58 protein-coding genes and 1 riboswitch (2 of these 59 running past the window's edge) are annotated in these 55945 nt (G+C 67.2%); of the genes, 30 read left to right on the top strand and 28 right to left on the bottom strand.

Features of this window, described 5'->3' with window-relative positions:
* A protein-coding gene (locus AB0M22_RS28230; protein ID WP_364734018.1) for an FAD-dependent monooxygenase crosses the window boundary here: on the top strand, positions 1-825 show its 3' portion. Its footprint begins 624 nt before the window's first position; 825 of the gene's 1449 nt are visible here — the last part of the coding sequence; its start codon lies beyond the left edge, outside the window; the stop codon is at positions 823-825.
* Positions 826-834: 9 nt separating this feature from the next.
* Here the strand turns inward: AB0M22_RS28230 and AB0M22_RS28225 are convergent, their stop codons facing one another.
* Positions 835-1998 (bottom strand): aminotransferase class I/II-fold pyridoxal phosphate-dependent enzyme, encoded by a 1164-nt coding sequence (locus AB0M22_RS28225; protein ID WP_364733013.1) that lies wholly within the window; start codon positions 1996-1998, stop codon positions 835-837.
* A gap of 70 nt (positions 1999-2068) precedes the next feature.
* Between AB0M22_RS28225 and AB0M22_RS28220 the strand changes: the two genes are divergently transcribed.
* The 4 genes from AB0M22_RS28220 to AB0M22_RS28205 all read left to right on the top strand — a co-directional run bounded on the left by AB0M22_RS28220 (position 2069) and on the right by AB0M22_RS28205 (position 5653).
* A complete protein-coding gene (locus tag AB0M22_RS28220) occupies positions 2069-2563 on the top strand; it encodes an Lrp/AsnC family transcriptional regulator (protein WP_364733010.1) in 495 nt (164 codons plus the stop codon).
* A gap of 111 nt (positions 2564-2674) precedes the next feature.
* Complete coding sequence (locus tag AB0M22_RS28215) at positions 2675-3424, top strand: serine/threonine protein phosphatase (protein WP_364733008.1); 750 nt, start codon at positions 2675-2677, stop codon at positions 3422-3424.
* Positions 3425-3686: 262 nt separating this feature from the next.
* Positions 3687-4472 carry a hypothetical protein gene (locus AB0M22_RS28210; protein WP_364733006.1) on the top strand — a complete coding sequence of 262 codons (786 nt, stop codon included), beginning with the start codon at positions 3687-3689 and terminating at the stop codon, positions 4470-4472.
* Entirely contained in the window at positions 4469-5653 is a 1185-nt protein-coding gene (locus tag AB0M22_RS28205) for a hypothetical protein (RefSeq protein ID WP_364733003.1), read from the top strand. Before AB0M22_RS28210 ends, AB0M22_RS28205 begins: the two co-directional genes overlap by 4 nt.
* On the opposite strand, the gene AB0M22_RS28200 is transcribed toward AB0M22_RS28205, so the two are convergent.
* From AB0M22_RS28200 to AB0M22_RS28180, 5 genes are all read right to left on the bottom strand, one after another.
* Positions 5650-6663: an LLM class flavin-dependent oxidoreductase gene (locus AB0M22_RS28200; RefSeq protein WP_364733001.1), complete on the bottom strand. Its 1014-nt coding sequence runs from the start codon at positions 6661-6663 to the stop codon at positions 5650-5652. The genes AB0M22_RS28205 and AB0M22_RS28200 overlap by 4 nt on opposite strands.
* A gap of 20 nt (positions 6664-6683) precedes the next feature.
* The gene (locus AB0M22_RS28195; protein ID WP_364732999.1) at positions 6684-6980 is read right to left on the bottom strand and encodes a metalloregulator ArsR/SmtB family transcription factor; all 297 of its coding nucleotides are present in this window, start codon (positions 6978-6980) and stop codon (positions 6684-6686) included.
* A gap of 77 nt (positions 6981-7057) precedes the next feature.
* Positions 7058-7627: a DUF664 domain-containing protein gene (locus AB0M22_RS28190; RefSeq protein ID WP_364732996.1), complete on the bottom strand. Its 570-nt coding sequence runs from the start codon at positions 7625-7627 to the stop codon at positions 7058-7060.
* A gap of 322 nt (positions 7628-7949) precedes the next feature.
* Entirely contained in the window at positions 7950-9152 is a 1203-nt protein-coding gene (locus AB0M22_RS28185; RefSeq protein ID WP_364732994.1) for a GGDEF domain-containing protein, read from the bottom strand.
* Positions 9153-9348: 196 nt separating this feature from the next.
* The gene (locus tag AB0M22_RS28180) at positions 9349-9879 is read right to left on the bottom strand and encodes a CGNR zinc finger domain-containing protein (RefSeq protein ID WP_364732991.1); all 531 of its coding nucleotides are present in this window, start codon (positions 9877-9879) and stop codon (positions 9349-9351) included.
* Between the two features lie 38 nt (positions 9880-9917).
* Here AB0M22_RS28180 and AB0M22_RS28175 point away from each other — a divergent pair, with 38 nt between their 5' ends.
* Complete coding sequence (locus tag AB0M22_RS28175) at positions 9918-10916, top strand: DMT family transporter (protein WP_364732989.1); 999 nt, start codon at positions 9918-9920, stop codon at positions 10914-10916.
* 253 nt (positions 10917-11169) lie between these two features.
* Here the strand turns inward: AB0M22_RS28175 and AB0M22_RS28170 are convergent, their stop codons facing one another.
* The 3 genes from AB0M22_RS28170 to AB0M22_RS28160 all read right to left on the bottom strand — a co-directional run bounded on the left by AB0M22_RS28170 (position 11170) and on the right by AB0M22_RS28160 (position 13333).
* Positions 11170-12141, bottom strand: a complete 972-nt coding sequence (locus tag AB0M22_RS28170; RefSeq protein WP_364732986.1) for an endonuclease/exonuclease/phosphatase family protein — start codon at positions 12139-12141, stop codon at positions 11170-11172.
* Positions 12142-12272: 131 nt separating this feature from the next.
* Positions 12273-12677 (bottom strand): metalloregulator ArsR/SmtB family transcription factor, encoded by a 405-nt coding sequence (locus AB0M22_RS28165; RefSeq protein WP_364732984.1) that lies wholly within the window; start codon positions 12675-12677, stop codon positions 12273-12275.
* Positions 12677-13333, bottom strand: coding sequence for an SRPBCC family protein (locus tag AB0M22_RS28160; protein WP_364732981.1), 657 nt, complete (start codon positions 13331-13333; stop codon positions 12677-12679). The genes AB0M22_RS28165 and AB0M22_RS28160 overlap by 1 nt, the downstream gene beginning before the upstream one ends.
* Positions 13334-13530: 197 nt before the next feature.
* Between AB0M22_RS28160 and AB0M22_RS28155 the strand changes: the two genes are divergently transcribed.
* A complete protein-coding gene (locus tag AB0M22_RS28155; RefSeq protein ID WP_364732979.1) occupies positions 13531-14775 on the top strand; it encodes a helix-turn-helix domain-containing protein in 1245 nt (414 codons plus the stop codon).
* Between the two features lie 5 nt (positions 14776-14780).
* Here the strand turns inward: AB0M22_RS28155 and AB0M22_RS28150 are convergent, their stop codons facing one another.
* A complete protein-coding gene (locus AB0M22_RS28150; RefSeq protein WP_364732976.1) occupies positions 14781-14918 on the bottom strand; it encodes a hypothetical protein in 138 nt (45 codons plus the stop codon).
* A 154-nt stretch (positions 14919-15072) separates the two neighbouring features.
* Here AB0M22_RS28150 and AB0M22_RS28145 point away from each other — a divergent pair, with 154 nt between their 5' ends.
* Complete coding sequence (locus AB0M22_RS28145; RefSeq protein ID WP_364732973.1) at positions 15073-15495, top strand: nitroreductase family deazaflavin-dependent oxidoreductase; 423 nt, start codon at positions 15073-15075, stop codon at positions 15493-15495.
* Positions 15496-15531: 36 nt separating this feature from the next.
* On the opposite strand, the gene AB0M22_RS28140 is transcribed toward AB0M22_RS28145, so the two are convergent.
* Positions 15532-16869: a dicarboxylate/amino acid:cation symporter gene (locus tag AB0M22_RS28140; protein ID WP_364732971.1), complete on the bottom strand. Its 1338-nt coding sequence runs from the start codon at positions 16867-16869 to the stop codon at positions 15532-15534.
* A 381-nt stretch (positions 16870-17250) separates the two neighbouring features.
* Here AB0M22_RS28140 and AB0M22_RS28135 point away from each other — a divergent pair, with 381 nt between their 5' ends.
* Together AB0M22_RS28135 and AB0M22_RS28130 are read left to right on the top strand one after the other, a co-directional pair.
* Entirely contained in the window at positions 17251-18162 is a 912-nt protein-coding gene (locus AB0M22_RS28135) for a DUF1206 domain-containing protein (RefSeq protein ID WP_364732969.1), read from the top strand.
* Between the two features lie 271 nt (positions 18163-18433).
* Entirely contained in the window at positions 18434-18970 is a 537-nt protein-coding gene (locus tag AB0M22_RS28130; protein ID WP_364732966.1) for a hypothetical protein, read from the top strand.
* A gap of 60 nt (positions 18971-19030) precedes the next feature.
* On the opposite strand, the gene AB0M22_RS28125 is transcribed toward AB0M22_RS28130, so the two are convergent.
* Positions 19031-19858, bottom strand: a complete 828-nt coding sequence (locus tag AB0M22_RS28125; protein ID WP_364732963.1) for an NmrA family transcriptional regulator — start codon at positions 19856-19858, stop codon at positions 19031-19033.
* Between the two features lie 349 nt (positions 19859-20207).
* Here AB0M22_RS28125 and AB0M22_RS28120 point away from each other — a divergent pair, with 349 nt between their 5' ends.
* Positions 20208-21680 (top strand): M1 family metallopeptidase, encoded by a 1473-nt coding sequence (locus AB0M22_RS28120; protein WP_364732960.1) that lies wholly within the window; start codon positions 20208-20210, stop codon positions 21678-21680.
* A 197-nt stretch (positions 21681-21877) separates the two neighbouring features.
* On the opposite strand, the gene AB0M22_RS28115 is transcribed toward AB0M22_RS28120, so the two are convergent.
* Positions 21878-22042 (bottom strand): hypothetical protein, encoded by a 165-nt coding sequence (locus AB0M22_RS28115; protein WP_364732958.1) that lies wholly within the window; start codon positions 22040-22042, stop codon positions 21878-21880.
* A 269-nt stretch (positions 22043-22311) separates the two neighbouring features.
* Between AB0M22_RS28115 and AB0M22_RS28110 the strand changes: the two genes are divergently transcribed.
* Positions 22312-23145, top strand: coding sequence for a hypothetical protein (locus tag AB0M22_RS28110; RefSeq protein WP_364732955.1), 834 nt, complete (start codon positions 22312-22314; stop codon positions 23143-23145).
* A 7-nt stretch (positions 23146-23152) separates the two neighbouring features.
* Here the strand turns inward: AB0M22_RS28110 and AB0M22_RS28105 are convergent, their stop codons facing one another.
* Entirely contained in the window at positions 23153-23995 is an 843-nt protein-coding gene (locus tag AB0M22_RS28105; protein WP_364732952.1) for a S1/P1 nuclease, read from the bottom strand.
* Between the two features lie 290 nt (positions 23996-24285).
* On the opposite strand from AB0M22_RS28105, the gene AB0M22_RS28100 reads away from it, so the two are divergent.
* Positions 24286-25824 carry an alpha/beta hydrolase gene (locus AB0M22_RS28100; RefSeq protein WP_364732949.1) on the top strand — a complete coding sequence of 513 codons (1539 nt, stop codon included), beginning with the start codon at positions 24286-24288 and terminating at the stop codon, positions 25822-25824.
* Between the two features lies 1 nt (position 25825).
* Here AB0M22_RS28100 and AB0M22_RS28095 read toward each other — a convergent pair whose 3' ends face one another.
* Together AB0M22_RS28095 and AB0M22_RS28090 are read right to left on the bottom strand one after the other, a co-directional pair.
* Positions 25826-26479 (bottom strand): response regulator transcription factor, encoded by a 654-nt coding sequence (locus AB0M22_RS28095; protein WP_364732947.1) that lies wholly within the window; start codon positions 26477-26479, stop codon positions 25826-25828.
* A 3-nt stretch (positions 26480-26482) separates the two neighbouring features.
* On the bottom strand, positions 26483-27661 hold the full coding sequence (locus AB0M22_RS28090) for a histidine kinase (protein ID WP_364732945.1): 1179 nt from the start codon (positions 27659-27661) through the stop codon (positions 26483-26485).
* A 382-nt stretch (positions 27662-28043) separates the two neighbouring features.
* Here AB0M22_RS28090 and AB0M22_RS28085 point away from each other — a divergent pair, with 382 nt between their 5' ends.
* Positions 28044-28934, top strand: coding sequence for a helix-turn-helix transcriptional regulator (locus AB0M22_RS28085; RefSeq protein ID WP_364732943.1), 891 nt, complete (start codon positions 28044-28046; stop codon positions 28932-28934).
* Between the two features lie 12 nt (positions 28935-28946).
* Here the strand turns inward: AB0M22_RS28085 and AB0M22_RS28080 are convergent, their stop codons facing one another.
* A complete protein-coding gene (locus tag AB0M22_RS28080; protein ID WP_364732940.1) occupies positions 28947-29558 on the bottom strand; it encodes a TetR/AcrR family transcriptional regulator in 612 nt (203 codons plus the stop codon).
* 79 nt (positions 29559-29637) lie between these two features.
* Here AB0M22_RS28080 and AB0M22_RS28075 point away from each other — a divergent pair, with 79 nt between their 5' ends.
* The 4 genes from AB0M22_RS28075 to AB0M22_RS28060 all read left to right on the top strand — a co-directional run bounded on the left by AB0M22_RS28075 (position 29638) and on the right by AB0M22_RS28060 (position 33218).
* A complete protein-coding gene (locus AB0M22_RS28075) occupies positions 29638-30645 on the top strand; it encodes a GlxA family transcriptional regulator (protein ID WP_364732937.1) in 1008 nt (335 codons plus the stop codon).
* Between the two features lie 105 nt (positions 30646-30750).
* A complete protein-coding gene (locus AB0M22_RS28070) occupies positions 30751-31467 on the top strand; it encodes an alpha/beta hydrolase (protein ID WP_364732934.1) in 717 nt (238 codons plus the stop codon).
* Between the two features lie 56 nt (positions 31468-31523).
* Positions 31524-32489: an alpha/beta hydrolase gene (locus AB0M22_RS28065; protein ID WP_364732932.1), complete on the top strand. Its 966-nt coding sequence runs from the start codon at positions 31524-31526 to the stop codon at positions 32487-32489.
* An 18-nt stretch (positions 32490-32507) separates the two neighbouring features.
* Positions 32508-33218, top strand: a complete 711-nt coding sequence (locus tag AB0M22_RS28060) for an alpha/beta hydrolase (RefSeq protein WP_364732929.1) — start codon at positions 32508-32510, stop codon at positions 33216-33218.
* Between the two features lie 55 nt (positions 33219-33273).
* Here the strand turns inward: AB0M22_RS28060 and AB0M22_RS28055 are convergent, their stop codons facing one another.
* From AB0M22_RS28055 to AB0M22_RS28040, 4 genes are all read right to left on the bottom strand, one after another.
* Complete coding sequence (locus AB0M22_RS28055; RefSeq protein ID WP_364732927.1) at positions 33274-35190, bottom strand: Xaa-Pro dipeptidyl-peptidase; 1917 nt, start codon at positions 35188-35190, stop codon at positions 33274-33276.
* Positions 35191-35277: 87 nt separating this feature from the next.
* Positions 35278-36237, bottom strand: coding sequence for a M64 family metallopeptidase (locus AB0M22_RS28050; RefSeq protein ID WP_364732924.1), 960 nt, complete (start codon positions 36235-36237; stop codon positions 35278-35280).
* Between the two features lie 221 nt (positions 36238-36458).
* Positions 36459-36584 carry a hypothetical protein gene (locus AB0M22_RS28045; RefSeq protein WP_364732921.1) on the bottom strand — a complete coding sequence of 42 codons (126 nt, stop codon included), beginning with the start codon at positions 36582-36584 and terminating at the stop codon, positions 36459-36461.
* Positions 36578-37273, bottom strand: a complete 696-nt coding sequence (locus tag AB0M22_RS28040; protein WP_364732918.1) for an SDR family NAD(P)-dependent oxidoreductase — start codon at positions 37271-37273, stop codon at positions 36578-36580. The genes AB0M22_RS28045 and AB0M22_RS28040 overlap by 7 nt, the downstream gene beginning before the upstream one ends.
* A 91-nt stretch (positions 37274-37364) precedes the next feature.
* Here AB0M22_RS28040 and AB0M22_RS28035 point away from each other — a divergent pair, with 91 nt between their 5' ends.
* Both AB0M22_RS28035 and mgrA read left to right on the top strand, forming a co-directional pair.
* On the top strand, positions 37365-37964 hold the full coding sequence (locus AB0M22_RS28035) for a TetR/AcrR family transcriptional regulator (RefSeq protein WP_364732915.1): 600 nt from the start codon (positions 37365-37367) through the stop codon (positions 37962-37964).
* Positions 37965-38004: 40 nt separating this feature from the next.
* Positions 38005-39048, top strand: a complete 1044-nt coding sequence (gene mgrA / locus AB0M22_RS28030) for an L-glyceraldehyde 3-phosphate reductase (RefSeq protein WP_364732912.1) — start codon at positions 38005-38007, stop codon at positions 39046-39048.
* 16 nt (positions 39049-39064) lie between these two features.
* Here the strand turns inward: mgrA and AB0M22_RS28025 are convergent, their stop codons facing one another.
* Positions 39065-40246 (bottom strand): acyl-CoA dehydrogenase family protein, encoded by a 1182-nt coding sequence (locus AB0M22_RS28025; protein WP_364732909.1) that lies wholly within the window; start codon positions 40244-40246, stop codon positions 39065-39067.
* A 119-nt stretch (positions 40247-40365) separates the two neighbouring features.
* On the opposite strand from AB0M22_RS28025, the gene AB0M22_RS28020 reads away from it, so the two are divergent.
* From AB0M22_RS28020 to AB0M22_RS27995, 6 genes are all read left to right on the top strand, one after another.
* A complete protein-coding gene (locus tag AB0M22_RS28020; protein WP_364732906.1) occupies positions 40366-40965 on the top strand; it encodes a hypothetical protein in 600 nt (199 codons plus the stop codon).
* 55 nt (positions 40966-41020) lie between these two features.
* Positions 41021-41139, top strand: a riboswitch (SAM riboswitch).
* 153 nt (positions 41140-41292) lie between these two features.
* Positions 41293-42066, top strand: coding sequence for a 2OG-Fe(II) oxygenase (locus tag AB0M22_RS28015; protein ID WP_364732903.1), 774 nt, complete (start codon positions 41293-41295; stop codon positions 42064-42066).
* Complete coding sequence (locus AB0M22_RS28010) at positions 42066-42785, top strand: tRNA-dependent cyclodipeptide synthase (RefSeq protein ID WP_364732900.1); 720 nt, start codon at positions 42066-42068, stop codon at positions 42783-42785. Before AB0M22_RS28015 ends, AB0M22_RS28010 begins: the two co-directional genes overlap by 1 nt.
* Positions 42782-44218: an MFS transporter gene (locus tag AB0M22_RS28005; RefSeq protein WP_364732897.1), complete on the top strand. Its 1437-nt coding sequence runs from the start codon at positions 42782-42784 to the stop codon at positions 44216-44218. Before AB0M22_RS28010 ends, AB0M22_RS28005 begins: the two co-directional genes overlap by 4 nt.
* Before the next feature lie 187 nt (positions 44219-44405).
* Positions 44406-45953, top strand: coding sequence for a sugar porter family MFS transporter (locus tag AB0M22_RS28000; protein ID WP_364732895.1), 1548 nt, complete (start codon positions 44406-44408; stop codon positions 45951-45953).
* Positions 45954-46033: 80 nt separating this feature from the next.
* Positions 46034-46573: an NUDIX hydrolase gene (locus tag AB0M22_RS27995; RefSeq protein ID WP_364732892.1), complete on the top strand. Its 540-nt coding sequence runs from the start codon at positions 46034-46036 to the stop codon at positions 46571-46573.
* On the opposite strand, the gene AB0M22_RS27990 is transcribed toward AB0M22_RS27995, so the two are convergent.
* Positions 46554-47417 (bottom strand): hypothetical protein, encoded by an 864-nt coding sequence (locus tag AB0M22_RS27990; RefSeq protein ID WP_364732889.1) that lies wholly within the window; start codon positions 47415-47417, stop codon positions 46554-46556. The two genes, AB0M22_RS27995 and AB0M22_RS27990, sit on opposite strands and share 20 nt — an antisense overlap.
* A 723-nt stretch (positions 47418-48140) precedes the next feature.
* Here AB0M22_RS27990 and AB0M22_RS27985 point away from each other — a divergent pair.
* Positions 48141-48425 (top strand): hypothetical protein, encoded by a 285-nt coding sequence (locus AB0M22_RS27985; RefSeq protein WP_364732886.1) that lies wholly within the window; start codon positions 48141-48143, stop codon positions 48423-48425.
* 42 nt (positions 48426-48467) lie between these two features.
* Here AB0M22_RS27985 and AB0M22_RS27980 read toward each other — a convergent pair whose 3' ends face one another.
* Genes AB0M22_RS27980 through AB0M22_RS27970 form a run of 3 tightly spaced genes read right to left on the bottom strand, consistent with a single transcriptional unit; the run spans position 48468 to position 51486 of the window.
* Positions 48468-49856 carry a DHA2 family efflux MFS transporter permease subunit gene (locus AB0M22_RS27980; RefSeq protein ID WP_364732883.1) on the bottom strand — a complete coding sequence of 463 codons (1389 nt, stop codon included), beginning with the start codon at positions 49854-49856 and terminating at the stop codon, positions 48468-48470.
* Positions 49853-50056, bottom strand: coding sequence for a hypothetical protein (locus AB0M22_RS27975; RefSeq protein ID WP_364732881.1), 204 nt, complete (start codon positions 50054-50056; stop codon positions 49853-49855). The genes AB0M22_RS27980 and AB0M22_RS27975 overlap by 4 nt, the downstream gene beginning before the upstream one ends.
* Entirely contained in the window at positions 50053-51486 is a 1434-nt protein-coding gene (locus AB0M22_RS27970; protein WP_364732878.1) for an amidase, read from the bottom strand. Before AB0M22_RS27970 ends, AB0M22_RS27975 begins: the two co-directional genes overlap by 4 nt.
* Positions 51487-51566: 80 nt before the next feature.
* Between AB0M22_RS27970 and AB0M22_RS27965 the strand changes: the two genes are divergently transcribed.
* Positions 51567-51962 carry a MerR family transcriptional regulator gene (locus tag AB0M22_RS27965; protein WP_364732875.1) on the top strand — a complete coding sequence of 132 codons (396 nt, stop codon included), beginning with the start codon at positions 51567-51569 and terminating at the stop codon, positions 51960-51962.
* Between the two features lie 266 nt (positions 51963-52228).
* Complete coding sequence (locus AB0M22_RS27960; RefSeq protein WP_364732872.1) at positions 52229-52540, top strand: ABC transporter C-terminal domain-containing protein; 312 nt, start codon at positions 52229-52231, stop codon at positions 52538-52540.
* Here AB0M22_RS27960 and AB0M22_RS27955 read toward each other — a convergent pair.
* A complete protein-coding gene (locus AB0M22_RS27955) occupies positions 52527-53693 on the bottom strand; it encodes a CoA transferase (protein WP_364732869.1) in 1167 nt (388 codons plus the stop codon). The two genes, AB0M22_RS27960 and AB0M22_RS27955, sit on opposite strands and share 14 nt — an antisense overlap.
* A 48-nt stretch (positions 53694-53741) precedes the next feature.
* Positions 53742-54968 carry a cytochrome P450 gene (locus AB0M22_RS27950; RefSeq protein ID WP_364732866.1) on the bottom strand — a complete coding sequence of 409 codons (1227 nt, stop codon included), beginning with the start codon at positions 54966-54968 and terminating at the stop codon, positions 53742-53744.
* A gap of 420 nt (positions 54969-55388) precedes the next feature.
* On the opposite strand from AB0M22_RS27950, the gene AB0M22_RS27945 reads away from it, so the two are divergent.
* On the top strand, positions 55389-55945 hold the 5' portion of the coding sequence (locus tag AB0M22_RS27945) for an amino acid adenylation domain-containing protein (protein WP_364732863.1). Its footprint extends 6307 nt past the window's final position; only the first 557 of its 6864 coding nucleotides appear in the window; the start codon lies at positions 55389-55391; the stop codon falls past the right edge of the window.

The raw sequence follows: 55945 nt of genomic DNA, 5'->3' as shown, positions 1-55945 counted from the left end.
CTGCTGCCGCTGCGCGACGGGGTGTACCGGTTCGCGTTCAGCGGTGTCGATCAGGCCGGGATCAGCAGAGACACCCCGATCACCGAAGCAGAGATCCAGAGCGTGCTGACCCGCTCCTACGGACCAGACATCGAACTCGACGAGGTGCGATCGGCTTCCCGGTTCACCGACGCCTCCCGCCAGGTGAACGAATACCGAACGGGCCGAGTGTTTCTCGCCGGCGACGCCGCGCACATCCACGCACCGCTCGGCGGGCAGGGCATGAGCCTCGGCTTGCAGGACGCGTTCAACCTCGGCTGGAAGCTCGCTGCCGACATCAACGGCTGGGCGCCGGCCCAGCTGCTCGACAGCTACCACGCCGAACGGCACCCGGTGGCGGCCGCGGTACTGGCGAACACCCAGGCACAGAGCGTCCTGACCGCGCCACATCCCGATGCCCGGATAGTGCGGGACATGATCGGCCGGCTACTGGAACTTCCCGACGCGAATCTCCAGGTGGCCGAGGACATTTCCGGTCTCGCCATCCGATACAACCTCGGCCCGGGACTCGGCCACCGGATGCCGGACCTCGACCTCGGCGACGGCACCCGCCTCGCCGAACACGCGCGCGACGGGCTCGGGCTGCTGCTGGACAGCAGCCCGGACCGTCGATTCGCTCCGCTCGCCGAGGACTGGAAGACCCGGATCCGCTGCGTCACCGTCGATCCCGATGCGCTGCCCGCGGCGGCGGTACTCGTCCGCCCGGACGGTTACGTCTGCGCGTCGAGTGACGACCCCTCGGCGATCTCGACGGCACTGACGCAATGGTTCGGTGCACCCGAATGACCTACTCGCTCAACGGTTGACGTGCTTCTCCACCGCGGTGTGCAGCCGCCCGAGCATGTCCTCGAGCACCGGGCGGTAGGTCGCGAAGTTCAACCGTGCGAAACCCGCACCGCCTGGCCCGAAGTCCGGCCCCGGCAACAGCCGGACTTTGGCCTGCTCGAGGAAGAACGCCGCCGGATCCCGGCCGAGTTCGAGTGCGCGACAATCGAGCCAGGCCAGGTAGCTCGCCTCGGGCCGGTGGAACCGGATCCCCGGCGGCAACGACTCGGCCACCAGATCACGGTTCTCGGTCAACACCTGCCGGGTCTGCGCCAGCCACTCGCCGCCCTCCCGCCACGCGGTGCACGTCGCGAGCACACTCAGCGCGCTCACCTGCCCATACAGCAGCGGCGGCTGCGCCGCCAACGCCGCCCGAACTCGACTGTCCCCGACATGAGCGACACAACAACGCAACCCCGCCAGGTTGAACGCCTTGCTCGCCGAGTTCATCGTGACCGTCCGCCCGGCGATTTCCGCGCCCAGCGAGGCGATCGGAATGTGCCGGCGACGCTCATGCGTGAGTTCGGAATGAATCTCGTCGGAGATCACGAAAAGATCATGCCGACACGCGATCTCGGCGATGGCCGACAGCTCCGCACGATCGAACATGTGCCCGGTCGGATTGTTCGGGTTCACCAGAACCAGGGCGCGACAATCGCTCTCGTCGATATCCTTGGCCATCCGCTCGGCATCGAAGGTCCACCCGTCCGCACCCTCGATCATCGGAATGGGCACCAGCCGCCGCCCCATCACCTCCAGCGCTTTCAGGAACGGCGGGTACGCGGGCGTGTGCACGGCGACCGCGTCACCGGGCCGGGTCGTCAGCTGCAACACGACCTGCAAGACCTGGATCAGTTCGGTGAAGACGTACACGTCATCCGGGTCGAGCGTGAGGTCGTACTGCGCACGCATGCGGTCGGCGAACGCCTCCTGCAACGGGTTGCGATCGGGCCGGTCGTCCCACGCCGGATAGCCGAGATCACCCTCGGCCGCCCGCCGCAACACCGCCTGTACCGGCTCCGGCACCGGAAAATCCATGTCCGCGATCCAGCCCGGCAGCACGTCCGCCCCCGCTCGTGCCCATTTGATCCCCACCCGCTGCCGTAGTACCTCGATATCCACCAGATCACTCATGAGCTGAACCCTAGAAGTAACGGCACCGGACACGATTGACAATTTTCCCGCCCGAACGCAAGAATCTTGCGTGACCGTTCTACCGTTAGACGACATCGACCACCGGCTGCTCGAGCTAGTGCAGGTCGATGCGACCCAGCCCCTGCACGAGCTCGGCGATCGAGTCGGCCTCTCCCCCAGCGCCGTTCAGCGCCGGCTCACCCGCCTGCGCGCCGGCGGCGTGATCACCGCGGAGGTCGCCGTGATCGACCCGCGCGCGGTGGGCATGGGCTTGACCACCGTGGTGCTCGTCGAGCTGACCGAGGACGACACCGACCACTACCTCGCGTTCTGCGACCGAATGCTCGCCGAACCCGCCGTGCAGCAGTGCTATTCCGTTGTCGGCCAATGGGATTACGTGGTGGTGCTGATCACCGAGGACCTCGCCGCCTATCGTCACCTGTCGAACGATCTCTTCGTCCGGGACAAGTCCGTGCACCGCTACGAGACGTTGCCGACCTACGAACGGATCAAAGCCCAACTCGCCGTACCGTTGTCGGGATCACGCCAAGAGACCAAACCGTAATGGCCTTCACAGGAACTGCACGGCAAACTGTTGCCGACGCCACGGGTTTCAGCGGTTTACTGGACTAGTGCCGATCGGCACCAGCAAGGACCCGCCCAAGGAGGTCAGGCCATGTGCTCGGCACCTGTCACCGATGGCCATGACCCCGAAGTAGTGCGGCTGACCGGCACCACCTGGGAGTCGTTGAGCAGACGCGGTTCTCGCTCGCTCAATGCCGACGCCGCGGCCGCGGTCAGCGATCCGGCCACCGGACGGACCGCGTTCGTCGTCGCCGACGGGATCGGCGATCACCTGGCCGCCGCCCGGGCGGCCCGCACCGCCGCCGAGTTCGCCGCCCGCATCGGCGCCCGGCACGGAGCGCACGCGGGAATCCTTGGCGCTCAGGCGGAATTGCTCCGCCAGTTCCCGCAGACCGAGGCGGACAGCGTGCTCGTCGTCGCCGTGCTCCCCTCCCCGGGACAGCCCGACGGACCAGGCGATATCGCCTGGGTCGGCGACTGCCGCGCCTACCGCTGGAACGGCCGCGTGCTGCACCAGATCACCACCGACCACACCGTCGGCGAATTCTGGCGCACCCGCGGCTACGGCGCCGCGCCCCGCCTGGACCACGTAGTCATCACCTCCGCCCGCACGGTGCGCCCGGCCGACATCGGCACCGCCACCACCGGCTCCAGCACCGGCAGGCTGCTGCTGAGCACCGACGGCGTGCACAAACGCCTCGACATCGCGGCGATCAAAGCGGTACTCGCCGGCGACGTGTCGCCCGCGAACGCCGCCGACACGCTGGTGGACAGCGCCCTGCGAGCCGGCGGAACCGACAATACGACCGCCCTGGTCGCGGACTGCCGCCCTTTACCCTGAAAACCGGTGAATGCCCCGCTCCAGCGCCCGATCTCGCATCGATTCCTCGAAATAGAGCGACGACCAACTGCCATTTGCTGTAAATTCGCTCAACTTATTCATCGTTGATCACATTTCGGTAACGTCGCCAACTTACCGCACCTCACCAGGGCTAACCTTCGATCGTTACTGGTCTAATATGCCCATGCCGGGGTCGTCTCGGCCGCTCAGCCATGCACTCGGAAATCAGTTGTACCGACTTTGCCCGGGAAAGTGGAGCGAGATGGCTCAGGAATTGCTAGTCGCGATCTGCGCCGCGGTGATCGCGGTGGGGGTTTTGGTTGTCGGGGACCGGGTTCGCCCGAAATCATGGCGGCAGAACAGTGATGAGTCGTCCAGTCATCTCGCGCTCGACCTGGCCAAGACCATCTTCACCGCGGTTCTCGCGTTCGTCTTCGTGGCCTGCTGGAACCAGAACCAGAACGCCTACAACCACACGATCACCGAGTCCAAGGGCCTGGTCGACACCCATCTCGCGATCCACGCCATGCCGGGACCGGACCAGCAGCGCATCCACGACAAGGTGCTCGCCTACACCGACGAGGTGCTCACCACCGAGTGGCCGGTCATGGAGCGCGAGAGCCGGCTCAGCGAGTCCACCGGTAAGACGCTCGACGCCCTGCGCGACGCCGTCGTGTCGGTGCGGTCGACGGATCCGATCGTGATCGAGGCCCGTGCCCGCGCACTGTCCGGCATCGACCGGGTGACCCAGGCGCGCCACGACCGCGCCATCGACGCGGCCCGCACCGTTCCCCAATTCCTTTACATCGCTCTGTGTTTCGGTGCCGTACTGGTGTTGCTGAACCCGGTGCTCACCGGCATGCAGGTGACTCGGCGCAGCCTCGCGATGACCGCGCTGCTCGGCGTCGTGATCGGCTCGTCCCTGCTGGCCATCCACGATCTGGAGCGACCGTTCTCCGGGGTGCTCGGCATTCCGAAGGATGCCTTCACCTACGCCCAATCGCAGTACGAGCAGGGTTCCATCGGACCGGTCACCCACAACGAATGAAACGCACTCGGCGGAAGTCCGGTGGCGTTGCGCCGCGAATCACCAGGGGCGCACGCGGTTTGGTGGTGGTGAGTGCGTTCGTGCCGGCGGCGGTGCTGTTCGGCGGTCGGGCAACCGCGGATGAGGTGATACCGAGTCCGCCGCCTACTTCCGATGTGACGACGGAAAGTGCGGCGCCGCAGGATGTCTCGCCGACGGAGACAACGGCTATTCCGTTCGGACCTCCGGCCTCGCCGGCTATCACTTACGGAGACAACGCCGCACCCGACGGAAGCAGCGCCACACCGAACGTCCCGCCTGGGGAAACGGCCGAACTCGACGCTCCGACCGCAGAAGACACGGCCGCGTCCGGTGCCTCAACCGGAAGCGCAGCCCCGCAAGATGCTCCGACCGGCAGCGCGGGCCACGACGACATCGCCACCGGCAGCGCCGTCACCCCGGACGCCGCGACCGGCAGCGCGGGCGACGGAGGCCAACTGTCACTGGAGCCGCCGACGCTCCCCACCACGAACGCGATCCTCGACATCGGCCCGGCCGCCGACGCGGACGCCGACACCACCGGAAGTGCCACTCCTACAACGGGAGCCACCGCCAACCCCGCCGTCCTCGGCCTGGACAGCGGCAGCGTCATGACCGCCTGCGCGGGCAGCGCCGTGACGGCGGGCGCACTGCTGTTCCTCGGCTCGGCCGCGGGCTCCGGCCTGATCGGGCCGGGCATGCTCGCCCCACCCTGGTGGGCGTTCGTCGGCTCGGCCGGATCCGTGGTCATCCCACCGGGTTTCGGTTCCAGCGGCTCGGCGCTGGGCAGCGCTGCCGTCGGCAGCGCGGTCACCGGCAGCGCCGTGCTGACCTGCCTGCTCGCCCTCTCCACCACCCCGACCCCGCCCGCACCGTCGTTCCCCCTCTTGATCCCGTCCCCGATCCTGAGCCCCCCGCTCTCCTTCTTCCTGCCGGCGACCGCCCCGGTCGCCGCCTCCGTACCGCCCGAATCAGCCATCACACCAGGACGATTCGTCGTCGCGGCAACACCGCCGGTGGTCGACGAGGCGGCCGCTCCGGTCGCCGATCAGTTCGCCTTCAACACCCTAGAGATCGTCACGCTGCTGGTGGTGCTGATCCTCCTCGCCCATCAGGGCACGACGGAAGTCACCAAGAAGCGCCCGCCGCGCCCGCTCGGCTAGCCGACGGCCGGTTCGCGCGTCGCCGTCGCCATGGCGGCGCCGGTCAGCTCGACCGACCGCACGCGATCGTCGATCTGGATGGCGGAATGGGCGAGAATGAGTTCGTCGGCGGCGAGGTCGGCGGCGAAATCATCAAGGTAGGCAACGACTTCGGCGGGCGTGCCCGCGGCCGTGTACTGGGTCATCGACGCGAGCTGGCGGCCGTTCGGCGAGCCGAGGAACGCGTCGATCTCCGCGTCGCTGTAGTCGACGTCGGCGGCGCCGCGCTTGATGAACATCCGGGCCCGGTTGCGCCAGGAGATCTTCTTCTGCTCCAGCGCATCCTCGCGGTCTTCGGCGGCGAACACGTTGAGCGCGGCCATCACGTACGGCTCGGCCAATTGCTCCGACGGCCGGAACGTTTCGCGATAGACGGCGACCGCCTGATGCAGCGCGTCCGGCGCGAAGTGCGATGCGAACGCGTAGGGCAGGCCGAGCTGCGCGGCGAGCTGCGCACCGAACAACGAGGAACCCAGGATGTACAGCGGCACAATCCCTTCCGCGCGGGGCACCGCCTGCACGCCGGAGATCCGCGAGTGCCCGCTCAGATACCCTTGCAGTTCCAGCACGTCCTGCGGGAACGAGTCCGCCGACGACGGGTTGCGCCGCAGGGCGAGCATCGTCTTCTGATCACTGCCCGGCGCCCGGCCCAGGCCGAGGTCGATCCGCCCGGGGAACAGCGTCTCCAGCGTGCCGAACTGTTCGGCGATCACCAGCGGCGAGTGGTTGGGCAGCATGATGCCGCCGGAGCCGAGCCGGATGGTGTCGGTGTGCGCCGCGACGTGTCCGATGAGCACGCTGGTGGCGCTCGACGCGATCGAGGCCATGTTGTGGTGCTCGGCGTACCAAACGCGTTGGTAGCCACTGCGTTCGGCGGCCTGGGCCAGTGCGACGCTGTTGTCGAAGCTGTCGCGCGCGGACTGGCCGGGCGCGATCGTGGCCAGGTCGAGGATGGACAGTGCAGTCGACATAGGACGTTGCCTTTCGTAGGTCAGAGAACGCGGTGCAGTTGTTCGGTGAAGGCTCGGATGCGGGCGTCGTCGCGGCGGTAATAGATCCACTGGCCGCGGCGGGTGGCGCAGAGGAACCCGGCGCGTTGCAGGATCGCCAGATGCGCCGAGATGGTCGAGGCCGACGTTCCGGCCTTCTGCTGGATGAGGCCCGCGCACACGCCCAGCTCGGCCGTGTCGCCGCTGCCGGGGAAGTGCACCTCCGGCTCCTTGAGCCACTCCAGAACGCGCAGGCGGGTCTCGTTCGCCAACGCCTTGCACTCGTCGAGCACACCCACCACCCTTCGGTATTTCGCTAATTAACGAACTTACGCCGCAGACCCGAGGGCGGCACCATGACCCTGCTCACGTGCGGCTAGCCGGCGCTACGCGGACGCCAGCCGGGCGGCGGGTCCTCCCCGACCCGCCCGTCTACGGCCTCGCGGAGCAGGTCCGCGTGGCCGGTGTGCCGTCCGTATTCCTCGATCAGGTCGCAGACCAGCCTGCGCAGGCTGAGGCGGCGGCCGTCGGGCCAGGCGAGATGAACGAGCTGGTCGAGTCCGCCGTCGGCCAGCGCGGCGTCGAGCGTCGCCCGCGAGCGTGCGACGGTGTCATCCCAGATCGCGTAGAGCGCTTCCGGGGCATCGTCCGCGGCAGACTCGAAATCCCAGTCGGGGTGCGCGCGCCAATCGACGGCGTCCCACGGTGGGCTGACCGGTGCGCCGCTGAGTTTGCGGGTGAACATGTCGTCCTCGGTCCGCGCGAGGTGCTTGAGCAGGCCGCCGAGGGTCAGCGCGGAAGCTCCGACGCGGACTTGCAATCCGGCCGAGTCGAGGTCGTCGGCCTTCCACCGAAACGTCGCCCGCAAACGTTCGAGCGCGCCGAGGAGATGCTCGGCTTCGGTCCCAGCGATCGGCGGTTCCCATGGAGTTTCGCTGGAGGTCATGCAGCCACGGTAGATCGCCGGCCTCCGCAGCCAGAAGGGGCGCTGACTCACTCAGCCGATTCGGCCGGATCGAGGAGTTTGCCGTCGCACGAAACCCCTTGTCCGGCCGACTGTGCCGCAACCTATTTTGACCGGCTCCTATTACCTGCCGATCGCGTAGAGCAGCCAGCCGATGACGACGTCCTGCGGCGCTCCGATCATGAACTGATATGCCGCGTTCGCGATCCCATTGAAGAACATCAGGGCCCTTTCCGTCGCCGATCCCGACACTCATGAAGTCGGCGAAAAGCGCCCTGCCGTTACTGGTCAGCAACTACTCGGGCTAGACGGGCGGCCGCACTGAGCGGGTGTGCAATCCGAACTCGTCGGCCGCTGTCGCGGCGTGGATTTCGGGGACACCCGAGGGTTTGCGGCGCGGACGGGGCAGCGGTTCGTCCTGTCCCGCGATGGCAACGGCGTTGCCGCCGCGGCGTTTCGCGCGATACATCGCCGAATCGGAGCCGCGGAGCAGGCGGCGGTAGGTGGCCGTGTTGTACGGGCTGCTGGTCCGCGAGTCGTCGAGGACCGCGATGCCCACGCTCGCGGTGATGGCGAGCGGCAGGTCGGGCATGGACTCGATCGCGAGGCGCAAGCGTTCGCCGACGGCGGCGGCGTCCTCCCGTAGGCAGCCGACGATCACGAACTCCTCGCCACCCGTGCGGGCGATCAACGCGTCGGAATCGACCGCGGCACGGATGCGCTGCGCCGTCCGGATCAGCACCTCATCGCCGAACGGATGGCCGAACGTGTCGTTGACGGCCTTGAACCGATCCATGTCCAGCGTCGCGACGAACGCCGATGCGCGTCGGCAATGCACGATGTGCGCCGACAGCCGGGCATCGAGGCCGCGGCGGTTCAGCAGCCCGGTCAGCGGGTCGGACAGCGCGTCCGCGCGCAGCAGCCAGTGGCAGAACTGCACGAACGGGAGCATGACGCCGACCACGACCAGCATGACCAGGACGACCGCGAGCCCGAGGGCCAGGTCTTCCCATTGATGATTCGGCTCACCGCCCGCCAGCTCGCCGCGGAACATGAGGAAGGCCAGCACCACACTGGTGAGCAGCGTCCACCCGACATGCAACGCGAGAATGCGCGGACCGTGGAACACGGTCACGTATGCCCCCATTGCGGTCAGCAATACGACGCCCAGAACTCCGACGACCCGATCGTGCACCAGCAAATCATTGGCAGTGGTGTCGATATCGAAAAGCACGATCCAGACGAGCGACTCGGTTTCCCGTGGCCACGGCAGAAACCACCAGCGCACCGTCCACAACCCGGCGACCGTCGCCTCGACCGCGCCCTGCACCTGCCCGACCCACCCGGCGACGTCCCCCTGCGCGATCGAGGCGAGCACCGCGATCAGCAGCATGACCAGCCCACCGGCGCCGAGCATGAACTTGAACCGACCGAGCGCACCGTGCGATTCGAACGTCTCGACCAGGGCACGGTAATCGACCGGGTCCCGCCACCATGTTCGAAACATCGATCGGTCGTCGGTCAATGAATTACCGCCTTTGGTCGACTACGGAACCGGGCAATCGCCCGGGTCCCCCCTGGTCATCCAGCTTGGCGTGCAAATCGACAGTAAAACGAGCGTGCGGATCGCGCAATGTGAGATCGGCGCTATCCATTTCGCGCAGAAAAGCCTATCCTGACGGTCGGTTTACGCCGGGCCGCGATCATTTCTTCCGCGCACGGTAGGCCGCGACCGCATTACGGTTTCCGCACGCCGTGCTGCAATACCGGCGAGATCGATTGCGGGACAGGTCGAGCACGATCCCCTCGCACGTGTCGTCCGCGCAGATGGATAGTCGGCTCAGCTCGTCGGTGCGGATCAGGTCGATCAGCGCCATCGCCGTCTCGACGGCGATCCGCACCGGAAACGGCGCCTCGGCCGGCACCGCGTGGATGTGATAGTCGACCTTCCCGTGCCGGACCAGTTGCGGCACCGCGCGATGCTTCGCCAGGGTCTCGTTCACCAGCCGCGTCGTCGTGTCGCGATCGCTGGTGAGCAGCTTGCGCAGCGGCGCGCGCAGCGCACGGACCGCCGCGAGCTCGGCGGCGTCGCCGGTGTGCACGCCGGTGTAGACGTGTTCGGCGAAAAACGCGTCCAGCTGGTCGATTTCGGTCAGCGTATCCGGCTCCTCGGCCGAATTCACCAGCTCCACCGCAGCCAGCAGCGACTCCTCGGTGTCATGAGCAAAAATCATGTTGACATATTACATGCCCGCCCATAGCGTCATTACCCATGGCTACGATGACTCATGACACGGCCGTTCAGCGGCTCCGATCCGGACTGATCCTGGCGGTGTTGTCGGCGTCGTCGTTCGGGCTCTCCGGTTCGCTGGCCCGCGGCTTGATGAACGGCGGCTGGAGTGCGGCATCGGTCGTCGCGGTCCGTGTGCTGGTAGCCGCGGCCGTGCTCATCCCCATCGCGGTGCAGCAGCTACACGGCGATTGGCAGTTGTTGCGCCGCAACGCATCCCTGATCACCGCGTATGGACTGGTCGCCGTGGCAGGTACGCAGTTGGCCTACTTCAACGCGGTCGCGCACATGGCCGTCGGCGTGGCGCTACTCATCGAATACACCGCACCGATCGCCGTCGTCACCTGGCTATGGTTGCGGCATCGCCAACGTCCCGGCGCCGCGACGGTCGCCGGCGCGGCGCTCGGGATCACCGGGTTGTTCCTGGTCATCGACCTGCGCTCCGGCATGAGCACCAGCTGGATCGGCCTCGCCTGGGCGCTCGCCGCCATGATCGGCGCGGCCGGCTACTTCGTGCTCTCCGCGCAGGGCGACGGCACGCTGCCGGGCACTGTGCTGGCCGCGGGCGGGCTGCTCATCGGCGGACTCGGCCTGCTCGCCGCGGGAGCGGTCGGCATCGTGCCGTTGCATGCGACCACGAACCCGGTCGTCTTCCAGCACTTCACCATGTCCTGGTGGCCACCGGTCCTCGTCCTCGGCGTGGTCACGGCCGCCCTCGCCTACGTGTCCGGCATCGCCGCCACCCGCCTGCTCGGCTCCCGGCTGGCGTCCTTCGTCGCGCTGTTCGAAGTCCTGGCCGCACTGCTGTTCGCCTGGGGCATGCTCGGCGAAGCACCCCGGGCCATCCAATTGCTCGGCGGCGCACTGATTCTCGGCGGCGTGATCGTTGTCCGGCGGGGTGAGATCGAAACCGACGACGCGCCCGCAGCCGAGTCCGGCGCGAGCGAAACGCCGGTGCCCGAGTTCGGCGCCGAGCGCTAGAAGTCGACCGTCGCGCAGCACGCAACGGAACCAGCATCAGCAATTACCCAGTCGCACAATCATTCTCGGCACTGCGATTGCGGTGCAGCACGCTCGACACCGGCGACGAACTCGAGCCCAGCTCGACACCAGCCACCAACCCGAGCCCAGCTCAACACCAGCCACCAACTCAAGCCCAGCTCAGCACCATCAATGCACCCGAAGCTCTGCTCGGCACCAGGGGGCCGCCAATTCCCGAGTTCGGCAGTAAGCATCAAGGATTCGACGGTCGTGGACGGTCCAGCAGGATGCGCGCAACCAGCGCGCGATGATCGGCACCAGGCATGCCTACTGTCTCCACCTCGACCGCCCGACCCCCGGCGACGAGGAAATGGTCGATACCGACCACAGGCGGGAAACTCTTGTCGGTCGGGTAGGTGACCAGGTGTCCGGCACCCGCCTGATCCGCAGCATCACCGAACCGCCCCGAGAGCATCCTGCGGAACTGCGCGTGGTCATAGGTCGCATTCAAATCGCCGCCGACGAGCACCGGCCGATCCGTCGGCGACCGATCGAGAATCCCCCGCAGACGGGACAATTCGTCAGCCCAGACGGATGTGCCGTACACCGGCGGCACCGGATGGAACGCATAGATCGCGACCGGCCCGATCCCCGGAATCGTCGCCGTCGCCGACAGCTGATTCAGCACGAACCCGTCGTACTCGACGGTTTCGGACAACGGATAGCTGCTCCAGATCCCGGTCCCGGTCGCGGTTCGCCCCGGCGACAGATACCGATGCGGCAGCACCTGATCGAGCCCCGCCTTACCGAGACCTTCGACCGCCGCGGGTGTCAGCTCATTGACCGTGAGCACCGCGATGTTCCGCGCCCGCACCTCATCCACCAACGCCCGCGGGTCAGCACCGTCGAACAACAGATTGGCCTGCATCGCCTTCACCGAAGGCCCGCCATCATCGCCAGAGCTACTGAAGTACAGCGGAGCCTGCGTCCACACCGCGCCGGCCACGACAACGATCGCCACCCCGGCACCGACCCACCGCCGCATGACCAGAAACGCCACCGCCCCGACCAGCCCACCGGCCATCAGATACGGCGCACCCGAAGCGGCCAGCACCAATATCCGAGACTCCGACCGACTGAAGTGCAACCCGACCCCGACGACTCCCGCCAGCACGGCCAACCACGCCAGCAGAGTGACCCCATCCCGAACCCACTTCGATCTCACACCCACCAGCCAACACGAACACCGCGGACGGCCGGAGCCGAGGGCCGTCGATGCGGCAACGCCCACCACATCGACGAGCCCCCGGCGTCACGCAAAACCGCCCGTCCGCAACGGAATTCGGGGCCCATCCACTACGCAGGCCGGACATCCCGATCGGACGACTCCCCCGCAACCGGACCAGGCTCCGTCTTCCGCGCCCGCCGACCGCGCGCAACCTCGGTGGCAAGCGCATCCAGTGGTTGCGCGAACTGCGCCAACGGATCGACCAGATGAGCCAGCCAAGACTGCGCCGCCGCCACCCCGTCGGCATCGAGCGCATAGAACCGCCGCGTCCCCTCCGCCCGAACACTCACCAACCCGGCATCCCGCAGCACTTTGAGATGCTGCGATACCCCGGGCTGCGAGATCCGCGTATACCGCTGCACCGCAGCAACAACCGTGCCCGCGGCCGCCTCGCCACCCGCCACCAGCTCGAGGATATACCGACGCACGGGATCACCGAGCGCCTCGAAGATCTTCTCCGCCGAACCCGTCATCAGGACTCTGGACTGGCCTCGGGCTCGACCGTGTAGAACGTGATCGTTCGCTGCGCGGACTCGTGCGCCGCGGCCGAATCATCGCCGTCGTCGACCGCCGCATCCGCCCAGCCCCGCGCCGCCACCTCGACGAACACCAGTCCTTCGGGCGTCGTCGGAAAGGTCATCCCCTCGGCCGGGTCCACCGCCGCGCCGCTCGCCAGATGCAGGCCGAGCGCCATCAAGCCGAGGTCCCAACCGACACCGACCGCGCCGGGACCGTACTGGTCCCAGAACTCGGGCACGATGTGCGCCTCATGCGCCAGCTCCAGCACAGTGTTCTCGGCATCGACGGTCAGTGTGACCGTCACCCACGACACCTGCGGTCCCATCTCCCAGGTGATGGCGAACCGCCGCGGCTCGTCGCACTCCTCCACGACGCCACCCGCGTTGCCCTCGGTCTGATACCGCCCGCCGACCGTCAATTCGCCGCTGACCGGCAGAAACCAGCGCGGTATCCGCTCGGCATTGGTCAGCGCGTCCCACAGATCGACCTGATCGGTGGCGTAGGTGCGGCGCGCGATCACGATCCGGGTCGGCGCTCCGTCGCGCGAGCCGGTGCGCACCTCACGAACGACAAGCCCGGCGATAGCCGCGGGGTCGGTGAGCAGGGGCATGACAACCTCCTCCTTGTATAAGTTTTTACTTATACTAACCGACCCGGTCCGCCCACGCACCTCCCCGCTGTGACCAATCACAGCTACCGGCCCGCCGCACCCTCCTGTTCTCACAACTTGGCTGGTAAACGCCGCAGACCAGAACGCCGCAGTTAGTGTGAACCTGCTACATAGCTAATGCTGACAAAGGAGTTGTCATGGCTGTCGACAGTCCGATCCGGCCGAATCTGACGATCTCCGGGAAACCGATGTCCACCCCGTTGCGCGACGTGCGGGCGCTGTCCCGGCAAATGGTCGGTCACTTCGTCGAGAACGTGGTGCCGTGCGGGACGCTGCCCGGCGAGGCGATCTACGGCGACGTCACCACGATCACCCGGGTGTGCCTCGAACTCGCCGCCAGCATGCTGGACGGGCAGAACATTCCGGCGAAGGTCGAGCAGCTCGAGGAGGCCGCGGCCGGCTGGGCGCGCGAGGGCGTGCCGATCGACGCGATCCACAACGCCATTCACGCCGGTTTCCAGATGGGCATGGACCTCGTCGTGTCGAACCTGACCGTCAAGGACCTCGACAATTTCGTCGACGGCTCCAAAATGAACATCGAAATCCTGCACACGCTGACCTCCGCCATCTCCCGCGCGTACTTCCGCGAGTTGCGCGCCGCGGTCAGCGAGCACCACACGGCGGTCCACACGCTCACCTCCGCACTGCTCGGCGGGCGGCCGACCTCGACGATGGCCCGCGAGTGCGGCATCGCCATCGCCGAGTCGTATGCCGTTCTCGCCGTGTCGATTCCGCGCCACCGCGACGAACGCAACCCCGCCCTGAACACGCAGGTGGTCGCGCGCCGCAAGCTACGCCGCACCCAGGCCGAACTGGCCGCCCGCTGCGGCGGCAACGCCCTGTCCCTGCTCAGCATCGACGGCGGCACCATCCTGCTGCCCGCCGATCAGCACCCCGACGAGCAACTCGACGCGCTCATCGAGGGCCTGTCCCAAGCCGCGCAGGTCGGCATCACCGCCACCTTCGTGCAAGCCACCCCCGAACAGATCCCCGGCGCCGTCGATCAGGCGCACGAACTCCTCGACATGGTGCACCGCCTGCATTGCGTCACCGGCCTGTACCGCTTCGACGAACTCGCCCTCGAATACCAGCTCACCCGCCCCGGCCCCGGCCGCGAATACCTCGGCGCCGTCCTCACTCCCCTGGACGAGCACACCGAGCTACTCGAAACCCTGCAAATGCACATCAGCAACAACCTCAACCGCCAGCGCACCGCCCGCGCCCTGCACGTGCACACCAACACCGTCGACTACCGGCTCAAGCGCATCGGCCAACTCACCGGTTTCGACCCGTCCCAACCCTCCGGCCTCTGGTACCTGCGATCCGCCCTGATCGCCCGCTCGTACCACCCCACCGACCCCACCACCCGCCAAGCAGGCTGATCAATTCACTCCGACGACTCCCGATCACCGTCAGCACCCTGCTCAGCCTCCACCTCACGAGTCGCCATCCCACCCTCACCCCCTTGATCGGTAGGCCCCGGCCGCCCACCCTTGGGCTCGTCCTCGTCCTTCGCACGTGACATGGCAGATTCCTTCCGTCGTCGGCTCGCAATACCCACCGCGACCACGGCCAATCAGACAACACCTGCCAACTCACGAGGTCAGAGGCTCAACTACTTCGCCAAGTCGGTCTTTCCGCGCACAATGAGGTTGTGCGCTCGAGCAATGGGAGACCGGATGCAGGATGAGCAGCGACGGCAGCTGCTTCGCGAGATCATCGCCGAGTTCAGGGCGAACGGCGGGCAGGTCAGCGGACCGTGGGCGGGCCGGAATCTGCTGCTGCTGACCACGATCGGCGTTCGCAGCGGCCGGTCCCGGACGTGGCCGATGACCTATCTGCGCGACGGCGACCAGTTGGTCGTGTTCGCCGCCAACAGCGGACGCCCGAAACGACCTGGCTGGTACTACAACCTCCGCGCGCACCCGGCGGCGACCGTCGAGGTCGGCCCCGACATCGTGCCGGTGGTCGCCACCTTCGTCGAAGGCCCTGAGCGACAACGGTTATGGGAACGGCAACTGACGGAGACCCCGTTTCTGGCCGATTTCGAGGCCGACAACGGCCGGCAGATCCCGGTAGTACGGCTCACCCCCACCAGCTGAGCGCACCGGCGACAGGCCGCCGTACTACCGGCCTCGTCACGCGGCCACGGGAACCTCTTCCTCTTCTCGTTCCGGCTCCGGTTCGGGGGCGGTCAACGGTGCGGAGGGAGCGTCGAAGATCTCCTGGTCGAGGATGCCTTCGCGTTTTGCGACCAGGACCGGGACCACCATCTGACCGGCGACATTCGTTGCGGTGCGGATCATGTCGAGGATCGGGTCGATGGCGAGGAGCAGGCCCGCGCCGGCCAGCGGGAGGCCGAGGGTAGAGAGGGTCAGGGTGAGCATGACGATCGCGCCGGTGAGGCCGGCGGTCGCCGCGGAGCCGACCACGGAGACGAACGCGATGAGCAGGTAGTCGCGGAGGTCGAGCTGGGTTCCGGTGATCTGGGCGACGAAGATGGCGGCCAGGGCGGGGTAGACGGCGGCGCAGCCGTCCATCTTGGTGGTCGCGCCGAACGGGACCGCGAAGGACGCGTATTCGCTTGGGACGCCGAGCCTTTCGGTGACCATTCGCTGGGTCAGCGGCATGGTGCCGATCGACGAACGCGACACGAAGGCCAATTCGACTGCGGGCCAGGCCTTTGCGTAGAACCGGATCGGGTTCACGCCGCCGACGACGCGCAGCAGGATCGGGTACACGACGACCATCACGATGAGGCAGCCCAGGTAGACCGCGATGGTGAAGGTCGCCAACGGCCGCAACAGATTCCAGCCATAGCTGGCGATCGCCTTGCCGATGAGACCCGCGGTGCCGATGGGCGCGAGCCGGATCACCCACCACAGCGCCTTCTGCACCAGCTCCAGCACCGATTCGGCCAGCGTCAGAAAGGGTTTCGCGCGGTCACCGAGTTTCAGCGCGGCGACACCGAGCACCGCGCCGAGGAACACCAGTTGCAGCACATTGCCATTGGTGAACGCGCCGACCACGTTCGTCGGGATGATGCCGGTGAGGAAGTCGGTCCAGCCGCCCTTCGAGTCCGGCGTCTTCGCGCCGACCAGGGTCAGTTCGACGCCGCGGCCCGGGTTGGTGATGAGACCGAGCACGATCCCGACCGCCACCGCGACCAACGCGGTCCCCAGGAACCACAGCAGAGTGCGACCGGCGAGCCGCGCGGCATTGGTGACGTGCCGCAGTCCGGCGACGCTCACCAGGACCGCGGTGAACACCAGCGGCGGCACCGCGAGCTTCAGCAGCTGCACGAAGATGCCGCCGACCTGGGTCAATGTGCTGGTGAGCCAGGCGGAGCCGGTGTTGCGGGCGATGAAGCCCGCCGCGATACCGACGACCAAACCGAGCAGGATCTGGACGCCGAACGACCAGCGCGCCGGATTCAGGGCACGGCTGCGCGAACTAGGTGAAGACAAGAGAACCATCCAAGACAATCAGGGGATCCGGTGAGCTGAGCGCGCGTCAGCAACACAGCTGTGTGGCCAGCCGACCGAGATCCACATGCAACCTGGCAACCAGGTGCACGACTGTCGCAGAGAGATTCATAACGAGATAAACCGTAGGCGATTCGTCCGATCAATTTCCCCCCAGGTCGGTCGATCGCGGTATGGCCTGCGTCACAACCGCTTCCGATCAGCGCTGTTCGAGCGGCGATCGGCCTCCCCAGTCGAGTTCGGCTCGCCAGTTGGTCCCCGCACCCGGCCTCGGCCGACTCCGCCCGCCCCACACCGGATCTCGGCCCGAAACGCGTGGTGTCAATCGGCGGGAAGTGGGCATTACGCCCGTTGAAGAGATGAGGAACAACCATGAGTATCTTCCGGAACACCAATAGATATCGACGACGCGATCGAGTCGGCACCGTGCGTAGCGGCCGCCGACGGTCCGGCTGGGGCCGGCGGGCCAGCGACTATCGCCGGCGTAGGTCCACCACGTCGAGCGGCGTGGAAACGGCCGCACGATTCGGTTTCATCGCCCGCGGCATCGCCTACATCACCATCGGCATCATCGGTTTCATGCTGGCCATCGGCACCGCCGAACATGAACCGGACGGCGGCGGCGCACTGGCCGCCATCGCCACCAAACCCCTTGGCTACCTACTGCTCTGGATCCTGCTGTTCGGCTTCGCCGCCTTGGTCGTCTGGCGGGTCACCCAGATCGCCAGCGCGCGCAGGACCTACTCGGGCGGGCATCGCTTCTACGCGATCATCTCCGGAATCGTCTATGCCCTGGCCTTTTTGGGCACCTTCCGGTACGTGGTGCACGGCCGCACGCCGAAGCCGAGCGACGCCATCGCCCGCGACCTGACCGCCCGCATCCTGAGCTGGGACGGCGGCCAGGTGGTCGTGCTGGTGATCGGCCTGGCCATCATCGCCTTCGGCATCTGGCAGACCATCCTCGGTCTCAGCCTCCAGTTCGTCGACGACCTGCGCATGGGCTGGATGACCCACGGCGCCCGCGAGGCCGTCATCTGGCTCGGCCGCATCGGCTATCTCGCCCGCGGCGCGATCGTCATCAGCATCGGCATCGCCGCGGTGGTCGCGGGCCTGAACTACGACCCCGCCGAGGCCAAGGGGATCGATGCCGTGCTCCGCGATTTCGTCGGAAAGCCGTTCGGCCCGTGGCTGCTCATCCTGATCTCCCTCGGCCTCATGGCCTTCGGAGTGCTGTCCTTCCTCGAAGCCAAACACCGCAGAACCTACGGCGGCGTCCCGGTCTGACCCCCGGACTCCGCCAGCAACTCCGCGACGACCTCGGCCACAGCGCCGGGGTCGTCGTCGTGTATCCAGTGCCGGGGCCGGTCGACGGCGCAGACGGCGGATTCCCCAGTTGCTCGTTTTCGCACGTCACGCAGTGGGGGCCAATGGATTTCGGGTCTTGACGCGGCCGAAATCGTAGGGTGATGGCGCTTTCGGCGGAGACACATTCCGCCGGCGGCTTGCTCGTCCCCTGAAGCAGCGTGCAAACAGCACAGTAGTAGGAGGTACGAAGATGGCACGACGCATTCGAATCCTGACGATGATGGCCGCGACGGCACCCCTCGCCGTGGCCCTGGCGATCCTGCCTGCGGCTCCGGCCCAGGCCGCCGACGGTGACCTGAGTTGCTCGGCGACGCTCAACCTGACCCTGGAGCCGCCGCTGCGGGCCGGCGGCAACGCGAACGTGTCGGTCACCGGCGACCTCGGCGGCTGCGCCTCGCGCAACGGCCAGCACGCCGACCTGCGGGCCGGCAAGCTCACCGGCACCGGCGCGGCGACCGCCACGGCCGGCGGCTTCAACCCGTGCGGGTTGCTGGTCACCGCGAAGGGCAACGGCACGATCGGCTGGATATCCGGCGGCGACAGCACCTTCGACTGGCGGATCTCCCCCGACCCGATCACCGGCCTGGCGTTCAGCGCCACCGTCACCGGCGGCCAGCTGAAGGGCGACGCGATCACCGTCTCGGCGCGCAGCGCGACGCCCAACCAGGGCTGTCGCACCAACGGCCTGTCCACCCTCGCCGTCACCGCGCAGGTGACGTTCGCCTGATTCCGGCCCGCGAGCCAGGTCTGAAACATCAGACCTGGCTTGCGCTTTCGGCTCCATCGGCTATTTCCAAGCGCCGACCGCATCGCGCACGTAGTCGGCGAAGTCGATCGGCGCACGCCCCAGCAGCTGACGAACGGTGTCGGTCACGTGCGCATTGCGCCCGTCCAACAGCGTGGCGAAGATGTCGATCATCCCGGCCACCTCCTCGTCCGGCATCCCGAACTCCGCGGTCAGCACCGCGCCGAACTCCGCACCGGTGACCGGGATGTACTGCACATCGCGCCCGCTCTCCTTCGCGATCGCCGCCACCGCGTCGCCGAAGGTCAGCAGCCGCGGACCGGTGAGTTCGTAGGTCTGCCCCGCATGCCCGTCCTCGATGAGCGCGATGGCCGCGACGTCCGCGAGGTCACCGGAATCGACGAACGGCTCCAGGACCTGGCCCGCAGGGAAGGCGACCGCACCGGCCAGCACCATATCGGTGAAGACACCCTCGTCGAAGTTCTGGTTGAACCAAGCCGCTTGCAGCACAGTCCATTCGGCGCCGCTCTCCCGCACCGCCGCCTCGGCGGTCGCGGCCTGATCCTCGCCGCGAGCCGACAGCAGCACCAGCCGCCGCACACCATTGGCCACGGCCAGCTCGCTGAACGCCCGAATAGCCTCTCCCGCAAGGGGATCCCCGATATCCGGGGTGTACATCACGAACGCCGCCCGCACGCCGTCGAGCACCGGCCCCCAGGTGCTCCGGTCTTCCCAATCGAACGGAAGCTGCGCCGAGCGGGAGCCGATCCGCACCGGGAATCCCTTGGCGGCCAAGCGGTCTGCCACTCGACGGCCCACCTTGCCGGTGCCCGCGGTGACCAGGATGGTGTCGTTCTTCGTTGTTGTCATACTCCTAGTCAAGCGGCCGGACCGTCGACGAACCATCGACGAAAAGCTCAGTTCCATACGTCAGCGTCTCAGGCTCCCCACTTACCCCGAATGAACAGCTGAAAGCTCTTACCGGACACTACAACTAGGCATTCTGCTCAGAATTTCCGAGGCATTCCGGAATGCCGGCTCACATGATCGAAATCCCCAGTTGATCTCCACTGGAGAAGGGGTACTCCACTGTGATTCTCTGGGTATCTGCTCGAAATTACCCCTGTGTCTGACACATTGGAGTTCGTATACCATGAGACGTTTTCACTTGTTGCGCACGACCTCGGCACGAGCTGTTCCACTGCTAGTGGTCGCAGCATTGGCTTCGAATGTTGGCACGGCCTCCGCGGCAAACCTGACCGGAATCGGTGATCCCAATTTCCCGAATATCGGCAGCGCCGCATACGATGTCTCCAATTACAGCATAGATCTGAAATTCGATCCGTCCTCCGGAAGGCTTTCCGGCACAACGACGATCACCGCGAAGGCGAAACAGGATTTGAAGGCCGGTACCGCGATCGGTTTCGACTTCCTGCTCCAGACCCAGTCGGTGCTGATCCAGAACAAGCCCGCCAAATACACCCTGGGCAAAGACAAACTGTCCGTGACCGTGCCGGTGAATCTGGCGCCCGGCGCCGAATTCACCACCGTGGTCGCCTACAACGACATCCCGTCCCGGGTACAGAATGCGGCGGGCGCGCGTAACTGGATCGAAAACGCGGGCGGCGCATTGATTTCCAACGAGCCGTTCTCCGCCGAATGGTGGTACCCGAGCAACGACCACCCGACCGACAAGGCGACCTACGCCGTGTCGGTGCTCGCGCCAGAGGATCGCGACGTCCTGTCCAACGGCGTCGAAACCAGTGTCACCCAGACCATTCCGGGCTGGAAGCGGCACAACTGGCTGAGCAAGGCGCCGCAGATGACCTATGCCACCTTCCTCGCCATCGGCAAGTACGAGCGCAGCGGCCAGGACGCGGGCACCCCGGCACGGCCGAACCTGAACGCCTACGCGAGCGACCTGGACCCGACCATTCGGGCCAACGCCAAGGCCAGCATCGAGCGGACCCCGGAGATCGTCGACTGGCTCTCCAGCGCGCTGATCCCGTACCCGTACGAGGCGACCGGCGGCGTCGTGGACGCGCGGATGGGCGGCTTCGCCCTGGAAACCCAGACCAGGCCCACCTACACCGACGGCTTCTTCCGCCGCGGCAAGAACGACTCGGTGGTCGTGCACGAGAATGCCCACCAGTGGTTCGGTGACTCGACCTCCGTCGCCACCTGGAAGGACGGCTGGCTGAACGAGGGCTTCGCCAGCTACATGGAATATCTCTGGTCGGAAAAGAACGACACCGGCACAGCGGCGGAAATCGCCGACTACGCCTACGCGACCTCGACGCGCATCAATTGGAATGTCGTGCTGACCGATCCGGGACCGGCCGACGTGCTGCCCGCCGAGTTGTACACCCGTGGCGCATTGGCCATCCAGGCCCTGCGCAGCGCGATCAACGACGACGATGTCTTCTATCGGTTGATCCGGGAATGGCTGACCAAAACCCGGTACGGCAACGCCAAGATCGCGGATTTCATCGATATGGCCAACGCCGTGACCGGCCGTAGCACCAACGCGTTGTTCAAGACCTGGCTGACCGATAAGGGCAAGCCGGCCTACAAGCCGACCGACGCCACCTTCGATGCCAACGCAAAACGCGCCCCGAGGTCGGCGACCCCGACACCGGCCAAGCCGAAAGTATGGGACGACCTCTACGCAGTGGTGACCCAGAAGCAGTAATTGCCGACATCGACGCCGGGCCCGTGGCAACACGGGCCCGGCGTTGCCGATCTATCCACCTTCGATCGACAAGAATGAGCCGCATGAGTAAAACCAGTGAGCGCGAGGCTGTCATGGACCGGCTGTGGGAGGAACACCTGCGCGCGACTTTCCCCGACCGACTACGCGGCGCGGAACCGGCGGGCATCGAAATGGTGTTACTCGACGCGGCCATCGCGGGCTGCGTATCCACCTGGCAGGACAACGGCGGCCACCTCGACGACGAACTCCTGCGCATACTCCGCAAACGCATCGCCGACCTCGATCAGGTCCTGCCGCTGCTCACCGACACCGAGGAACTCCGCTACTGCTGGCGCCTGCACCGGCTCGCCGTGCACGCCGCGGACTCGGGCGCGCGACTCAACTGACTACCCCGCCGCTTCGCACCTGACCTGCACGAATCGCCGCCGGCCAGGCGATCGACAGGTCCGCTACGCGACCACCGCCCCACCCCGCCACAGCGCAATCAACTTCACCCGGCAACACGCTTACGATTCGTTTATCGACCGATGATGCCGCCGCAGTAGTGTTCGGCGGTCGGCGTGCCAGGCTGGCGAGGTCGGTTGTCGAGTGCGCGAAGGAAGCCGAAGTCGTGACCACAGCAGAACAAGCACAGCTCGAAGCGAAAGCACAATTCCAGGAGATCATGGCGCGGTTGCATACCGTGGCCGACGAATACCTCGCCGCGGAAGCCGAATTGGCGCAGGTGACCAAGGAACTCGAGGCCGGCCTCGACGAGGCGGATCTGGCCGCGGAGGCCAGCCGCGATCCGCAACTGATGGCCGAACTCCAGACCTTCACCAGGGCCTTCCGGGCCGCCAGGGACGGGCAGGCGGACGCGGTGGATACCGACTGGACCGTGGAGATCCGCGCCTTCGCCGAGGCCTACCAGGCCGCGGAGGTCAATGGCGTACCGGTGCAGTCGATTTCACACGCCGGGTGGCGACCCGGCGCGCGCATCGGGGCGCACACGGCCGTCGCGCAGTCGATCCTGATGGCCCGCCACGACTCCGGCAGTGGCGCGACGCTCATCTTCGAGGAGGGGCACCTCGACTCGTTCGCCTGCGGCGGCCTCGGCGCCGACTTCACCGCGCGTCCCTTCGCGGTCAAGACGGTGATCGACTCGGGGTTGTGCGGGGTGCTCGCGCCCGGCGCGGCGAAACTCGAATTGATCAGCGAGAACGGCACGGTCTTCCCGGCCGATATCGTGGCGTACACCTTCGCGGTGACCGTCGATCTGCCGAGTGAGCGCAGGCTCAACCAGCTGCGCCGCGCCTACGCGACACCCGACGACCAGGTGCCGTTGGTGTTCGAGAGCGACGGCCGCGGGGAGAACGACGAGACCCTCGATCACTTCACCGTCCGGGTGTACGGCAGCAACCACACGCTGATGTACACCGGACCCGTTCTCGCTGATCAGTTCTGAGCGGGGACTACCCGGTAGCCGATCCGGTGGACCCGGTCGGCGTGCCGAGCACCGCGTTGAGCAGCTGCCCGAGCGACTCGCCCGCGAGGCGGAGCTGGGCTTCGGCCACCGGGAGGAACTGGTTGGTGTACTCCTCGCCGATGGTGTTCGAGGCCGGGTAGACGCCGGGCTCCAGGGCGATCCGGCAGCTGTCTTCGGCCCAGCGGACGGGATCGGTATCCGGTTGCGCCGGCGGCAGATTGGGTGCGGGCAGGGCCAGCAGCCGCTGCAATTCCTCGGCGTCACTCGCGTGCCGGGTGTTCAGCAGGCCGCTGTCCCACACCGAGTGCAGGTTGGTGCTGTGGCCCAGGTACTGGAGCTTGATCTCGTTCCCGCCGCGGTCGCGGGCGTACCCGGCGTGCATCGGCTGATTGATGTCACCGACGAAATGCACGATGAACTTCAGCGCCTGGCGGCGGTCGGCCACCGGACGCGCCCGGTCGGCGAGTATCGCGGTCTGCCGCCGCAACGCCTCGATGACGTTCTGGCCGTCGTTGCCGTTCACCGCGGGCTCGTACACGCAGCCGTTCTCGGCGATGTTGACGTAGTGCCACGGCGCCGAGATCTTCCCCAGCTCGGGATCGTTGTTGCGCACCTCGTCGGCCCAGTTCGCCACCCCGGCCAGCGTGGGGTTGGGCTCGCCCGCCAGCAGGCGGTTGACCTCTTCCCTGGCCGGCGGGTTCAAACGCAGGTCCGCGATGGCGCCGGTGGTGTTGTGGCCCTGCGGTCCCCAGGCGTTGGCGGCGGGTGGCACCGACAGCAGGATCGCGGCGGCTGCACACACGCTGACTACGGCTGCTCTACCTAGCATCAAGAACAAATCCCTTCCGAGCGCACCCGCTGGCGCGGGGCATGGATTGAGTTATGTTTCGCCTCTTGCTGATTCAAGTATCGACGCAAGTGGCATATGCCGAACAAACTTCGGGATAAATCTTCGTGCGACAGGTATTCCTTCCGGCCGAGCCGGATTGCGCGAAAGTCGATCGCCAGGTAGATGCTGAGCGGCGGTTTCGCACCGTACCGTCCAGGAAAGCACCCGCGGCCTGCGGGTCGGCGATCAACTCGCGGCGTCCTGAACGCCGCACTGTCTGTGAGGCTTTCATGCGAACATTCCGATCCGACCATTGTGCGGCCGCCGCCGTGCTGGCCCTGTCGCTGGCAGGTTGCGCGTCGATACCGGACGAACCGGCCGTCGCGCTACCGACCCGGATCCAGGACCGATCGATTACCTGGCACGATTGCCGGACCGGCGCGGAGGACGAAGTCGGCGACCGTTTGGCCGCTGCGGGCGCGCAGTGCGGCGAGTTCCAGGCACCGCTGAACTACGCAGATCCCGCCGGACAGACCATCACGATCGCCGTCGCGCGCCGCGCGGCGACGGACAGCGCACAGAAACTGGGCACGCTGCTGGTCCAGACCGGCGGACCGGGGCCGTCCCGCGACGGTGTGACGATGATTGTCGACGGCCCCGAAGGCGGCCATTCGGCACCGGCCCTCGCGGAGCGTTACGACTTGGTCGGCATGGATCCGCGATTCTTCGGAGCCAGCACGCCACTCGAATGTGGCTGGCCCACAGGCACCTACCTCGGCCTCGCCCAGTCCGCGCCGACGAACCGCGCGGACTTCGACCGGACCGTCGGCACCGCACGCGAGCTGGCCGACCGCTGCGCGCCGAACCGTGCACTGCTACCGCACGCTTCGACGCGGAACATCGCGCGAGATACCGACCTGCTCCGGAAACTGCTCGGCGAGCCGAAACTGTCGTATATCGGCTGGTCCTGGGGTACCTATCTGGGCGCGGTGTACATGCAGATGTTCGGGGATCACGTCGACCGGGTCGTGCTCGACAGCGCGCTGGATCCGCGAGCCCCCGGCCCTGACCTGACCCGCGATACGGCACCGGCCGATGCGGCGGCGTTGGCCGATTGGGCTCGCTGGGCGTCCGATCATGACGCCGAATTCGATTTGGGCACAACACAAGACACCGTTCTCCACACGGTCGACGAGATCTTCCGCGCGGCAGCCGCCCACCCGATAACGCTGGGTGCGCTCACGATCACCGCCGACATGATCCCGGGTCTGCTGCTGACCGTGGACGATTCCGAGACGTCCTATGCCGAACTCGGCCGGCAGGTGCGCGCCCTGCGCGACGCAGCCGAACCGACGCCGGCCATGGCGAGCAAGCTGGCCCTCTATACCGACACGGCCACCGTTCCCGAATTCGGTTTCAGCGCAACAGTCGCCAACCAGTGCGCCGACCGCCCCGCCCGTCCGGCAGCGGACTACTTCGCCGACATCGAGCGCCATCGGGACACCGAACCGCTGTTCGGCCCGCTGGCCCGCCACCTCACCCCCTGCGCAGTGTGGCCGACCACCCCCGCCGAACCCGCCACCGAGATCGACAACCCGCTCCCGGCCCTACTCATCGGCGCCACAGGCGATCCGGTCGCTCCCGCCGCAGGCCAACGAGCAATGCACCAAGCACTTTCCGGCTCCCGATCGGTCAGCCTGGCAAGCGCGTTCCGCCACGGTGTCTATCTCTTCGACGCAGGCGGCTGCGTCGACAACGCGGTCGAGCAGTACCTGCTGAACGACTCCCTACCCGCCAACGACTCGACCTGCCAACGAGATCAGCGCTGACCTACCGAGCGCCGGGCTGCCGCAGCCCGGCCTCGTGCGCGAGGATCACCGCCTGCACCCGGTCCCGCACCGCGAGCTTCGCCAGAATATGCCGCACATGGGTTTTCACGGTTCCCTCACCCACCGACAACGCGGCCGCGATCTCCGCGTTCGACAGGCCACTCGCCATCTCGTGCAGCACAGCGGTTTCCCGTTCCGTCAAGCACGCCACCAATTGCCGTGCGGCCTGGTTCACCGGCGGCGCAAGCCGATCGATCAACCGCCTCGTGGTCGATGCCGCCAGCACCGCGTCCCCCGCGTGCACATGCCGCACCGCGGACAAGAAGTCCTCCGGCGGCGCGTCTTTGAGCAGGAAACCGCTGGCACCCGCTCGCACCGCGGCCATCGCGTAGTCGTCGAGGTCATAGGTCGTCAGCACCAGCACTTTCGGCGGGCGATCGACCGCCAGGATCTGCCGAGTGGCCTCGATCCCGTCCAGTCGCGGCATCTGCACATCCATCACGACCACATCCGGCGCGACCCGTACCGCCTCGGCCACGCCGGTCACCCCGTCCCCCGCCTCACCGACGACGCGCATGTCCGGCTGCGAATCCACGACCATCCGAAAACCGGCCCGCACCAACGCCTGATCCTCGACCAGCACCACCGTGATCACCGGCTACACCTCGGCGGGCATCGGGATCCGTGCCGCCAGAATGTGCCCGGATCCGCCTGGCCGCGGCCGCAATTCGATGTCACCACCGTAGGCGCTGACCCGCTCCCGCATGCCGACCAACCCGAATCCGCCATGACCCGAGCCGCGTTCGGCCCGGCCGTCGTCGCCGACGCTGACCCACAACCATTCGTCCTGGTGCCGTACCGAAACCTCCGCGCGGACACCGGATCCGGCGTGCTTCACGACGTTCGTCAGCCCTTCCTGCACGATCCGGTAGACCACCAGGCCCACCCCCGAATCGAGCAGCCCGGACGGCAGATCGACGGCCAGATCCACCGGCAGCCCCGCGTCCCGGACCTCGTCGACGAGCTGCGTCAGATCAGCGATGCCGACCCGGGGCACCGGCTGCGCATCGCCGTCGGCCTCCTCCCGCAGCACCCCGATCGCCCGCCGCGTCTCGTCGAGCGCCCGCCGCCCGTGTTCACCGATCGCCGCCAACGCCCCGACCGCCGCCTCCGGTTCGGCGCGCGCCGCATAGCGCCCACCGTCGGCCTGGGCGACGATCACCGCCAGCGAATGCGCGAGAATATCGTGGATATCCCGCGCGATCCGGGTCCGCTCGGACAGCACCGCGAACCGAGTCCGCTCGTCCCGCGTGCGTTCCACCAGCGCCGCGTGCTCGGCCATAGCCAGGAACTCCCCGCGCCGCGCCCGCTGCCAGGCGCCGCCCAGCCAAGCGGCCAGCACCGTGCTGGCCAGGAACGCACCCACCAGCACGTGCGCCAGCACCGGCATCGACAGCTGCGGCCAGCTCCACCCGCCGAGCACCGCACCGCCCAGCCCCGCGATCAGCCCGCCCCGACTCCAAGACCGGCGACTGTGCGCGGCCAACGTGTAGACCACGATCGGCACCGCGACGTCGGCCAGCAGCGCACCCGTCGTGTTCCGCACCGTCACCCATTGCACCAGCGTCGCGGCTGCCACCAGCATCGCGGCCATTTCCGGCCACCGTCGCCGGAATACCAAGGGCAACAGCACCGCCACCGTCAACCCGTAATACACCGCGCTGGCGCCCACCAGCACACCGAAGAGCACACACGCCAGCATCAGGATCGCCGTCGTCCCGGCATCCACCACCGACGTTCGCCGACGTAACCAGAACACCACCCGCTCGTCGACCACTCGCTCACCCTAGGGCCCGCCGAGCGCCGCCGCGTCTGCCGGATGACTGACACACCGACCTCGACACGTGCGACTTTCGGCATAGTCGGGGAGAAAAGCGTTCGTCCAGTCGGATTCGACCCGGCCGGTCGGATCGCCGGGTGTCCGACCGAATCCCGTTCGTACTCTGGACGTTTCATTTTCGCAGGACAATCGGGGGCGAAGGCCATCGAGCCCCGGGCCTACGGCACGCCGGTAAGGCCCGTTGGTACATCTGCACGTTCAAGTGCAAGTTCGGTTGAATTGGACCGTTCCAGCGATACCATCAGGGGAGGCACGGTGTGGTTCGTCACAGCGACGGGCGCGACACCGGCGAGGGTCTTCGAGAAGCGGAGTAGCAGGAATGAGCACGGAACCGGTCCGGATCAGGGGGATCGACGCGCGGGTCGCCGAACGCGGCCCGACTGCCCTGCGCATCGCGGTCGGCGGGCAACTGCGCAAACTTCGTGAAGCGAAGGGCATCATGCCCGCCGCGGCCGGGGATTACATCCGTGGCTCGCACGCCAAGATCAGTCGGCTCGAACTCGGGCGGACCGGTTACAAGGACCGCGACATTCTCGATCTGCTGACGCTGTACGGCGTCACCGAACCGGACCAGCGCGAGATGTTCCTCGACCTGGCCCGTAAGGCCAACGAGCCCGGCTGGTGGCACCGCTATAACGACCTGCTCCCACCCTGGTTCGAGACCTACCTCGGACTGGAAGGCGCGGCGCAGACGATCCGAACATTCGAGGGCCAACTGGTTCCGGGGTTACTGCAAACCGAGGACTACACGCACGCGGTCATCGACGTCAGTCGCGAGAAAGGCGAAGCGACGCGGCGGGTCGAGCTACGCACCAAACGCCAGGAGATCCTCGATCTGCCCGACGGGCCCCGGTTGTGGGCCGTGCTGGACGAGGCCGTGCTGCACCGGCCGATCGGCGGCCGGACGGTACAGCGCGAGCAGATCGAGCACCTCGTCGAGGTCTCGCACAAGCCCGGCGTGACCATCCAGGTGCTGCCGTACGCGGCCGGCGGACACGCGGCGGCGGGCAGTTCGTTCACCATGCTCCGGTTCGCCGAGCAGGAACTGCCCGACATCGTCTACCTGGAACACCTGACCAGTGCGCTGTATCTGGATCGCAAGGAAGATCTCCAGCTCTACCGCGAGGTGATGGACAAGGTCGCGGTGCAGGCCGAGACGCCGGAGCGCTCACGCGCCCTGATGGCCGCGATCGCCGCGAAGCTGCGGTAGTCGAACAGGCGCTCAGCCGGCGACTTTGTCCGCCCAGGCCGGTGGCAGCGCCGCACTCGAGATATCGGCGATCTCGGCCAACCGCGTCCGCCCGACGCCCAAGCGGCTCAACTGGATCAGCCCCTGGGCCACCACGACGATGTTCGCGCTGTGCGCCGACAGCGCCGCCGCGTCCACCTCGCCGCCGAGCCGCGCTGCGGGATAAAGCCGTTCGGCCACGCCCTGTTCCATTGCCGCGGTGGTCCGGGTGCTGATGTCCACGACCTCGGGGATCCGCGGGCCGAGCTGCGCGATGCTATTGATCATCAGGCAGCCGCGCCGATTCGGTTGTGCGGCACAGTCATCGATGATCGCCCGGAACAAGGCACGCACCGCGGCCCGCGCCGAGCCCGGCGCGGCCGTGACGACATCACGCACGAACCGCGCGCGACGCTCGCAGTAGCGTTCGAAGACGGCCAGGAACAACCCCTGTTTGCTGCCGTACGCGGCGTACACGCTGCCGTTGCCGACGCCGGTCGCGCGCGAGATGTCCTCCACGGACGTGTCATCGAACCCGTGTGACCAGAACAGCTCGGTGGCGGCGTCGAGCAGCCCCGATTCGTCGAACTGGCGTGGCCGTCCCATGCGCTCACCGTACCAACCGATGTGCGAGATAACCCACACCCCTTGTTTCTGGAGCCGTCACTCCACAACAATGGTTGACATGGCCCCTAACTCCACCGAGCAACCCCGCCGACGGGTAGGCATCCTGGTCTTCGACGGCGTGAAGATGCTCGACTTCGTCGGTCCGGCCGAGGTTTTCGTGGAGGCGAACCAGACCGTGCCCGGCTACGAGGTGGTGCTGGTCTCGGCCGACGGCCGCGACGTGCAGACCTCGATCGGCGCGCGCATCGAGGTGGGCGCCGCGGCCGCCGACGCGGGACGCTTCGACACCGTGGTCATCCCGGGCAGCGAACTGCCGCCCGCGAAGTTCGTGACGCCCGAGCTGATCGCCGCGGCCCGGCACCTGTCCTGGCACACCCGCAGGCTGGCCTCGATTTGCAGCGGCGCGTTCGTACTGGCCGAACTCGGCCTCTTCGACGGCCGTCGCGCGACCACGCACTGGAAGTTCACCGCGGACCTCGCGCGGCGCTACCCGGCGATCCTGGTCGACGCCGACGCGATCTTCGTGCGCGACGGAAACCTGTACAGCTCAGCGGGAGTCGCGGCCGGCGTCGATCTGGCGCTGGCCCTGGTCGAGGAGGACTACGGTGCCGACGCCGCCCGCCGGGTCGCCCAGCTGCTCGTGGTCTACATGCAGCGCGCGGGCGGGCAATCGCAATTCTCGGCCTCGCTGAGCGGGCCGGTGCCGCGCAGCCCGCTCGTGCGCAAGGTGGTCGACCTGATCTGCGCGGACCCCGCGTTCCCGCACACCGTCCAGTCGCTGGCCGCGCACGCCATGGTCAGCGTCCGGCACCTGACCAGGCTGTTCCGCGCCGAACTCGAACGCTCCCCCGCCGAATACGTCGCGTTCATCCGCTTCGGCGTCGCCCGCGACCTGCTGCACGCGGGACACAGCGTCACCGAGGCCGCGATGCGCGCCGGCTACGGCAGCAGCGAGGCGTTGCGCCGGGCGTTCGTGGCCCGGCTCGGTGTCTCGCCGCGCAAGTACCAGCAGCGCTTCCGATCCACCGGCGTCGGGTTCGAGCCGATGACCGCCGCCGTGTCCTGATCGGGGGCTTTTGCGGCCCGTGCGGAGGGGCGCCGGCGCGGTTGCGCATCGGAAAATGAGTGTGGCACAACGCCATCGATCCCCCGTGATCGAGAAAGGAACACTATGTCTTCCGCGACCACCATTGTTCTCGTGCACGGCGCGTTCGCCGATGCGTCCAGTTGGGGCCCGGTCACCGAACGGCTGCTCGCCGCGGGGCACCGCGTCGTGGCGCCCCCGGTGTTCAATCGCAGCCTGTCGGCGGACGCGGCGTACATCAAGTCGTTCGTCGAGCAGATCGATGGACCGGTTCTGCTGTGCGGTCACTCCTACGGCGGCGCGGTGATCACCGTCGCCGGGGTCGCCGACAATGTCGTCGGCCTGGTCTATGTCTCGGGCTATGTCCTGGAAATCGGCGAGAGCCTCGGTCAATTGCAGGGCGGTTTCCCGGACTCCGACCTGGCCGCCAACCTCGTCTACGCGCCGTATCCGGTTGCCGACGGCGAGCCCGGCACCGACGTCTCGGTCGATGTCGCCGCCTTCCCCGAGGTGTTCGCGGCAGGCCTGGACCGGACGCGGGCACAGGTGCTCGCGGTGTCCCAGCGGCCGCTGTCCGCGGCCGCGTTCGGCGAACCGGCCACGGCGACGGCCTGGCGGACCAAGCCGGGTTGGGGGATCGTTTCCAGTGCGGACCGCACCATCAATCCCGACGTCGAACGCTTCGGCTACCAGCGGGCCGCGCTGCGGTCGGTCGTCGAGCTCGACGCGCCGCACCTCGTGATGCAGACCCACCCTGATGAGGTCGCCGCGGTGATCACCGAAGCGCTCGCCGAACTGGCCTGACCTCTCGAAAATAGCAGTGCCGCAATGTTTCTCCGCCCCTATCGAAAGGAACGACCATGACCGGAAACCCGCACGGCGTCGCGCTGGAGCCCGCCGCCCAGGAGTTCGTCGACGCGACCTCGACGCCCCCGTTCCTCTACCAGCTGGCGCCGGAGGAGGGCCGCAAGGCGGTCGATTCGGTGCAGAACTCCCCCATCTTCAAGCCGGAGATCGACGAGGAGTGGATCACCATCGAGGGCGGCCCGACCGGCTCGGTGCGGGCGCGGATCGTCAAGCCGCAGGGCGCCACCGAGGCGCTGCCGGTCATCCTCTACACCCACGGCGCCGGTTGGGTTTTCGGCGACGCGCACACCCACGACCGGCTGGTGCGTGGCCTCGCCGTCGGCGCGCACGCGGCGGTGGTGTTCCCCGAGTACGACCGCTCGCCGGACGTGCGCTACCCGGTGGCCAACGAGCAGTCCTACCGCGTCGCGCAGTGGGTCACCACCCAAGGCGCCGAGAAGAATCTCGACCCGGCGCGCATCGCGGTGGCGGGCGACTCGGTCGGCGGCAACATGGCCATCGCGCTCACGCTGATGGCCAAGGAGCGCGGCGACGTCTCGTTCGTCCAGCAGGTGCTGTTCTACCCGGTGACCGACGCCAACTTCGACACCGGCTCCTATGAGCGGTTCGCCGAGGGCTACTTCCTGGCCCGCGACGGCATGAAGTGGTTCTGGGATCAGTACACCACCAGCGCGGAGGATCGCGCGCAGATCACCGCGTCGCCGCTGCGGGCCACCACAGAGCAGCTGTCCGGCCTGCCGCCCGCGCTGGTGATCACCGCCGAGAACGACGTATTGCGGGACGAGGGTGAGGCTTTCGCGGCGAAGCTGCGCACCGCGGGCGTGCCGGTGATCGCGGCGCGCTACGGCGGCATCATCCACGACTTCGTCATGGTCAACTCGATGCACGACACCAACGCCGCCAAAGCCGCTGTCGCCCAGGCCGTCGCGGTGCTACGCGCCGCCCTGTACCCCGCGTAATCCAGAAAGGGACCATTCGTGAGTACCACCCCCACCATCGTGCTGGTGCACGGCGCGTTCGCCGACTCCTCCAGCTGGAACGGCGTCGTCGAAGTGCTACGCGCCCAAGGCTATTCGGTCGTTGCCGCGGCAAACCCGCTGCGCGGCCTGGCCGGCGATGCCGCCTACATCACTTCGGTCCTCGATGACGTCGACGGCCCGACCGTGCTGGTCGGCCATTCCTACGGCGGCAGCGTCATCACCGTAGCCGCGGCCGGCAAGCCGAATGTCAAGGCGCTGGTCTACATCGCCGCCTTCATCCCGGCCGCGGGCGAGAGCGCGCTGGAACTGACCGACAAGTTCCCCGGATCCACCCTCGGACCGACCACCCGTCCGGCGAACTACCCCCTCGCGGACGGTAATTCGGGCACGGAGCTGTACATCCGGCAGGACGAGTTCCCCGCCCAGTTCGCCGCGGATGTGCCCGCCCCCGCCGCCGAGCTGATGGCCGCAACCCAGCGGCCCGTCGCCCTCGACGCCTTGCAGCAGCCCGCCGAAGCCGCTGCGTGGCAGACCATCCCGGCGTTCGCGCTGCTCACCACCGAGGACAAGAACATCCCGGTCGCGGCCCAACGGTTCATGGCCGATCGCGCCTCCGCGCACACCGTCGAGGTCCCGGCCTCGCACGCGGTCAGCGTCTCCATGCCCGGCGTGGTCAGCGACCTGATCACCTTGGCCGCCGAGAAGTAGACAGCGAAAATCCGGTCACGCCCGATGTTTTCGGGCGTGACCGGATTTCGGGCGGTCAGCCGATCGCGGCGTTGAGCGCCGCCTGGCCACCGACCACCGGGAACGACACCTTCGTCTCAGCGAGGTTCACGCCGAAACCCGGCCCCGGCTTGGGCCGCAGGGTGAACTCGTTGTCGCTGGACAACACCACCACGCCCAGCTTGTGCCCGCGCGCCAGCACATAGTCGTGCGGTTGCATGGACAGGTTGACCGCGTACTCCTTACCCGGCGTGATCGGGCTCGTCTTGCTCAGCGATTCCCGGTTCTGCGGGTCCACCCAGCCCCGGGTGACGATCCGGGAGCTGCCGTCGGGCGAGCGATCCACCAGCAGCGCGGTCATATTCGCGGCCGGCCGCTGGAACGTCACCTTGAACGCGACATCCACCGCGCCGCTGATCCGCAACGAGGTCGCGGTCGCCTTGGAGAAGTACGCCAGCCGGTTCGGTGAACTCGGCGCGGCGACGAGGTCGGCGGCCGACTTGCTCGCGTCGTCGTCGAGGGATTCGGTAACCCGTCCGGCGCCGGTCGAGGCCAGCCCGCCGGTATTGCGGCCACCCGGCTGGAACACCGCGGTCGCGGCGGCCGTGGCCGGAGCGGGCCACTCCGCCTCGTTCACCCAGGACTTGTCCTCGCGCTGGATGGTGGCCTTGGGCTCGCGGTCGATGCCGTTGTTCTGGCCGAGCAGGTACTTGCTGAACCAGCGGTTCACCGTGCGCAGCCACTCGTCCTTGCGCAGGCCGATCGGATCGGTGTGGCCGGACTGGTGCAGCCAGATCTTGTGCGGCACACCGGCTTTCTTCAGCGCGTCGTACCACTGGGCGACGTTCTTGGTCTTGACGTTGAAGTCGTTGAGACCGTGCACGGCCAGGACCGCGGCCCGCACCTTGCCGACGTCGTTGAGGTAGTTGCGCTCGTTCCAGAACTCCGTGTAGTTGCCGTCGACCCGGTTCTGGTCCTGCTCGATCTTGTCGATGATCGGGGCGCAGATCTTGCGATCGGCCCTGGTGTAGACGTACTTGGCCAGCACGTCGGTGTCTTCGCCCTGGTACGTGCCGGGCGCGACCACCGCGCCTGCCGCCCGGTAGTAGTCGTACCAGTTGCTGATCGCGGCGATCGGCACGATGGCCTCCAGCCCTGGCACGCCGGTGGAGGCGACCGCGTTGGGCAGGGTGCCGTTGTAGGACACGCCCATCATGCCGACCTTGCCGCTGGCCCAGGTCGCGGTGATCGCTTTGCCTTGCGCGTCACGGGCTTTCGCCCGGCCGTTGAGCCAGTCGATCGGGGCCCGCGCGCCGATGGTCTCGTTGCGGGCGCCGGAAGTCGGGCAGCCGGTGGAGGTTCCGGTGCCGAGCGACTCGCCGTACATCACCGCGAAACCACGGGCGAGGAAGTATTCCTCGTACTGCCAGGTGATCTGGCCCTTGTCGAGGGTGATGCCCGCGGCCCGCAGATCCTCGGCCACCCGCGCGCGCATCTCCCCGGGCGCAGGCGCCATCCGCGCGTCCGCGCCGTCCGGCACGTAAAGCTCTACGTCCACACCGTGATTGGTGACGTCGTTGCCGCCGGAGAAGTACGGGCTCGCCTGGTAGACCACCGGCAGCTTGCCGGTGGCATTGGCCGGGCGGACCACCTGGACGTGCACCTCGTCGTCTTTACCGTCGGCGTCGCTGTCGATCGGTGCGCGCACCCAAAGGTCTTGGCGCACCGGCGCGGCCGGGCTGAACACCGGCTGCGCCTCGCCGCCGGAGAAGCTGGGCCCGGTCTGCGGTTCGGCCATCGCGGGTGCGCCGGAGAGCAGTAGCGCGGCGGCCACGGCCAGCAGCGCCAGGCGCGGTAGCCGCCGCAGGGTCGACACGGTCCAGCCGACGGCCCGGACCACGCGGGTGCGCGGACCTCGCCGATCGGGCCGGTGTTGCTGCTGTCTGGATGCCATTGCCTTCTCCTTGTCACCGCTCAGCACGAGGCACTCCCGTGTGAGACTCGAAATAACTGCTGGCTCAGGGGAATTGCCAGTGCGGGATCAGGGTCGACTCGGCGGGCTCTTGCGCTCGATCGCGGTCTTCATCGCGTCCAACCCGATCAGGTTGAATTCACGGCCGAGGGAGCGCATCAACGAGTTGTCGGTGGGCCGGTAGACGCCGCGCTTGTAATAGACCGCACCCTCATAGGTGCCGACGACACCGCCGTCCGGGGACTGTTTGCCCAGGTACTGGTACCACTTCGTGCGGTTCTGCTGCATCTGCGCGCTGGTGTAGACCGAGGCGTTGGCCTCGCGCGGCTCGCGTCCGGTGTAGCGATCGTTGGGGTAGTCGTACTCGTCGGCCAGGCCACCCACCGAGTGCCCGAGCTCGTGCAGCACGATCTGTCCCGCCTGGGCGTTTCCGCCGGACGAGGTCGCCACCCCGCCGCCCGCGCCGCCGTACTTCGTGGTGTTGGCCAGCGCGATCACCTGATCGGCCTCGGGCGCCAGCCGGGCGTACTGCAACGCCTTGGTCTCGTTGACGCACAGCAGCCGTTCGGTGCCGCCACACCAGAAGGTCATGTCCAGCGCGGTGTTTCGCAGCGTGCCGCGCGGATCGTTGTCCACGCCGGACTGCTGGGACACCACGTTGACCGCCCAGACGTTGAACGAGTTCTTGTACGTCTTGAACGGCTCGACCTGGGTGATCTCGTTCCACCGGTTGACCGCGTGCTGCTTATAGGTGCCCAGTTGACTCGAGGTGTACCCATCACCGACGAACACCAGATCGAACCGCTGATTCGACGGCCCGGTCTGCTGGATCGCGATCACGTCCGCCTGCACCGCGGACCGCGGTGCAGGCGACTTGTCCGGTACCGGCGCGAGCACCCGGCTGATCGTGCCGTCCGGCGAGAACACTTCCCGTTCCTCGGTCGGCGCGGCCGATCCGACGGCGACCGACATTCCGGCAATGATGAACGCGCCGAGCATGATTGCGAACATGCGTCGTAACAAGGGCATGACGGAGCTCCTCGAGTGGTTCGCGAATTCGATCCGGACGGCGCGTGCCGATCTACGGTCGTGTCGAATTCCTAACCAAGGAACCACATTTGAGCAGCCAACTCGACTGAGGAATAACTGGGGAATACGGACAGCCCCGACCTGGGGTTACCGGGTCTTGAACGCCTTGCTCGACCACGTCGTCGAGGCCGGCCCCCGCACCAGAGGCGCGGCTGCTGGCCTCACTCGACCGCGCCCAGGTCGAGCAGCTCACCGATGGACTGCGCACGCTCCTGCTCGCCCTCGGCGACACGACCCTCACCTGACGCGAAAGCCAGTCGCGCCCAGGCCAATACCGCCGCTACCACGGGACGGTCTCGCCGTGGCGATCGAGGAACTGCAAGCCGGGTGCGCCGGCCTGCGCCTCCAGCACATCGACGACCGCCGGGATGCTCTCCTTGGGATCGAGCGGCGCGTCGGGCCCCCCGAGCCGGGTCTGGTTGTGGCCGGGATCGATGAGCAGCTTGGTCTGCCCGTCGTCGGCATTGCGCGTGGCGTAGCTGCGCATCAGCTGGTTGAGCGCGGCCTTGCTCGCCTTGTACAGCTCGTACCCTTCCTCGGTGTTCCGCGAAATGCTGCCCTGCTCAGAGGACATGACCGCCACGGTGCCACCGGGCGCGACCAGATCGCGCAGCGCCTCCACGGTGCGCAGCGGGCTCAGCGCGTTGGTGATCATCACCTCGGTGAACATGCCGGTCGGCACCTCGCCGATCGGCAGGTCGCCGCGGTCGATGGCGGCGTTGACGAAGCGCAGATCGAGTCGCGTGCCGGCCAGGCGCGCACGCAGTGCCGCCAGATCGTCGGCGCTGGTCATCTCCAGGGACTCGACCCACAACCGCCCGTGGGACGCATCGGCATTCGCTTGCAACTCGCCGCCGCCCTGCCGGGTGGTGGCGATGACTTGCCAACCGCGTCCGGCGAGTTCGCCGGCGAGCACGAGCCCCAGCCCACGGGAGGCCCCGATGACGAGGGCTTGACGGTTCGACGTATCGGACACAAAAACTCCGTTCAACTGCGGATATATTTTCTAGACTAGACGTTGCGTCTAGATTAACCCATCGCGGCCGCCGATGGGTATTGTGATTCGCATGCCAGCCACCAGCACGCCGTCGCCGCGACCTAGGTCCGGTCCTCGGCGCGACGAGGCCGCCCGCCTGGCCGTGTTGCATGCCGCGGACGATCTGCTCGTCGAGCACGGTTTCAGCGCACTGACCATCGAGGCCATCGCGCGCCGGGCCGGCGTCGCCAAGCAGACCATCTACCGCTGGTGGCCGTCGAAGGTCGAGATCCTGCTGGACACGATCATCGAGGACACCGGCAAACACCTGCCCGTTCCGACGGAAACGCCTACGGCGGAGAGCATTCGGGACTATCTGCGCGCCTTCGCGCGATTCCTCACCCACGACCCGGCCGGCAAGGTCCTGCTCGCGCTCATCGCCCAGGCGCAGCATGATCCCGGCACCGCCCAGAGTTTTCACGAGCGCTACCTCGGTCCGCGCCGCGCCCAGGAACGCGATCTGCTCGTGCGCGGCATCGAGGCCGGGCTGATCGCGCCGAGACTGAGCCCCGACGCCGCGCTCGACGCGCTCGTCGGCCCGATCGTCTATTGCGCCCTGACCGGCTCGCCGCTCCCCCGCGGCCTGGTGGACACGCTCGTCGAGGACCTGCTCCTGCCCCGCTCGAACTGACTGTCCGTACAACCGATTTCGCGAGGACGAGGAGGTCCGCATGACATACGTTCCGGAACCGACCAGGTACGGGGGCGCCATGGGCTACCGCCGCTCGGGCCGATCCGGGCTCGACCTGCCGCTGCTCTCGCTCGGCTTCTGGCACAACTTCGGCGACGATCGCCCCTACCTCGTCCAGCGCGAAATCGCGTTGCGCGCTTTCGATCTGGGCATCACGCACTTCGACCTGGCGAACAACTACGGGCCGCCATACGGCTCGGCGGAGATCAATGCCGGGCGCATCCTGCGCGAGGATCTCGCCGCCTATCGCGACGAACTCGTCATCTCGACCAAGGCCGGATGGGACATGTGGCCGGGGCCGTACGGGCAGGGCGGCGGGTCGCGCAAGTATGTGCTCGCCTCCCTCGATCAATCGCTGGGCCGGCTCGGACTCGACTACGTCGACATCTTCTACTCGCACCGGTTCGACCCGACGACGCCGCTGGAGGAGACCGCGGCCGCACTGAATACCGCTGTCCGCCAAGGGAAAGCCTTGTACGTCGGCATCTCCTCGTACACCGCGCAGGATTCCCTCACGATGGCGAGGCTGCTGCGCGAGCTGGGCACGCCGCTGCTCATCCACCAGCCGTCCTACTCGATGCTCAACCGCTGGATCGAGACCGAGGGTCTGCTCGACGCCGCCACCGAGGAGGGGTTCGGCGTCATCGGGTTCACCGCGCTCGCGCAGGGACTGCTCACCTCGAAGTACCTCGACGGCATCCCACCGGAATCCCGTGCCGCCCAGGACAAGTCGTTCCAGAACGAGCTGCTCACCCCCGAGATGATCGAACGGCTGCGCAAGCTCGACGCGCTCGCGGACAAGCGCGGGCAGACGCTGGCGCAACTGGCCCTGGCCTGGGCGCTGCGCGACGATCGGGTGACCTCGCTGGTGATCGGCGCGTCCACCACCGAACAGCTCGAGCAGAACGTCGCGGCGCTGGGCACGCTCGAATTCAGCGCCGGCGAACTGGCCGAGATCGACGCGCTGCTCGAGGACGACGGTGCGGTCGATCTGTGGCGGTCGGCACGGCAAGGCACGCTCTGAAAGGTGTTGCGAGGACTCAGATCGTCGGGTTCACCACGTCGATGCCGAGGGCGAGCTTGCCCGCGTGCTCGTGTTGCGTGTCGCGCAGATACAGGTGCTGGTTGAGCACGTTGATATCGCGCCAGAGCCGTTGGATCGGGCTCGACTCGTAGATCGCGCTCGCACCGGCGATCCGGAAGAGGTCGTCGACGGCGTCGCGGCAGGTGTTCGCGGCCCAGACCGCCTGCTGATGCAACTCGCTCCGGTCGGCAACCGGAAGCAGGCTCAGGTCGTCGCCGCGTAGCCGCCGGTCGACGTAGGTATCGAACACCGCCCGCGTGGACTCGCGGGCGGCCCGGATCGCGGCCTGTGCGCGTCCGACTGCCCGCTGGATCACCGGGTCCGCGGACGCCGGCTGGAACGTCGGCGGTCCGGCGCGCGTCGGCAGCACGGCGAGGACCTCGTCGAGCGCGTGCTCGGCGGTACCGACCGCGACCCCGGTGAACCCGGGCGCGAGCAGGCTGAACAGCGGAAGCCGATACTTCGCGTCCGCCAGCCGGCTGGGCGCGAGGAACGGAAAGGTCCGGCGCGCAGGCACATACACGTCGTCGAGCGCGAAACTCATCGAGCCCGTGCCGCGTAGGCCGGCCACATGCCAGTCGTCGATGATGCCGACGTCGTCGGCGGGCACGACGACCGAGACGAGTTCGGGCAGCCCGCCCGCTCCCACCTTCGGCGCGCCGTCCGCATCGAGCAGCACGGTGTTGGCCATAACCCAACCGGCATAACCGATTCCGCTGGCGAACGGCCAGCGCCCGGTCACCCGCAACCCGCCCTCGGTCGGCGTGCTGCGCCCGTTCGGACCGAACACCAGCGACATCGGCCCGATCCCCTCGGCCAACACCTCGTCGATGCCGTCGGCCGGCAACTTCGACGCCACGATGGCCGGTGTCGTCGCGCAGATGAACAGGCTCCACGCCGTGCTGGTATCCGCGTAGGCGACCGCCCGCACGATCTCGAACGCCTCGTCGACCCCGATCAGACCGCTGCCGCCGACACCGGTCGGGGTGAACACGCCCCACAGGCCCGCGGCCGAGATGGCGTCGACCACCTCGTCCGGGAGATCGCGGGCGTCCTCGGCCTTCTGGCTGTACTGCCGCGCGATGGGCGCGAGTTCGGTCACCGCACCGAGCGCGTCGTCCAGCGACCGAATGGTCATCAGCGAACTCCTTCATCGTCGGGCGCGCCGCGCCGGGCAGATTTCCGGTTCAGCCTCTCCCCTGCTCGATCGACAGCGAAAGCCCTGTTTTCACTCAACGGACCGAGGATTCTGAATCCGTGAAGATTTACGCCGATCGGGCTCCCGTCGCCGCCCGACAATTGGTCACGGATCTGCTGGTGGCGGCGTGGGTGTACGGCTCGATCAAGGCCGCGCTCTGGCTGCACGACCTGGTGCAGAAACTCGCCGTTCCCGGTCAGAAGCTGGAGGGCGCGGGCGGCGGCCTGGCCGACAGTCTCGGCGATGTCGGGCGCAAGGTCGGGCGGGTCCCGGTGGTCGGCGACGATCTGACCTCCCCGTTCGAACGCGCCGCCGGAGCGGCCCGCTCGATGGCCGAGGCCGGGCACGATCAGCAGGCGCTCACCAACGATCTGGCCATGGCCCTGGCGATCAGCCTGCTGATCGTCCCGCTCGGGCTCGTCCTGTTCGTCTGGCTACCGCTGCGCGTGCGCTGGATCCGCCGAGCCGCCGCGGCCGTGCGCCTGCGGACCGCGCCGGGCGGACGAGACCTGCTCGCCTTGCGCGCGCTCACCAATCAACCCCTGCGCACACTGGACCGGATCGACGCGGACGTGGTGGACGCGTGGCGGCGCGGCGACGACGATACGGTCCGCGCACTGGCCGCGCTGGAATTGCGCGGTCTCGGTCTACGTGCATAACTCAGCGCGATTCAAAAGCGTGACAACGCTTCTGGCGTGCGGAACTCTTGAGTCAGGTCAAGAGTGCCAGCGTCAAGTCCCCGGCTAGCTGGCCGGCAACCCTCCAACCGCGGCGGGGTGCCCCGGGTCAAGACCAGGCCGAGCCGCGTAATGCGGCCCGGGCAAGCGCGGGCTCCGTCGACATTCTGGAGCCCTCTCGAGAGATGGGGGTCGAGCCATGTCCGAAACCGCGAACTCCCCACTCACGCCTGGGCCTGTGCCCGGTCCATCGAGCGACAACCAGAGGGGATCGACATGACTACGGCCACGCCAGCTCTCGGAGACCGCGTGTTGGACACCACCAGGCAAGGATTCGACCACGCGTCGCTGACCGCGCTGTTGAACGGCGACGTGCACGCGGTCAGACTGGCCGGATTCGTCCGGCCCGACGCGCTCGATCACTTACGCCGGGCGTTCGTCGGCAGACAGGATCACGGGCCGCTGGCCACCGACCCGCAGTTCCGGCGGATCGGGCACGCGTTCTCCGAGACCAGCACCGAGGCCGGACGCGGCGCGTACTTCGACGAGGCCCGCCACAATATCGACCGGCTGCGCGATATCGCCTCGCCATATTCCTATCCGGCGGACGATGTTCGGCTGCTGCTGGACGAGATCTGGCCGGCCGGAGCGAGTTTGCTGCGGCGCAACGGGCAGGCGTTCTTCGCCGGGGTCGCGCGCTACCAGCTCGCGGGGGTGGATCTCGAGCCGCACACCGACAACGTGGGCCGAAACCTGCCCGAGGACTTCGAGATTCGGATCGTCCGCCAGCTCTCGGTCAACGTCTATCTCGACGTCCCGGACCGGGGCGGGGAATTGGAGATCTGGGACGACTATCCCGACGAAAGCGAGTATCGAGACCGCTCCGGCGACCGGGTCTACGGCATCGACCGCGCGGCCGTCGGCGAGCCCGCGCTGGTGATCACGCCGCAGGTCGGCGACGCGATCTTCATCGATCCGCGCCGGGTACACGCGGTCGCGCCGTCGCAGGATCGCCCGCGCATCACCATCGGGCTGTTCATCGGGGTCAGCGATCCGGCCGAGTCGTTGAAGGTGTGGAGCTGATGGCTACGACCACGCTGCTCTCCGCGTCCCACAAAGCCGCCTACGACCTGCGCTCGGACGGCATCACCACCGACGGACGGTCCACCGTGCTGCTGGTCAGCGTCGGCGCGGACTATCACGAGGGTGAAAAGCTCGCCGCCACCATCGATCTGATCAACCGGTCGAACTTCGGCCGCTGCGCGATCGCGGTCGCGGACACCCTGCAACGGCACAATCTCAGCGGCGGAACCGATATCGACCGGCACGCTCGGGCGCGTATCGCCGGCGACCAGTGGATCGCCCGCAATATCGGCTACCTGGACCAGATCGATTGCCCGACAAACATATTGCGCTGGGACTTCGCGCTGTCGCATCCGCGTTACGGCGATCTGTACGACGCGATCGAGCACGCCTACGAGACCGACGAACCGTATCGGCACGCGATCGACAGCACCATCGATCGGTTCATCGAACGACGGCTTTCCCGCGAGCCGGAGGTCGATCAAGAGTCGGTGCGGAAGTCGTGCCGCGCATACCTTTTGGAGGAATGCCCGATCATCATGCCGCTGTGGGCGCACGAGGGTTTCGACTACGTGATCTATCCGCAGAAGATCTCCGCCGCGATGGGGCGCACGCGGGAACTCTTCGTCGAGCCGGAGCACCCGGACCGGGTCGCGTGGTTGCCCTTGCGGTTCAAGAAGCGTAAGTCGGCGTCGAACAACACGGAGGCCGACCAGTGACCGTCGAGATTCCCGCGCGGCGGCGGGTCGTCGGGTTCACCGGGTTGGCGGTGGCGTCGTTTCTCGGGTGCATCGACCTGACCATCGTCACCACCGCGCTGCCCGCTATCGGTGCGGATCTGCAAGCGGGAGCGTCGAATACGGAGTTGACGCTCGGCGTCTTCCTGATGGCGTTGTCGATGTTCATGGTGACGGCCGGGCGGGTCGCCGACCGGCTCGGGCGGCGGAAGGTGCTGCTGTTCGGGCTCGCGCTGTTCGTGGTCGCGTCCACGGGCGCGGCGCTGTCGTGGTCGATCGGGGTGCTGCTCGTCGCGCGGTTCGTGCAGGGCGCGGCGTGTGCCGTGCTGTACACGAGCACGTCGACGTTGGTGGAATCGCTGTTCCCGCAGGGTGATCGGGGGAAGGCGATCGGATGGTTGTATTCGGTGAACGGGCTCGGGTTGGCCATCGGACCGGTGCTCGGCGGTCTGCTGGTGCCGAGCCTCGGGTGGCAGTCGATCTTCTGGATCAATATTCCGCTCGGTGTCGCTGCCTTGATCGCGATCGCGTTCGCGGTCCCGCAGGTGCAGCCGGATACCAGCGGCGGGACCGATTGGGCGGGGCAGGTCGTTGTCGCGTTGGCCGTGGTTTCGGCCGTCGGCATCTTCGTCCTGGGTGACCTGCGTGGATGGCTGTCGCCGTGGGTGTTGATCGCCGCGGTGGTGCTGGTCGCGGCCGTGACGGTCGGGATCGTCGCGGAGCGGCGGGCGGCGAATCCGTTGATCGACCCCGCGTTGTTCGGCAATCGGCGATTCGTGGCCGCGATCGTGTCGGACTTCTCACTCGGTTTGTTCTATGCCGCTGCGCTGCTGGTGATTCCGACGTATCTCACGCAGGGACGGGGCTTCGATGTGCGGCAGGCGGGGTTCGTGCTGCTGCTCGTCAGCGGGACGCTCGCGTTGTCCTCGCCGGTCGCGGGTCGGTTCGTCGATCGGTTAGGCGCGCATTCGTTGCTGCCGTGGGGGTTTGGGCTGTTGGCGCTCGCGGGTGCCGGTATCGCGTGGTCGGCGTTCGATGACCGATTGGCGGTGCTCTTCGTCGCGCTGGTCCTGTTCGGTGGTGGTTGGGCGCTGGTGCTCGGCCCCGCGACCGTGCTGGCGATTTCGACCGTGCCGCCGACGCGGTCCGGATTCGCGGTCGGGGCCTCCTGGACGTTCCACAACCTGGGTGGCGCGATCGGTGCGGCCGTAGCGACCGTTGTCTTCGGACATATCGACCTCGACCTCGCGCCGGAGGTCGGCGATGCGACCGGAAGGGTGGCCTCGATAATCGCAATCACCAGCGTGGTGGCCGCGGTAGTCGTGGTTGTTTTGACTGCCGGACGGGCCGAAAAGGCATCTGACGGCCGGTCAGCGGCCGATCTGCCAATTCCCGTCGAGGCGGGGACAACGTAACTCACCGGAGTGCAGCGGTTCTCGTTTCCACGCGAGAACCGCTGCACTGCAACCGTTTCCGCGTCCATATCGCGCAAATCGCATAAATCCGATAAACCACACATTCGACTAAACGCGAAAGTAATTCTATTCACAAACAAGACCGCTAAGTTTGCGCGGCCGGTTCCGGCACTATCCACTGGAGCGCATGCCCACCGAGAGTACGACGATAACCAGGCGCCGGAGTTTCATTCCGCGACTGCGCCGTCGCAACCTCGACGGCTACGAGATGGTCGTCTCCGCGCCGGAGAAGCCGACGGCCGACGAGAACCAGAGCGCCGATCGCAATGTGGTCATCGTGGCCTTGTTCGCCGCGCTCGGCGGCATGCTCTACGGCTACGACACCGGCATCATCTCCGGTGCGCTGCCCAAGATGTCCGCGCAGTGGGGCATCGACCACACCCGGCAGGAGATCCTGACCGCCGCGATCCTCGCCGGTGCGGTGATCGGCGCGCTGGTCGGCGGCTCGCTGTCGAAGCGGCTGGGCCGCCGCAAAACCATCTTCATCATCGCCTGCGTCTTCGCCGTGGGCGTGCTGGCCTGCGCGCTCGCCGTCGACGCCTGGATGATGACCGCCTGCCGCCTCTTCCTCGGCCTGGCCGTCGGCGCCTGCTCGCAGATCGTGCCGACCTACATCGCCGAACTCGCGCCACCGCATCGCCGCGGCGCGATGGTCACCTTCTTCAACATCGCCATCGGCGTCGGCATCTTCCTCGCCAACCTGGTCAGCGTGGTCGCGGCCAGCGACGGCACGTTCGAGCCGAGCAACGACTGGCGCTGGATGATCGGCATCGCCGTCATCCCCGCGCTGGTGCTCGCCGCCGCCATGCTGCAACTGCCGGAGACGCCGCGCTGGCTCATCGACAACGGCACGGTCGGCAAGGCCAGGGTGGTGCTGCGCTGGATGCGCCCGAACCGTTCGGCCGCCGTCGACGAAACCCTGAAGATCTGGGCGATCTCGCAGCAGGAGCAAAAGGCTTCGCGCGGCGGCTGGGCCAACCTGACCCAGCGCTGGGCCCGTCCCGCCCTGGTCGCCGGCCTCGGCATCGCCGCCTTCACCCAGCTCTCCGGGCTGGAGATGATGATCTACTACTCGCACACAATCCTCGGCAGCGCAGCCGGTTTCAGCACCGGACTGGTCGTCTGGTCCGGCCTCGGCATCGCCGCCGTCTACCTCACCTTCACCGCGGTCGGCGAACGTCTCGTCGACAAGGTCGGCCGCCGGCGCCTGATGCTCCTGCTGATCCCTGGCGCCACCACATTCCTGTTCGGCTTCGGCCTGCTCTTCGTCCTCACCGACCACCCCAACCGCTACCTCACCCTCGCCCTCATGCTCGCCTACATGGCCTGCAACGCCGCCGGTCTGCAAGCCGTCGGCTGGCTCCTCGGCTCCGAGCTCTACCCCCTCAGCATCCGCGACCGCGCCACCAGCCTGCACGCAGTAGCCCTCTGGGGCTCCAACCTCGTCCTGACCCTCACCGCCCTCAGCACAATCGACACCCTCGGCCTAGGCCCCGCCTTCCTCATGTACGCCCTCTTCAACCTCCTGTCGTTGGTCTTCGTCTACTTCTTCGTCCCCGAAACAAAAGGCCACTCCCTAGAAGACATAGAACAATCCCTCCGCAACGGCACCTTCAAACCCCTGAGCGGCAACATCGGCACCACCACAAACACCTCCCCAGGCAACCATTCCTAGCCGTGGGCTGACACCGGGACGCCCGGTAAGTAGAGCGGCGTTTCGGCCCTCCAGTTCGGGTTGGCGCTACCGTCGAACACGTGAGCCGCACCCAGTGGACGATCCACAATGAGAACGTCGTCGACGAGAACCGACACATCAAGCTCTCGACCGTCGATATCGAGTTGCCCGACGGGGTGAAGTTCACACAGTACGTAGCCCGTTTGCCGCGGTGCGCAATGACGTTGGTGCTCAACGACAAACGCGAAGCGCTGCTGATGTACCGGCATCGGTTCATCATCGACCGCTGGGTATGGGAGCTGCCCGGAGGCTATGTCGACCATGCCGAGGATGTCGCCGTGGCCGCAGCTCGTGAAGTCGAGGAAGAAACCGGTTGGCGGCCGAAGACCATGGAACACCTGGTCACCTATCAGCCAGCCATCGGCACACTGGATCAGCCACAGGAGATCTACCTTGCGCGTGGTGCGGACCTGACCGATACGCCGCCCGACATCAACGAAGCCGAAGACATCAGATGGGTTCCCTTGACGGACGCGGTCGAGATGATCGATCGGGGTGAAATCATCGGCGCTGCAACAGTTGTCGCGGTGTATCGCGCACTCAGTCTGCCCGCGTTGTGATTGCGAATACCTGACGCCGGAAGTAGTCGACGTCGGGCAGCGCGGTGTGCGCCGCGAGCCGCTGACGTACGTCGCGAAGATAAGCGTGGGTCCGGTGCGACTCCAGTCCGCCGATGATGTCCAGGGCTTCGGTGCCGATCCGCGCTGCCTCGTAGGGATCTTCGTCAGCGAGGGCCGAGGCAAGCAGGCACAGATTGAACGCGCGCCCACGAAGATAGCCGTCAGACATGTTCAGTGATTGTTTCGCGAACTGTGCCGTCCTCGCGTAATCACCCAGATCACGGAAACAGTGGGCCGTCTTGGCCGACAGATACGCACCGTCGAAATAGTCCAGCCAGGCCGGCCGCGCCGAATCGGCACGGCTGTAGGCCCGTTCGGCCGCGTTGAGGGACGTAGCGCAGGAGGCGGCGTCGGCGCGAGCGGCGTGACCATGCGCCTCGACCATGTGGCATTCCGACTCCAGCGCCGCCAATCCTGCTCCGCGCGCGGCGATCTGCGCCGCGCGGGCGAGGTCGATGGCATCACCAGGACGGCCGACATAGTTGGCTTGGTGGCTCATCGCGGCGAGAATTTCCGCGCCGAGCCCCACGTCCCCCGCTGCGCGAGACATCCGGAGGGCCTGGATCAGGTACCGCTGCGCGAGGCCATGTTCTTCGAGGTCGTAGGCCGCCCACCCGGCGAGCTTGGTCAGCTCGGCGGTCGTTGCGAACAGCTGGCGTCCGACCGATTCGTTGTAACTACCGTGCAGCAACGGCGCGACCGAACTGTGCAGGTAGTGGACGATGGTCGAACGGACCCGGCCGCCACCGACACGATTGTCCAGATCCCGGAATGCCATGGTCATCGTGCGCACCGCGTCGACATCTGCGTGCCCGACTCGACGGACCCCGGCGGAGACAGGATGCTCCGGCCCCGGCAAGGTGAGCCACCGCATCGATGCGGCCGGTACACCGCTACCGCGTACGACGCCCCCACCAGAAACCGTCTGCGCTCCACGTCACTCCGCCACAGCGCGGTCGCGGCCGCAGTCGCCTCTGCGATGCTCAACGAGAACTCCAGCCCGAGATCTGCCGGGGTATGCCCGCCCGACATTCCGCAGTCTGCCGGAATCACCCGTCGCCCGAGCACTTCCGTCAACACCTCGGCGATCAACTCCGGCCCCGGTGAGTTCGGCTGCTCGCCCGCCACCCAGCGTCCGACCGCGGTGTGGTCGTATCCGAGTTCCACTCCTACGGCACGTCCACGTTCAACCACTCTGCGCGCGAAGCCCTTTCGACTGAGCCTGGGCTTCGATTCGTCCAAGAGCTCGATCAATTGCCTGTTCGGAACCTTGGGCTGACGTCCCATAGTCAGGAGTGTGGCACGCGCCGCACTCCTGACACCAGAACCCGAAGGCCGTGCACACCCCCTTTGCACACACTTGCCTACCGCGCGCGTCTTTTGAGTTGGCACGCGTTCGCGGTCCCCTTAGGTCGGCACCCGACGCCGCGCCGATGCCGCAGCGGCACACCGTTCGGTATCGGCGGCGGGTGTCACCAACGGCATCGAACACGGCAGGGGTGACGCAATGGGGTTCAACTGGTGGCGGGAATCCGAGGCGGGTGGCTCGTCCGTGCAGGAGATCGTGGACCGAGTGCAGGCCGAATGGCGAGCGGAGCGCGGCCGAGCCGAGATGTGGCCGGAGGGATGGCCGCATGAGGCGCCCGAGCAGCCGCTCAGTGTCTCCGAGGCACATTGGACGATGCAGCGCCACTGCGAGTGCCGCGCCGACGAATGCCCGCGTAAGGCCGCCGCCCGGCAAGCCCTGATCGAGGCCGGCCGGATGCGGCCGGACGCTGCCCGGGAGCGCTGAGTGGTGGTCATTAACTCTGTTGTGGCAGAGACTATTCCGGATCTATCCGCGCGGCATGGTCACCAGGGCGACTAGGCAGGCGGCGGTTAGGGAGAGGGCGCAGGTGGCGAAGCTGGTGGCGTAGCCGGCGGAGAGGGAGATGGCGCTGAGGGCGGCTAGGCCTACGGCGCCGCTGGTTTGGCGGACGGTGTTGAGGACGCCGGCGGCCAGGCCGTTGCGGTCGGGTGGGACTCCGTTGGTGGCGGCGACGGTGATGGGGGTGAAGGCGGCGGCGGTGCCGTAGCCGAAAATTGCGCCGGATACCAGGACTGTCCATACGTAGGACGCGTCGAGGGCGATGCAGGCGGCGGTGCCGGCCAGGCCGGCTGCGCTGATGGCACAGCACAGCACGGTCGCGGTGCGGACGCCTAGGCGGACGGTCAGCCAACCGGCAGATCGGGAGCCTGCGGTCATCGCGACGCCGACGGGTAGGTAGCCGACGCCGGCCTGCAGCGGTGAAAAGCCGTGCACGTCTTGCAGATACAGGGCCAGCAGTACGGGGCTGGCGAGGAAGCCAGCGCCGACCAGGAACATCACCGCGTTGGCGCTGCTCACCGAGCGGATTCGGAAGACGTCGAGCGGCAGGATCGGGTCTGTGGCCCAATAGGTTTGGTGAATTCCGAAGATCCCCAGCAGAACGAAGCCGCCGAGTAGCGCGCCGAGCACGCCGGGCTCGGTCCAGCCGACGGCCGCCGAGCGCATGATCGCCAGCACCACACCGGTGATGCCCGCGGTGACCAGCAGCGCGCCGACGATGTCCAGGCGCGTCCGCGAAGATGCCGAAACCTGCGGCGGCAGTGCGAGAATCGCACCGACCATGCCGATCACGCCCAGTGGCGCGAGGACGAAGAACACCGAACGCCACCCGGCCAATTCGGTGAGCAATCCGCCGACCACCGGCCCACTCGCGGCACCGGCAGCGGCCACCGCACTCCACAACGCCAACGCGCGAGCCCGCGCCGCCGGCTCCACGAAAGTCGTGGTCAGCATGGACAATGTGACCGGCATCAGCAGTGCGCCACCGAGTCCTTGCACCGCTCGTGCCGTCAACAGGAACGCGGGTGAATCCGCCAGTCCGACGGCCACCCTGGCCACGGTGAATATCGCCATACCCACGAACATGATTCGGCGACAACCGAAGACATCCGCGCAGCGTCCGCCGAGGAGCAGGCAACCCGCGAAGGCGAGGGTGTAGGCATTGACCGCCCACGGCAGCGCGGCCGGTGTGAACCCGAGGTCAGCACGCAGGTCGGGCAGGGTGACGGAGACGATCGTGGCGTCCATGACGACGGAGAACGATCCGATACAGGCCAAGATCAAGACCAACCGTTGCGGTTCCCACCGTTGGATCCGGTCGCGTGCTCGATCTGCCACCGTTGTGTACGCGCTCACCGGCCCCACTCCTCGACTCGCGCAGCAGCGTGGAACCGCGTCGCGGGATCGACGTATCGCGCTTCGAGCACGGCGTAAAGGGCATCGATCGCCGCGCGATACGCCAGGTAAGTTGTTGCCAGACCAGCCATCTCGGCCGCATTCGCGGGCAGCCCGGCGGCGTTCAGCAGTGTGCGGACGGTGTCGAACGACTCGTTCATGCCGCTGCCACCGCCCCGTAGCCCTGCGGCCGTTGTCGATGCCACTCGGTGCGCTGCTGAAAGGCATCACCGACCCGCAGGATCGTCGCCTCACCGAACGCGGGCCCGGCGATCTGGAGCGACAGTGGCAGCTCGGTCGCGCCGAACCCCATCGGCACCGCCAGCACCGGGTTGCCGACTCCATTCCAGTACGGCGTGTGCACATTCCCGAAAAGCTTTGCGTCGTCCTGGAATCCCGCCGCATCCACCAATTCGTCGAACCTCGGCGCACCGACCGCCGCCGTCGGACCGACCACCACGTCGAACCGGTCGAACAACTCACCGACCGCCGACTGCGCGACACGCCGGACCCGTTGCGCCTGAACATAATCGGCCCCCGACACCAGCGCGCCCTTCGCCAGCAATCCCCGCGACGACACGAAATAGTCGTTCCACCGCTCGGCCAGCGCGCCACGATGATAGGCAAGGCCCTCAGCGGTCACGGTCACGAGCGTCGCCATGATGGTTTCCTCCCAATACGGCAGGACGACCTCTTCGAGTTCAGCACCGAACGCCGCGAGAACATCTATCGCACAGTCGAAGACACCGGCCAAACCTGGATCGGAACCGTCGGGGAAATGCGCTCGACGCGCCACTCCGACACGCAACCCGGTGAGATCAACAGTCCCAACCTGGAACTCACGGATCGGTCGTCCACCGGCATGCGCAGCAACACTGTCCGGATCGCTCGGATGCGGACCGGCGATCACCTCGAGCAACGCCGCACAGTCTTCCGCGGTACGCGCCAACGGCCCCACCCGATCCGCGCTGTAACCCAGTGGCACACAACCGGATTTCGGCACCCGACCAAAGGTCGGCATCAACCCCGTGACCCCACAGAACGCCGCGGGCATCCGAATACTCCCCGCCGTATCCGAGCCAAGACCGGCCAGAAACAACCCTGCCGCGATACCGCCGGCCGTCCCGGAACTCGACCCACCCGTCCAACGATTCGAATCCCACGGATTCCGCGGCAACGGAAACGGCTCACTCGAACTCGGCACCCCACACGCGAACTCCATCGTCGTGGTCTTCCCGGTGAAGATCGCCCCCGCCTCCCGCAACCTGGCCACCGTCGGCGCATCCCGCCCCGCACCCCACGCACGATCGTGCACCGAGCTCTGCGCGGTGGTCTCGCCGTCAGCCACCGCGATGGTGTCTTTCACCGCGATAGGAACGCCGTGCAAAACACCCCGATCGAGACCACGGGCACGCTCCTCGTCGGCCCGACGAGCCTGCCGCCGAGCCGCCTCATCGAACCGGGCGAGATAGACCCCCAACTCACCATCGTGCCGATCGGCCCGCGCGATCGCGCCCTCGACCAGCGCGACACTGGTCGTCTCCCCCGCCCGCAACGCACGAGCCGCCGCGGCAACGGAATGCAGCTCCACTGACAAGTCATCCTCCAGGTCGAACCAACAAAGTTAGGGTCACCTTGCCTGTTCAACCCGGGTTGAGGTCAACTAGAAGAATGCAGCTGACCCCGATCGCCTCCGTCGTGGACCACTTCGGCATTCCCCTGTCCACGCTGCACTACTGGGAACGCCGCGGCATCCTCACCGCGCACCGCCGCGGCGGCCGGCGCTGCTACGACGAGGACCAGCTATACCGCATCGCCCTGATCAAGCAATGGCAGACCACCGGCCTGATGAGCCTCGACGAGATAGTCACCCTGCTCACCGCCCGCTCCACCACCGCCGACTGGCGCGGCACCGTCAACACCCACCTGTCCGCCATCGAAACCCGCATGCGCGAACTCGAATCCGCCCGCCACTACCTGCACTGGCTGCTCACCTGCTCGCACGACGGCGACCTCGAACAGTGCCCCGGTTACCGGGCTTCGATCACACTCCCGCACGGACCGTAGGCAGGTCGAAATCCCTCGTTCGCTAACCGGACAAGATCCATCATGATCAGTACGTGATCCGCTCGTGATTGACCGTGATATGCCAGTTAACGCCATCTGAACTCGATTTTAGAATTCGCCCTACGGCTCGTGGAATGTCAGCACAAGTTCTACGTTGGAGCCGGTATCGACAACCCGTCGATACCGACGAGATAGACCGAATCAGGCTGCCTCGCCTCGAGTTTGCCGTCTATTGAATTAGACGATGCTGCCTGGAGGAATTGCACATGGCGCTCTACGTCACCGAGTGGTCGATCACCAGTGATGCCAGTCCGGAATGCGCGTCGCGCATCACTCACCGAGGGCGGCCCGCGTGGCGGTTGAGCTGGCTGCCCGACCGGATCCTGACCCTCGAACAGGCCAGGGCCGGAATGGAACTCGACGAACTGCTGAGCGATCCGGAAAACGTGAACGACTACGCCGCCATGGCGCGGGCGGACGTCTGCGCGGGCACGATCGGGATGCTGCGCGCACACGTGGTGATCCTGCTGGCCCGGCGCATGGCGGCGCGGCTGCCGGTCGCGCTCAAAGCGAGTTGACTCCGTCGGGATCCGCGTCCAGCCAGGCACGGATTCGATCGGTGCCCGAGCCCAGCTCGGGTGGCGCCGCGGTATAGCGAACCGGATTGCGGGACAACGTGATCGGGTTCGCGACCAGCGGCGGCAGTCCGGTGTCCGCGGGAATTCGCGGCCGCAGGCCGAGCCGGTCGGCGAGCGCGAACGCGCCCGCCATGTCGTTGACCGGCCCGCAGGGGACGCCCAGCGGGGTAAGCAGCGCTTCCCAGTCGGCGGCCGGCTTGGTCCTCAGGATGTCGCCGAGCGTGGCCGCCAGGACCTCGACATTGGCGACCCGCATGGTGTTGTTCACGAATCGCGGGTCATCGGCCAACTGCTCGGCGCCGATCGCCCGGCACAGTGTCGCGAACTGACCATCGCTGCCGACGGCCAGCGCCAACGGCCGATCTGCGCTCGGAAACACCTCGTACGGGGCAATGGACGGATGCCGGTTGCCGAGCCTGGTCGGCACCACGTCGGCCAGCGCGTAGGCCGCGCTCTGGTTCACCAGGCCGGCCAGCAGACTGGACAGCAGATTCACCTCGACCAGCTGCCCCTCCCCGGTCGCGTCCCGATGCCGCAGCGCCGCAAGCACACCCACCGTCGCATGCAAACCGGCGAGCACGTCGACCACCGCGACGCCGGTCTTCATCGGTTGTCCCTCCCCCGTGATGCTCATCAATCCACCCGCCGCCTGAATGAGCAGATCGTAACCAGGCAATTCGGCGCCTATTCCTGCGCCGAACGCGGACAACGAGCAATAGACGACCCGCGGATTCAACTCCTGCGCCTCCGCATAAGACAGCCCGAACTTCGCCATGGTCCCCGGACGGAAGTTCTCCACCACAATGTCGGACCGCCGCACCAATTCCCGCGCGTACCGCTGTCCTTCCGCGCTCCGCAGATCAAGAGCAACCGAGGTCTTGTTCCGATTCACCGACTGGAAATAGGTAGCCTGCCCACCCACGAACGGCGGCCCCCACCCCCGTGTGTCGTCCCCCGCGCCCGGTCGCTCCACCTTGATCACCTCGGCCCCCAGATCGGCCAACATCATGGTCAGGTAGGGCGCAGCCAGAATCCGCCCGAAGTCCGCGACCACAACCCCGGCCAGCGCGCCCGCCCGTTTCTCGTCCGTCATACCGCCACTCCACCACGAGCGGCGGTCGAGCGGCGATCACACCCCCGACTACCCGTGCAACCGCACCGGCAGCGTGACGAGGCCGCGGATGAGCAGACTGGGCTGCCATTGCAGCGGGTCGGTCTGCGGGGCCAGGGCTAGTTTCGGGAAGCGTTGCAGCAGTGCGGAAAACGCGATCTCGGCCTCCAGGCGCGCCAGTGGGGCGCCGACGCAGAAGTGGATGCCATGGCCGAAGGCGAGGTGTCCGGCGGGGTCGCCGGTCAGGTCGAGCTGGTCGGGGTCGTGGTAGCGGGCCGGGTCGCGGTTCGCCGCGGCAAGGGAGACGTAGACGAACTCGCCCTCCGGAATTTCGACGTCGCCGACCTGTACCGGTGCTGAGGTGTAGCGCACGGTGGCCCAGTCGACCGGGCTGCCGTAACGCAAGAACTCCTCCACCGCGGCGGGCATCCTGGACGGATCCTCGCGCAGCTCCTGGAACTGGGATTCGTTGTGCAGCAGTGCATAGGTGCCGTTGGCGATGAGGTTCACCGTGGTTTCGTGTCCCGCGATCAGCAGCAGGAACGCCATGGCGATCAGTTCGTCCTCGGTGAGCTCGTCACCGTCCTCGCGGGTCTGCGCCAGACCGGAGAGCAGATCGTCGCCCGGGTCGGTGCGCTTGGTCTGCACCAGCGCGGCCAGGTACTGGGCCATCTCGTCCGCGCAGAGCTGCCGGTCCGCGGGGTCGCCACCCACCCCGACCATGACCTTCGTCCACCGCTGGAAATCCTCGCGATCGCTGAACGGCACGCCGAGCAGTTCACAGATCACGGTGACCGGCAGGGGTACCGCGAAGGTTTCCAACAGGTCGACCTCGTCGTACCCGGCCATCGCATCGAGCAGCCCGGCGGTGATCTCTTCCAGGCGCGACCGCAGGGCGGCCACCCGGCGAGTGGTGAAGGCCTTGTTGATCATCTTGCGTAGTCGCGTGTGGTCGGGCGGATCGGTGTTGAGCATGTGCCCGCTGACCGCGCTGATGGCCAGCGAATCCTGGTTTTCGGTCGGCAATTTCTTGCGGAACAGCTCGACGATGCCGGCCAGGCTTTTGTGCATGCGCGGATCGGCGAGCACCGCCCGCCCCTCCGCGTACCCGATGATCACCCATTGCGGTATGCCGCGGGAGAACTGGACCTGGAGCACCGGCCCGCGCTCGCGCCACCGACGGTAGTACGCCTGCGGGTCATCGAAGAAGTCCGCGCCCACGTGCTCGATCTGATCTTGCGCCTCGGTCTCGGCCATGCCGCCCTCCCTGCATTTCGCGACCGGGACCGGCCGCGCCCACCCGCGAGCCACCGGCGAGCGGCCCACCCCAACCACCGTACCGAACCGACCACCCGAACTTCCTGCGTGCTTGACGGATTGACGAGGATTTCGTGACCACCCCGAGGTTACGGCGAACCGACACAGGCAAACACATCGAATGAACGGTGTCGGTATATCGAATACTGTTGTACTGCTTTATATTTCGACGCTATCGAGGTGTGAAGGGCCCCGCTCATAACCGCTGGATAATCGTCGCCGATCCCGCTCGGCCGCCGGCTCTGGCCTTTCCGGAAAACGGGCGTCATCGAATCATCATCAGGGCTCTTCGCCGTCGCCTTCACCGACGGTCAGCGCCATAGCATTCGCCCCGGAGTTCGACCGAGGCGAGGAGATCCGGTGAGTGCTGCCGGTGAGGCATTCCGATCCGATGTGAATGACGGGATGTGGGAGTCCTTTGTCGATCAGGTGAGTCGTCAGCCGGGAGCGGCGGCACTCATCGATGGCGACGGCACGCTGACCTATGCCGAGTTGGCCGATCTGGTCGATGAATTCGCGGACTGCGTGCGCGGCAATGGTGTTCGCGTCGGCGATCTGGTGGGCATTCAGCTGCCGCGCGGTCGTGCGGCGGTAGTCGCGATCCTGGGCACGCTACGGGCGGGAGCGGCGTATGTGCCGCTGGATCCGGCGTATCCGGCGGCGCGGTTGGACGCGATGATCGAAGACGCCCGGCCGGGCGCGCTGGTCACCGCGGACGGTGTCGTCGCGCTGGCGGGTGGTGTCCCGCGGCCGGGCGTGGCCTACGTGATCTTCACGTCGGGGACGACCGGGCGGCCGAAGGGTGTGCTGGTGTCGCGGCGGGCGCTCGCGGGGTTCTGTGCGGCGGCGGTCGACCGGTATGGGCTCGGCGCCGACGATCGGGTGTTGCAGTTCGCGTCGCTGAGTTTCGATGCCAG

The organism is Nocardia sp. NPDC051756, from assembly GCF_040681495.1.
Classification (GTDB): Bacteria; Actinomycetota; Actinomycetes; order Mycobacteriales; family Mycobacteriaceae; genus Nocardia.
This window is presented reverse-complemented; position numbering and strand designations above follow the sequence as displayed.

Coding starts and splice junctions, on each gene's coding strand:
- AB0M22_RS28155 (WP_364732979.1), top strand. CDS start 13,531: ATGGCTGTCGACAGTCCGATCCGGCCGAATCTGACGATCTCCGGGAAA.
- AB0M22_RS28180 (WP_364732991.1), bottom strand. CDS start 9,879: ATGATTTTTGCTCATGACACCGAGGAGTCGCTGCTGGCTGCGGTGGAG.
- AB0M22_RS27965 (WP_364732875.1), top strand. CDS start 51,567: ATGCAGCTGACCCCGATCGCCTCCGTCGTGGACCACTTCGGCATTCCC.
- AB0M22_RS28125 (WP_364732963.1), bottom strand. CDS start 19,858: ATGACAACAACGAAGAACGACACCATCCTGGTCACCGCGGGCACCGGC.
- AB0M22_RS28175 (WP_364732989.1), top strand. CDS start 9,918: ATGGCTACGATGACTCATGACACGGCCGTTCAGCGGCTCCGATCCGGA.
- AB0M22_RS27950 (WP_364732866.1), bottom strand. CDS start 54,968: ATGGCCGAGACCGAGGCGCAAGATCAGATCGAGCACGTGGGCGCGGAC.
- AB0M22_RS28130 (WP_364732966.1), top strand. CDS start 18,434: ATGGCACGACGCATTCGAATCCTGACGATGATGGCCGCGACGGCACCC.
- AB0M22_RS28205 (WP_364733003.1), top strand. CDS start 4,469: ATGAAACGCACTCGGCGGAAGTCCGGTGGCGTTGCGCCGCGAATCACC.
- AB0M22_RS28145 (WP_364732973.1), top strand. CDS start 15,073: ATGCAGGATGAGCAGCGACGGCAGCTGCTTCGCGAGATCATCGCCGAG.
- AB0M22_RS28190 (WP_364732996.1), bottom strand. CDS start 7,627: ATGACCTCCAGCGAAACTCCATGGGAACCGCCGATCGCTGGGACCGAA.
- AB0M22_RS28210 (WP_364733006.1), top strand. CDS start 3,687: ATGGCTCAGGAATTGCTAGTCGCGATCTGCGCCGCGGTGATCGCGGTG.
- AB0M22_RS28080 (WP_364732940.1), bottom strand. CDS start 29,558: ATGGGACGGCCACGCCAGTTCGACGAATCGGGGCTGCTCGACGCCGCC.
- AB0M22_RS28200 (WP_364733001.1), bottom strand. CDS start 6,663: ATGTCGACTGCACTGTCCATCCTCGACCTGGCCACGATCGCGCCCGGC.
- AB0M22_RS28150 (WP_364732976.1), bottom strand. CDS start 14,918: ATGTCACGTGCGAAGGACGAGGACGAGCCCAAGGGTGGGCGGCCGGGG.
- AB0M22_RS27975 (WP_364732881.1), bottom strand. CDS start 50,056: ATGAACGAGTCGTTCGACACCGTCCGCACACTGCTGAACGCCGCCGGG.
- AB0M22_RS28050 (WP_364732924.1), bottom strand. CDS start 36,237: ATGCCCTTGTTACGACGCATGTTCGCAATCATGCTCGGCGCGTTCATC.
- AB0M22_RS28105 (WP_364732952.1), bottom strand. CDS start 23,995: ATGCTAGGTAGAGCAGCCGTAGTCAGCGTGTGTGCAGCCGCCGCGATC.
- AB0M22_RS28225 (WP_364733013.1), bottom strand. CDS start 1,998: ATGAGTGATCTGGTGGATATCGAGGTACTACGGCAGCGGGTGGGGATC.
- AB0M22_RS27985 (WP_364732886.1), top strand. CDS start 48,141: ATGGGGTTCAACTGGTGGCGGGAATCCGAGGCGGGTGGCTCGTCCGTG.
- AB0M22_RS28135 (WP_364732969.1), top strand. CDS start 17,251: ATGAGTATCTTCCGGAACACCAATAGATATCGACGACGCGATCGAGTC.
- AB0M22_RS28025 (WP_364732909.1), bottom strand. CDS start 40,246: ATGACCATTCGGTCGCTGGACGACGCGCTCGGTGCGGTGACCGAACTC.
- AB0M22_RS28100 (WP_364732949.1), top strand. CDS start 24,286: ATGCGAACATTCCGATCCGACCATTGTGCGGCCGCCGCCGTGCTGGCC.
- AB0M22_RS28010 (WP_364732900.1), top strand. CDS start 42,066: ATGGCTACGACCACGCTGCTCTCCGCGTCCCACAAAGCCGCCTACGAC.
- AB0M22_RS28085 (WP_364732943.1), top strand. CDS start 28,044: ATGAGCACGGAACCGGTCCGGATCAGGGGGATCGACGCGCGGGTCGCC.
- AB0M22_RS28000 (WP_364732895.1), top strand. CDS start 44,406: ATGCCCACCGAGAGTACGACGATAACCAGGCGCCGGAGTTTCATTCCG.
- AB0M22_RS28035 (WP_364732915.1), top strand. CDS start 37,365: ATGCCAGCCACCAGCACGCCGTCGCCGCGACCTAGGTCCGGTCCTCGG.
- AB0M22_RS28165 (WP_364732984.1), bottom strand. CDS start 12,677: ATGACGGGTTCGGCGGAGAAGATCTTCGAGGCGCTCGGTGATCCCGTG.
- AB0M22_RS28140 (WP_364732971.1), bottom strand. CDS start 16,869: ATGGTTCTCTTGTCTTCACCTAGTTCGCGCAGCCGTGCCCTGAATCCG.
- mgrA (WP_364732912.1), top strand. CDS start 38,005: ATGACATACGTTCCGGAACCGACCAGGTACGGGGGCGCCATGGGCTAC.
- AB0M22_RS28075 (WP_364732937.1), top strand. CDS start 29,638: ATGGCCCCTAACTCCACCGAGCAACCCCGCCGACGGGTAGGCATCCTG.
- AB0M22_RS28055 (WP_364732927.1), bottom strand. CDS start 35,190: ATGGCATCCAGACAGCAGCAACACCGGCCCGATCGGCGAGGTCCGCGC.
- AB0M22_RS28070 (WP_364732934.1), top strand. CDS start 30,751: ATGTCTTCCGCGACCACCATTGTTCTCGTGCACGGCGCGTTCGCCGAT.
- AB0M22_RS27955 (WP_364732869.1), bottom strand. CDS start 53,693: ATGACGGACGAGAAACGGGCGGGCGCGCTGGCCGGGGTTGTGGTCGCG.
- AB0M22_RS28215 (WP_364733008.1), top strand. CDS start 2,675: ATGTGCTCGGCACCTGTCACCGATGGCCATGACCCCGAAGTAGTGCGG.
- AB0M22_RS28185 (WP_364732994.1), bottom strand. CDS start 9,152: ATGTTTCGAACATGGTGGCGGGACCCGGTCGATTACCGTGCCCTGGTC.
- AB0M22_RS27990 (WP_364732889.1), bottom strand. CDS start 47,417: ATGACCATGGCATTCCGGGATCTGGACAATCGTGTCGGTGGCGGCCGG.
- AB0M22_RS28065 (WP_364732932.1), top strand. CDS start 31,524: ATGACCGGAAACCCGCACGGCGTCGCGCTGGAGCCCGCCGCCCAGGAG.
- AB0M22_RS28160 (WP_364732981.1), bottom strand. CDS start 13,333: ATGCCCCTGCTCACCGACCCCGCGGCTATCGCCGGGCTTGTCGTTCGT.
- AB0M22_RS27960 (WP_364732872.1), top strand. CDS start 52,229: ATGGCGCTCTACGTCACCGAGTGGTCGATCACCAGTGATGCCAGTCCG.